The 55,249-nt window shown below is 72.2% G+C and carries 56 protein-coding genes and 1 tRNA gene (1 of these 57 running past the window's edge); 36 read left to right on the forward strand and 21 right to left on the reverse strand.

Annotated elements, in window-relative coordinates; all coding sequences use genetic code 11:
- Together BN6_RS03575 and BN6_RS03580 are read left to right on the forward strand one after the other, a co-directional pair.
- Window positions 1-798, forward strand: partial view of a SurA N-terminal domain-containing protein gene (locus BN6_RS03575; RefSeq protein WP_015098165.1) — the 3' portion only. 138 nt of this gene lie to the left of the window's left edge; only the last 798 of its 936 coding nucleotides appear in the window; its start codon lies off the left edge, out of view; it ends in the stop codon at window positions 796-798.
- A 2-nt stretch (window positions 799-800) separates the two neighbouring features.
- The gene (locus BN6_RS03580) at window positions 801-1,739 is read left to right on the forward strand and encodes a MazG family protein (RefSeq protein ID WP_148302722.1); all 939 of its coding nucleotides are present in this window, start codon (window positions 801-803) and stop codon (window positions 1,737-1,739) included.
- On the opposite strand, the gene BN6_RS03585 is transcribed toward BN6_RS03580, so the two are convergent.
- Window positions 1,724-1,933 (reverse strand): hypothetical protein, encoded by a 210-nt coding sequence (locus tag BN6_RS03585; protein ID WP_015098167.1) that lies wholly within the window; start codon window positions 1,931-1,933, stop codon window positions 1,724-1,726. The two genes, BN6_RS03580 and BN6_RS03585, sit on opposite strands and share 16 nt — an antisense overlap.
- Window positions 1,934-2,028: 95 nt before the next feature.
- Between BN6_RS03585 and BN6_RS03590 the strand changes: the two genes are divergently transcribed.
- The 4 genes from BN6_RS03590 to BN6_RS03600 all read left to right on the forward strand — a co-directional run bounded on the left by BN6_RS03590 (window position 2,029) and on the right by BN6_RS03600 (window position 6,952).
- On the forward strand, window positions 2,029-2,901 hold the full coding sequence (locus BN6_RS03590) for a helix-turn-helix domain-containing protein (RefSeq protein ID WP_015098168.1): 873 nt from the start codon (window positions 2,029-2,031) through the stop codon (window positions 2,899-2,901).
- 37 nt (window positions 2,902-2,938) lie between these two features.
- Window positions 2,939-3,043 (forward strand): DUF397 domain-containing protein, encoded by a 105-nt coding sequence (locus tag BN6_RS49930; RefSeq protein WP_331712626.1) that lies wholly within the window; start codon window positions 2,939-2,941, stop codon window positions 3,041-3,043.
- 36 nt (window positions 3,044-3,079) lie between these two features.
- The gene (locus BN6_RS03595; protein ID WP_015098170.1) at window positions 3,080-6,265 is read left to right on the forward strand and encodes a S41 family peptidase; all 3,186 of its coding nucleotides are present in this window, start codon (window positions 3,080-3,082) and stop codon (window positions 6,263-6,265) included.
- A gap of 141 nt (window positions 6,266-6,406) precedes the next feature.
- Window positions 6,407-6,952 carry a hypothetical protein gene (locus tag BN6_RS03600; protein ID WP_041311835.1) on the forward strand — a complete coding sequence of 182 codons (546 nt, stop codon included), beginning with the start codon at window positions 6,407-6,409 and terminating at the stop codon, window positions 6,950-6,952.
- Window positions 6,953-6,967: 15 nt separating this feature from the next.
- Here the strand turns inward: BN6_RS03600 and BN6_RS03605 are convergent, their stop codons facing one another.
- Window positions 6,968-7,576, reverse strand: coding sequence for a DJ-1/PfpI family protein (locus BN6_RS03605; RefSeq protein ID WP_015098172.1), 609 nt, complete (start codon window positions 7,574-7,576; stop codon window positions 6,968-6,970).
- Complete coding sequence (locus tag BN6_RS03610) at window positions 7,573-8,550, reverse strand: GlxA family transcriptional regulator (protein ID WP_015098173.1); 978 nt, start codon at window positions 8,548-8,550, stop codon at window positions 7,573-7,575. Before BN6_RS03610 ends, BN6_RS03605 begins: the two co-directional genes overlap by 4 nt.
- Window positions 8,551-8,866: 316 nt before the next feature.
- Here BN6_RS03610 and BN6_RS03615 point away from each other — a divergent pair, with 316 nt between their 5' ends.
- Complete coding sequence (locus BN6_RS03615; protein ID WP_041311838.1) at window positions 8,867-9,706, forward strand: lytic transglycosylase domain-containing protein; 840 nt, start codon at window positions 8,867-8,869, stop codon at window positions 9,704-9,706.
- Between the two features lie 31 nt (window positions 9,707-9,737).
- On the opposite strand, the gene BN6_RS03620 is transcribed toward BN6_RS03615, so the two are convergent.
- From BN6_RS03620 to BN6_RS50360, 3 genes are all read right to left on the reverse strand, one after another.
- Window positions 9,738-10,130 (reverse strand): tetratricopeptide repeat protein, encoded by a 393-nt coding sequence (locus BN6_RS03620; protein WP_015098175.1) that lies wholly within the window; start codon window positions 10,128-10,130, stop codon window positions 9,738-9,740.
- A gap of 64 nt (window positions 10,131-10,194) precedes the next feature.
- Window positions 10,195-10,902, reverse strand: a complete 708-nt coding sequence (locus tag BN6_RS03625) for an alpha/beta fold hydrolase (RefSeq protein ID WP_015098176.1) — start codon at window positions 10,900-10,902, stop codon at window positions 10,195-10,197.
- Between the two features lie 313 nt (window positions 10,903-11,215).
- On the reverse strand, window positions 11,216-11,416 hold the full coding sequence (locus BN6_RS50360; protein ID WP_456238780.1) for a hypothetical protein: 201 nt from the start codon (window positions 11,414-11,416) through the stop codon (window positions 11,216-11,218).
- Between the two features lie 470 nt (window positions 11,417-11,886).
- On the opposite strand from BN6_RS50360, the gene BN6_RS50365 reads away from it, so the two are divergent.
- The 12 genes from BN6_RS50365 to BN6_RS03685 all read left to right on the forward strand — a co-directional run bounded on the left by BN6_RS50365 (window position 11,887) and on the right by BN6_RS03685 (window position 23,636).
- Window positions 11,887-12,258, forward strand: coding sequence for a cytochrome P450 (locus BN6_RS50365; protein ID WP_456238782.1), 372 nt, complete (start codon window positions 11,887-11,889; stop codon window positions 12,256-12,258).
- A gap of 10 nt (window positions 12,259-12,268) precedes the next feature.
- On the forward strand, window positions 12,269-13,555 hold the full coding sequence (gene eno / locus BN6_RS03635; protein ID WP_015098179.1) for a phosphopyruvate hydratase: 1,287 nt from the start codon (window positions 12,269-12,271) through the stop codon (window positions 13,553-13,555).
- Window positions 13,555-14,232 (forward strand): FtsB family cell division protein, encoded by a 678-nt coding sequence (locus BN6_RS48370; RefSeq protein ID WP_015098180.1) that lies wholly within the window; start codon window positions 13,555-13,557, stop codon window positions 14,230-14,232. The genes eno and BN6_RS48370 overlap by 1 nt, the downstream gene beginning before the upstream one ends.
- On the forward strand, window positions 14,229-14,720 hold the full coding sequence (locus BN6_RS03645; RefSeq protein WP_015098181.1) for a DUF501 domain-containing protein: 492 nt from the start codon (window positions 14,229-14,231) through the stop codon (window positions 14,718-14,720). The genes BN6_RS48370 and BN6_RS03645 overlap by 4 nt, the downstream gene beginning before the upstream one ends.
- Before the next feature lie 211 nt (window positions 14,721-14,931).
- Complete coding sequence (locus tag BN6_RS03650) at window positions 14,932-16,164, forward strand: lytic transglycosylase domain-containing protein (protein WP_148302723.1); 1,233 nt, start codon at window positions 14,932-14,934, stop codon at window positions 16,162-16,164.
- 323 nt (window positions 16,165-16,487) lie between these two features.
- Complete coding sequence (locus tag BN6_RS03655) at window positions 16,488-17,438, forward strand: Ppx/GppA phosphatase family protein (RefSeq protein ID WP_015098183.1); 951 nt, start codon at window positions 16,488-16,490, stop codon at window positions 17,436-17,438.
- Window positions 17,439-17,605: 167 nt separating this feature from the next.
- Window positions 17,606-19,231: a peptide ABC transporter substrate-binding protein gene (locus tag BN6_RS03660; RefSeq protein ID WP_015098184.1), complete on the forward strand. Its 1,626-nt coding sequence runs from the start codon at window positions 17,606-17,608 to the stop codon at window positions 19,229-19,231.
- Window positions 19,232-19,297: 66 nt separating this feature from the next.
- Window positions 19,298-20,221 (forward strand): ABC transporter permease, encoded by a 924-nt coding sequence (locus BN6_RS03665; protein ID WP_015098185.1) that lies wholly within the window; start codon window positions 19,298-19,300, stop codon window positions 20,219-20,221.
- Window positions 20,214-21,116 (forward strand): ABC transporter permease, encoded by a 903-nt coding sequence (locus BN6_RS03670; protein ID WP_015098186.1) that lies wholly within the window; start codon window positions 20,214-20,216, stop codon window positions 21,114-21,116. The genes BN6_RS03665 and BN6_RS03670 overlap by 8 nt, the downstream gene beginning before the upstream one ends.
- 9 nt (window positions 21,117-21,125) lie before the next feature.
- On the forward strand, window positions 21,126-22,106 hold the full coding sequence (locus BN6_RS03675) for an ABC transporter ATP-binding protein (protein WP_015098187.1): 981 nt from the start codon (window positions 21,126-21,128) through the stop codon (window positions 22,104-22,106).
- Window positions 22,099-23,196 (forward strand): ABC transporter ATP-binding protein, encoded by a 1,098-nt coding sequence (locus tag BN6_RS03680; RefSeq protein ID WP_015098188.1) that lies wholly within the window; start codon window positions 22,099-22,101, stop codon window positions 23,194-23,196. The genes BN6_RS03675 and BN6_RS03680 overlap by 8 nt, the downstream gene beginning before the upstream one ends.
- Window positions 23,197-23,228: 32 nt before the next feature.
- On the forward strand, window positions 23,229-23,636 hold the full coding sequence (locus tag BN6_RS03685; RefSeq protein ID WP_015098189.1) for a tetratricopeptide repeat protein: 408 nt from the start codon (window positions 23,229-23,231) through the stop codon (window positions 23,634-23,636).
- Between the two features lie 178 nt (window positions 23,637-23,814).
- On the opposite strand, the gene BN6_RS03690 is transcribed toward BN6_RS03685, so the two are convergent.
- On the reverse strand, window positions 23,815-25,302 hold the full coding sequence (locus tag BN6_RS03690; protein ID WP_015098190.1) for a S10 family peptidase: 1,488 nt from the start codon (window positions 25,300-25,302) through the stop codon (window positions 23,815-23,817).
- A gap of 30 nt (window positions 25,303-25,332) precedes the next feature.
- Between BN6_RS03690 and BN6_RS03695 the strand changes: the two genes are divergently transcribed.
- From BN6_RS03695 to BN6_RS03745, 12 genes are all read left to right on the forward strand, one after another.
- Window positions 25,333-26,064 (forward strand): uracil-DNA glycosylase, encoded by a 732-nt coding sequence (locus BN6_RS03695; RefSeq protein WP_015098191.1) that lies wholly within the window; start codon window positions 25,333-25,335, stop codon window positions 26,062-26,064.
- A 68-nt stretch (window positions 26,065-26,132) separates the two neighbouring features.
- Window positions 26,133-26,462, forward strand: coding sequence for a hypothetical protein (locus tag BN6_RS03700; protein ID WP_015098192.1), 330 nt, complete (start codon window positions 26,133-26,135; stop codon window positions 26,460-26,462).
- Window positions 26,463-26,530: 68 nt separating this feature from the next.
- Window positions 26,531-27,190: a DUF4129 domain-containing protein gene (locus BN6_RS41550; RefSeq protein WP_051075430.1), complete on the forward strand. Its 660-nt coding sequence runs from the start codon at window positions 26,531-26,533 to the stop codon at window positions 27,188-27,190.
- The gene (locus BN6_RS03710; RefSeq protein ID WP_015098194.1) at window positions 27,187-27,672 is read left to right on the forward strand and encodes a hypothetical protein; all 486 of its coding nucleotides are present in this window, start codon (window positions 27,187-27,189) and stop codon (window positions 27,670-27,672) included. The genes BN6_RS41550 and BN6_RS03710 overlap by 4 nt, the downstream gene beginning before the upstream one ends.
- Window positions 27,669-28,628 (forward strand): AAA family ATPase, encoded by a 960-nt coding sequence (locus BN6_RS03715; protein ID WP_015098195.1) that lies wholly within the window; start codon window positions 27,669-27,671, stop codon window positions 28,626-28,628. Before BN6_RS03710 ends, BN6_RS03715 begins: the two co-directional genes overlap by 4 nt.
- Complete coding sequence (locus tag BN6_RS03720; RefSeq protein WP_015098196.1) at window positions 28,625-29,947, forward strand: DUF58 domain-containing protein; 1,323 nt, start codon at window positions 28,625-28,627, stop codon at window positions 29,945-29,947. The genes BN6_RS03715 and BN6_RS03720 overlap by 4 nt, the downstream gene beginning before the upstream one ends.
- Entirely contained in the window at window positions 29,944-30,486 is a 543-nt protein-coding gene (locus BN6_RS03725; protein WP_015098197.1) for a hypothetical protein, read from the forward strand. Before BN6_RS03720 ends, BN6_RS03725 begins: the two co-directional genes overlap by 4 nt.
- Window positions 30,487-30,668: 182 nt before the next feature.
- Window positions 30,669-31,994: an NAD(P)/FAD-dependent oxidoreductase gene (locus BN6_RS03730; RefSeq protein ID WP_015098198.1), complete on the forward strand. Its 1,326-nt coding sequence runs from the start codon at window positions 30,669-30,671 to the stop codon at window positions 31,992-31,994.
- A gap of 188 nt (window positions 31,995-32,182) precedes the next feature.
- On the forward strand, window positions 32,183-32,305 hold the full coding sequence (locus BN6_RS49460) for a hypothetical protein (protein WP_015098199.1): 123 nt from the start codon (window positions 32,183-32,185) through the stop codon (window positions 32,303-32,305).
- A 2-nt stretch (window positions 32,306-32,307) separates the two neighbouring features.
- Window positions 32,308-33,426, forward strand: coding sequence for an ATP-grasp domain-containing protein (locus BN6_RS03735; protein WP_015098200.1), 1,119 nt, complete (start codon window positions 32,308-32,310; stop codon window positions 33,424-33,426).
- Window positions 33,407-34,477, forward strand: coding sequence for a SagB family peptide dehydrogenase (locus BN6_RS03740; RefSeq protein ID WP_015098201.1), 1,071 nt, complete (start codon window positions 33,407-33,409; stop codon window positions 34,475-34,477). Before BN6_RS03735 ends, BN6_RS03740 begins: the two co-directional genes overlap by 20 nt.
- Window positions 34,478-34,564: 87 nt before the next feature.
- Window positions 34,565-34,638 (forward strand) — tRNA-Leu (locus tag BN6_RS03745).
- A 271-nt stretch (window positions 34,639-34,909) separates the two neighbouring features.
- On the opposite strand, the gene BN6_RS03750 is transcribed toward BN6_RS03745, so the two are convergent.
- The 8 genes from BN6_RS03750 to pqqA form a co-directional block, all read right to left on the reverse strand.
- The gene (locus BN6_RS03750; protein WP_015098202.1) at window positions 34,910-36,541 is read right to left on the reverse strand and encodes a DUF885 domain-containing protein; all 1,632 of its coding nucleotides are present in this window, start codon (window positions 36,539-36,541) and stop codon (window positions 34,910-34,912) included.
- 55 nt (window positions 36,542-36,596) lie between these two features.
- Window positions 36,597-37,244: a LuxR C-terminal-related transcriptional regulator gene (locus tag BN6_RS03755; protein WP_015098203.1), complete on the reverse strand. Its 648-nt coding sequence runs from the start codon at window positions 37,242-37,244 to the stop codon at window positions 36,597-36,599.
- Entirely contained in the window at window positions 37,196-38,476 is a 1,281-nt protein-coding gene (locus tag BN6_RS03760) for a sensor histidine kinase (protein WP_015098204.1), read from the reverse strand. The genes BN6_RS03755 and BN6_RS03760 overlap by 49 nt, the downstream gene beginning before the upstream one ends.
- A 187-nt stretch (window positions 38,477-38,663) precedes the next feature.
- Window positions 38,664-39,539 (reverse strand): pyrroloquinoline quinone biosynthesis protein PqqB, encoded by an 876-nt coding sequence (gene pqqB, locus BN6_RS03765; RefSeq protein WP_015098205.1) that lies wholly within the window; start codon window positions 39,537-39,539, stop codon window positions 38,664-38,666.
- Entirely contained in the window at window positions 39,536-40,606 is a 1,071-nt protein-coding gene (gene pqqE, locus BN6_RS03770) for a pyrroloquinoline quinone biosynthesis protein PqqE (protein ID WP_015098206.1), read from the reverse strand. The genes pqqB and pqqE overlap by 4 nt, the downstream gene beginning before the upstream one ends.
- Complete coding sequence (gene pqqD / locus BN6_RS03775) at window positions 40,599-40,868, reverse strand: pyrroloquinoline quinone biosynthesis peptide chaperone PqqD (RefSeq protein WP_015098207.1); 270 nt, start codon at window positions 40,866-40,868, stop codon at window positions 40,599-40,601. The genes pqqE and pqqD overlap by 8 nt, the downstream gene beginning before the upstream one ends.
- Window positions 40,865-41,581 carry a pyrroloquinoline-quinone synthase PqqC gene (pqqC, locus tag BN6_RS03780; protein WP_015098208.1) on the reverse strand — a complete coding sequence of 239 codons (717 nt, stop codon included), beginning with the start codon at window positions 41,579-41,581 and terminating at the stop codon, window positions 40,865-40,867. Before pqqC ends, pqqD begins: the two co-directional genes overlap by 4 nt.
- Before the next feature lie 418 nt (window positions 41,582-41,999).
- On the reverse strand, window positions 42,000-42,104 hold the full coding sequence (gene pqqA / locus BN6_RS42880; protein WP_015098209.1) for a pyrroloquinoline quinone precursor peptide PqqA: 105 nt from the start codon (window positions 42,102-42,104) through the stop codon (window positions 42,000-42,002).
- A 215-nt stretch (window positions 42,105-42,319) separates the two neighbouring features.
- On the opposite strand from pqqA, the gene BN6_RS03785 reads away from it, so the two are divergent.
- Window positions 42,320-43,339 (forward strand): PQQ-dependent sugar dehydrogenase, encoded by a 1,020-nt coding sequence (locus BN6_RS03785; protein WP_015098210.1) that lies wholly within the window; start codon window positions 42,320-42,322, stop codon window positions 43,337-43,339.
- Window positions 43,340-43,484: 145 nt separating this feature from the next.
- On the opposite strand, the gene BN6_RS03790 is transcribed toward BN6_RS03785, so the two are convergent.
- Genes BN6_RS03790 through BN6_RS03800 form a run of 3 tightly spaced genes read right to left on the reverse strand, consistent with a single transcriptional unit; the run spans window position 43,485 to window position 46,824 of the window.
- On the reverse strand, window positions 43,485-44,639 hold the full coding sequence (locus tag BN6_RS03790) for a polysaccharide deacetylase family protein (RefSeq protein ID WP_015098211.1): 1,155 nt from the start codon (window positions 44,637-44,639) through the stop codon (window positions 43,485-43,487).
- 37 nt (window positions 44,640-44,676) lie between these two features.
- Window positions 44,677-45,384: a class F sortase gene (locus BN6_RS03795; protein WP_015098212.1), complete on the reverse strand. Its 708-nt coding sequence runs from the start codon at window positions 45,382-45,384 to the stop codon at window positions 44,677-44,679.
- 36 nt (window positions 45,385-45,420) lie between these two features.
- Window positions 45,421-46,824 carry an MSCRAMM family protein gene (locus tag BN6_RS03800; protein WP_015098213.1) on the reverse strand — a complete coding sequence of 468 codons (1,404 nt, stop codon included), beginning with the start codon at window positions 46,822-46,824 and terminating at the stop codon, window positions 45,421-45,423.
- 461 nt (window positions 46,825-47,285) lie between these two features.
- Between BN6_RS03800 and BN6_RS03805 the strand changes: the two genes are divergently transcribed.
- Window positions 47,286-48,086 carry a Bax inhibitor-1/YccA family protein gene (locus tag BN6_RS03805; RefSeq protein WP_015098214.1) on the forward strand — a complete coding sequence of 267 codons (801 nt, stop codon included), beginning with the start codon at window positions 47,286-47,288 and terminating at the stop codon, window positions 48,084-48,086.
- A gap of 705 nt (window positions 48,087-48,791) precedes the next feature.
- Here BN6_RS03805 and BN6_RS03810 read toward each other — a convergent pair.
- Both BN6_RS03810 and BN6_RS03815 read right to left on the reverse strand, forming a co-directional pair.
- On the reverse strand, window positions 48,792-50,012 hold the full coding sequence (locus tag BN6_RS03810; RefSeq protein WP_015098216.1) for an acetyl-CoA C-acetyltransferase: 1,221 nt from the start codon (window positions 50,010-50,012) through the stop codon (window positions 48,792-48,794).
- Window positions 50,013-50,075: 63 nt separating this feature from the next.
- Window positions 50,076-50,867 carry an SGNH/GDSL hydrolase family protein gene (locus BN6_RS03815; RefSeq protein WP_015098217.1) on the reverse strand — a complete coding sequence of 264 codons (792 nt, stop codon included), beginning with the start codon at window positions 50,865-50,867 and terminating at the stop codon, window positions 50,076-50,078.
- Between the two features lie 126 nt (window positions 50,868-50,993).
- Here BN6_RS03815 and BN6_RS03820 point away from each other — a divergent pair, with 126 nt between their 5' ends.
- The 3 genes from BN6_RS03820 (at window position 50,994) to BN6_RS03830 (ending at window position 54,842) form a co-directional block, all read left to right on the forward strand.
- Window positions 50,994-52,364, forward strand: a complete 1,371-nt coding sequence (locus BN6_RS03820; RefSeq protein ID WP_041311843.1) for a cystathionine beta-synthase — start codon at window positions 50,994-50,996, stop codon at window positions 52,362-52,364.
- Window positions 52,365-52,469: 105 nt separating this feature from the next.
- Window positions 52,470-53,573, forward strand: a complete 1,104-nt coding sequence (locus BN6_RS03825; protein ID WP_015098219.1) for an RDD family protein — start codon at window positions 52,470-52,472, stop codon at window positions 53,571-53,573.
- Between the two features lie 111 nt (window positions 53,574-53,684).
- Window positions 53,685-54,842, forward strand: coding sequence for a cystathionine gamma-synthase (locus BN6_RS03830; RefSeq protein WP_015098220.1), 1,158 nt, complete (start codon window positions 53,685-53,687; stop codon window positions 54,840-54,842).
- Between the two features lie 135 nt (window positions 54,843-54,977).
- On the opposite strand, the gene BN6_RS03835 is transcribed toward BN6_RS03830, so the two are convergent.
- Window positions 54,978-55,247, reverse strand: a complete 270-nt coding sequence (locus tag BN6_RS03835; RefSeq protein WP_015098221.1) for a DUF2277 domain-containing protein — start codon at window positions 55,245-55,247, stop codon at window positions 54,978-54,980.
- Window positions 55,248-55,249 lie beyond the last annotated feature (2 nt).

The raw sequence follows: 55,249 nt of genomic DNA on the forward strand, positions 1-55,249 counted from the left end.
CAGCGCTTGGACACCGTGCTCAAGAAGGAGCCGGAGGCCCAGAAGCTGCACGAGCAGCACAAGCTCGACCAGGTGTCGCGCCAGTTGGTGACCCTGGGCGTGCAGCACGAGCTGATCGAGCGGGCGGCGCAGCGTGAGGGCGTCACCGTGTCCGAGGAGGCCGTGACGGAGTCGGTGGACAACGCGGGCGGCGCGGAAGCCGCCTCGCAGAACACCGTCTACGACGCCGCCACGTTCCGCGAGCGGGCCAAGGACCAGCTGCTGCTGGTCGAGCTGGCGCGCAAGTACGTGGACCGGATGGAAGTCACCTTCGACTACTTCTTCACCAAGGACGGCAAGGACGCCGTCGCCAAGGCCAAGCAGGTCGCGGCCGACCCGGGCCTGATGGCCGGGTTCGTCCAGTCCGGGCCGAAGGGCGCGGAGGGCCAGCAGCTGGCCAAGCGCGGGCAGAAGGTCAAGTCCGCCGAGTCGCCGCAGGCGGCGGGCTCGCCGCTGTTCGGCGTCCAGCCCGGCACGGTCGTGGCGTTCGCACCGGACCCCGGCAACGCGCAGTGGCTGGTCGCCCACGTGACCGCCCGCGACGACAACGCCAAGGGCGGCAGCGACTCGTCCACCGAGCAGCTCACGCCCCAGCTGCTGGAGCAGATCGGGCTGCGACTGGTGCAGCGGCTGGCCGGCGAGCCGGACATCAGGGTGAACCCGCGCTACGGCGTGTGGGACACGACGGCGATCTCGCTCGCGCCGCGCACGGAGGAGCTGACCGGGTTCCAGGCTGTCGTCCGGCAGCCCAAGCCGTGAGCGTGCGCGACACGGTTGTCCTGCTCGGCCCCGGCACTTCGGTGCTGCCCGCCGCCGCGCTGCCCGCTCTGCGGGGCGCGGCGGCGGTTTTCGTCGCGCCGGGGCTGGACGCGCAGTACTGGGGTGGGCTGGGCGCGGCCCCGGTCGGCGACGTCCCGGTGGGCGCGGTCGACGGGGCGGTGGTCTACCTGGCGGCAGGACTGGACGACTACGCCGCCGAGCTGGTCGCCGCCGGCGCGGAGGTGCTGCGCAACCCGGTCGGGACGGCGCTGGTCGACGCCGTCGCGGTGATGGACCGGCTGCGGTCGCCGGGCGGGTGCCCGTGGGACGCGGAGCAGGACCACAAGTCGTTGCGGCAGTACCTCGTGGAGGAGACCTACGAGCTGCTGGAGGCCATCGAGGACGGCGACCGCGGCGCGTTGCGCGAGGAGCTCGGCGACGTGCTGCTCCAGGTGCTGTTCCACGCGCGGATCGCGGCGGAGGACGTCGAGCCGTTCGGGGTGGACGAGGTGGCCGGGGACCTGGTGCGCAAGCTGGTCGGTCGGCACCCGCACGTGTTCGAGGGCGACGACCCGGCGGTGCGCGACGCGGCGTCCCAGCAGCACCGGTGGGAAGAGCTGAAGCAGGTGGAGAAGCAGCGCGAGTCCAGCCTCGACGGGGTCGCCCTGGGGCAGCCCGCGGTGGCGTTGGCCGGGAAGCTCGCCCAGCGCACGGCGCGGGCCGGGCTGCCGGTGGAACTGCTGCCCGACGGCGACAGCGCGGGCGTCACGCTGTTCCTGGTGGCCGCGCTGGCCAAGCTCGCGGGCGAGGACCCGGAGACCGAGCTGCGCGCGGTGGCGCGCGAGTTCGAGCGCCGGGTTCGGGAGGCCGAACGCGCCGCGCGCGCGGCCGGCGTCGAGAAGCTGGGCGCGGACGAGTGGCGCGCCTACTGGCCGGCCTGAACGGCGTCGAGCTCGCGCAGGGCCGCCGCGCCGCGGTCGAGGAAGCGGCGCAGCGCGGCGGGCGTCGCGACGATCTCGAACTCGGGCAGGTTCCCGATGGCGAGCAGGATCTCGGCCGGGTCGGCCCGGTACTCGATCTTGGTCTCCTCCTCGATCCGCACCCAGGACTGCATCTCCGCACGGGGCTTCGCCATGATCTCTCCTCTGCGTCGGAATTCTCTTAGTAGAGGCTCCACTATCTAGAGAATTCTCTCCAGTCCACGTTTGGGTGAAGCTTTAGGCTGGCCGCATGGAGAGCAACGCACGGGCTCGGACGCTGGGCGCGGAGCTGAGGGACCTGCGCAAGGCGAAGCGGTTGAGCATGGTCCGGCTCGGCGACCAGGTGGGTATCGACAAGAGCACTCTCAGCCGGGTGGAGCGCGGGGAGCGCCCGGCCACCGAGACCGAGACGGCCTCGATCCTCGGCGCACTGGGTGTCGTCGGGGCGAAGCGTCGTGAACTGCTCACCCTGGCGCGCGAAGCGGCGAAGTCGAACTGGCTGGCCACGGGCCCCGGCGTGCCGCCGCAGCAGTTGAAGGCGCTGATGGAGTACGAGCGGGTCGCCACCTTCATGATGGAGGTCAACCCGCTGCTGGTGCCCGGCCTGCTCCAGACCCCCGACTACGCGCTGACGATCATGACCGAGGGCGGGCTGTCCAACGCCGAGGCGCACGAGCGGGTCGGGTTGCGGCTCGATCGCCAGCGGGTGATCACGCGCGATGCCGACCCGGTGCCCTACCTGTCGATCATGGACGAGTTCGTGCTGCGCCGACCGGTCGGTGGGCGGGCGGTCATGGCGGGTCAGCTGCGCCACTTGGCCGCCATGGCCCGACGGGACAACGTGACCGTGCGCGTGGTGCCGAAGGAGCGCGGCTACCACCCCGGGCTCTACGGGTCCTTCGTCCTGCTGGAGTCGGCGAGGACCGCGCCGGTGGTCCATCTGGAACACCTGAGATCCAACCTCTTCCTCTACAAGTGGGAGGACGTCCGGGGTTACATTGACCTCAAGTCGACCTTGCTCGCGGCCACCGCCGGCGTCGAGGAGTCGATGGATCTCATCGAGCAGTGCGCCGAGGACATGGAAGGCCGTCGAAGTGGGCACCTGGCGGAAGTCGAGCCGTAGCAACACCGAGACCGCCTGCGTCGAGGTGGCGAGGCTCGTGGGCGTGATGGCGGTGCGGGACTCCAAGAACCCCGGGGGGCCGGTGCTTCGGTTCCCGATGGTTTCCGGCGGGAGTTTCCTCGACCGGCTCAAGAAAGCTTGAGGCCGGCTGTCGGGGTGTCGCGCTAACGTCGATCACGTGACCGACGCCTACCTCCGCTACCCCCACCTGCACGGCGACCTGGTGACCTTCGTGGCCGAGGACGACGTGTGGCTGGCTCCGCTCGCCGGCGGCCGGGCCTGGCGGGTGTCCGCCGACCGCGCTCCCGCGTCCACGCCGCGCTTCGACCGGTCCGGCACGCTGCTGGCCTGGGCCAGCCGGCGTGACGGCGCGCCCGAAGTGCACGTCGCCCCCGTCGCCGGCGGCGAGGCGACCCGCTTGACCCACTGGGGCAACGCGACCACCGGCGTCCGGGACTGGACGCCCGACGGCGAGGTCGTGGCCGTCACCGCCGCGGGGGAGGCGACCCGCGTCCGGCGCTGGGCGCACGCCGTCCCCACCGACGGCGGTCCGCCGCGCCGGCTGCCCTACGGCTGGGTCGGCGACGTCGCGCACGGCCCGGCGCACGAGGTCGTCGTCACCTCGATGTACGGCAAGGACCCCGCCTACTGGAAGCACTACCGGGGCGGCTCGGCCGGGCGGCTCTGGGTCGACGCGACCGGTGACCGCGAGTTCACCCGGATCCTGCCCGAGCTGACCTCCTCGCTGCACTCGCCGATGTGGATCGGCGCCGCCGCCGACGGGGGTCGGATCGCGTTCCTGTCCGACCACGACGGCGTGGGGAGCGTCTACTCCTGCCTGCCCGACGGCTCCGACCTGCGCCGGCACACCGAGCAGGAGTTCTTCGCCCGCGCCGCCACCACCGACGGCTCGCGGATCGTCTACCAGCACGCCGGCGACCTCTGGGTGCTCGACTCGCTGGAGGCCGAGCCGCGCAGGCTCGACGTCGTGCTGGGCGGCCCGCGCACGGCGACCCGGCCCCGGCCGGTCTCCTCCCGCCCGGACGACTTCCACCCCGACCGGACCGGGCGGGCCAGCGTGGTCGAGGTGCGCGGCACCGTGCACTGGGTGACCCACCGGGACGGGCCCGCCCGGTCCCTCGCCGAGACGCCCGGCGTGCGGGCCCGGCTGCCGCGCGTGGTGGGCGACGGCGTGGTCTGGGTGACCGACGCCGAGGGCGAGGAGGGCCTGGAGTTCGCGCCCGCCGGCGGGGTGGAGGCGGGCAACGCGCCGCGCCGGGTCGCGGTCGGCAAGCTCGGCCGGGTGCTCGAACTGGCCGTCGCGCCGGACGGCCGGCGGCTGGCCGCGGCCACCCACGACGGCCGGCTGCTGCTGGTCGAGGTGGAGTCCGGCGAGGTGCGCGAGGTGCTCCGGGAGGCCAACCCGCACGTCTCGGACCTGGCGTTCTCGCCCGACTCGAACTGGCTCGCGTGGTCGCACCCGGGTCCGGGTCCGCTGCGGCACATCAGGATGACCAACACCACCGACCTGTCGCTGGTGGACGTGACGCCGCTGCGCTTCGCCGACTACTCGCCGACGTTCAGCGAGGACGGCCGCTACCTGGCGTTCCTGTCGCTGCGCACGTTCGACCCGGTGTACGACGCGCACGTGTTCGACCTGTCGTTCCCGACCGGCTGCCGGCCGTTCCTGCTGCCGCTCGCGGCGACCACGCCGTCCCCGTTCGACCCGCTGCGGCTGGGCCGCTCGGTGGGCGACGACGACAAGGACAAGGAGAAGGACAAGGACGACGAGAACCCGATCACCGTCGTCGACCTCGACGGCCTGGCCGACCGGGTGGTGCCGGTTCCGGTGGCGGCCGCGGGCTACTCGGGGCTGACCGCCGCGAAGGGCGGGCTGCTGTGGCTGCGCAGCCCGTTGCGCGGGGTGCTCGGCGACAACCTGGCGACCCCGTCGGCACGGCCGCCGCGCGCGGTGCTGGAGCGCTTCGACCTCGCCAAGGTCCGGGTGGAGGTGCTGGTCGACGGGGTCGACGCCTACGAGGTGACCGGCGACGGCCAGCGGATCGTCCTGCAGGACGGCGGTGACCTGCGGGTCGTGCCCGCCGATCGGAAGGTCGACGCCGAGGACTCGGACTCGGTCGACGTGGACCTCTCGCGGATCCGGGTCGTGGTGGACCGGGCCGCCGAGTGGCGGCAGGCCTACGGCGAGGCGGGCCGGCTGATGCGGGACCTGTTCTGGCGCGCGGACATGGGCGGCGTGGACTGGCCGGGCGTGCTGGACCGCTACCGGCCGCTGGTCGACCGGCTGGGCGCGTACTCCGACCTGGTCGACCTGCTGTGGGAGGTGCAGGGCGAACTCGGCACGTCGCACGCCTACGTCGTGCCCGCCGGCGGCCACTCCGGCCACTCGGTGGGTCTGCTCGGCGCCGACCTGGCCCGTGACGAGTCGGGCGCGTGGCGGGTGGAGCGGGTGATCCCGGGCGAGACCTCCGACCCGGACGCGCGTTCGCCGCTGGCCGCGCCCGGTGTGGCGGTCCGCGCGGGCGACGCGATCGTGGCCGTGGACGGCCGCCCGGTCGACCCGGTGCGGGGCCCCGGGCCGCTGCTGGTGGGCACGGCGGGCAAGCCGGTGGAGCTGACCGTGCGCCCCGGTGGCGGCGGCGAGCCCCGCCGGGTCGTGGTGGTCCCGCTGGAGGACGACGAGCCGTTGCGCTACCACGCGTGGGTCGCCGACCGCCGGGCCCGGACGCACGAGCTGTCCGACGGGCGGGTGGGCTACCTGCACGTGCCGGACATGATGGGCAACGGGTGGGCGCAGCTGCACCGCGACCTGCGGGTGGAGCTGGCGCGCGAGGCCGTGGTGCTCGACGTCCGGGAGAACGGCGGCGGGCACACCTCGCAGCTCGTGGTCGAGAAGCTGGCCCGCAAGATCATCGGCTGGCAGGTGGCGCGCGGGTTCTCGACCTACGAGAGCTACCCGCAGGACGCGCCGCGCGGTCCGGTGGTGGCGATCGCCGACGAGTTCGCCGGGTCCGACGGCGACATCGTGAACGTGGCGATCAAGGAGATGGGCATCGGGCCGGTGGTCGGCACCCGCACGTGGGGTGGCGTGATCGGCATCGACTTCCAGTTCGACCTGGTCGACGGGACGGTGGTCACCCAGCCCCGGTACGCGCTGTGGTTCGCCCAGCACGGCTGGGGCGTGGAGAACCACGGCGTGGACCCGGACGTCGAGGTGGTGATGACGCCGCAGGACCGCGTGGCGGGCCGTGACCCGCAGTTGGAGACCGCCGTGCGGATGGCGTTGGAGTCCCTGGCGGAGCGCACGGCGTTCACCCCGCCGCTGATTCCGCCGCTGCGCTGAGCGATTTCACCTGACCGTGTAGTGCGGCGGTGGTTGCGGCCGACGCCCCCGAACCGACCAATGAGTACCACGCAAGATCGGTTCGGGGGTTCGGTGAGTCATCGCGAGGTGCCAAGCAGTGGGCGCGGGTGTTTCTCCGCTGTGCTCGTGCTGCCCGTCGTGGCGCTGGGTGGCGCGCTGGCCCTGGTGCTGACCTTCGGCCGGCCGCCGGACGGGGCCGCGCCGCCGCCGCAGCACCAGGGGCGCGTGGAGGTGACCGCCCGCCCGACCCTGGTCAGCGTCCGGACCAGCCCCGCCGCGCCGGTGCCGCCGGTGAGCCCGCCGAGCACGCCCCGGGAAGTCCACAAAGGACAGACTGCCGAGTTCTGGCCGGTGCGGGACCGGCCTTGGCCGGGCGAGGTGCCGCCGGCACCCCCGGAACCGGTGCCGACCCGGCCCCGACCGGTCGACCAGCCCACCTCGGAGCCGTCGCGGCCGTCGTCCGCGTCGAGTGCGCGGCCGACCACCACGACGCCTCCGCCGGCGACGACGGAGCCCCTCAACCCGTCGTTGCCCACGGCGACCAACTCGACTCCGCCGGCCACCGCCTCCATGACCTGGTCGACCTCGGCGGCCCCCGCGCCGACGACCACGCCTTCGACGGGCGGCGGTCCGCCGGTGGCCGGGCCGGCCGCACGGGTGCGGTGACCCGTCCGGCGGTGGTTACGCCGGCAGGGGCTCGTCGGCGAGGTAGGGCGGGGCCGGGTCGTACTGGATCGCCCGGCGCACGGCGCGGGCGTGGTCGCGGCCGTGCAGCCGGCCGACCAGCCACAGCGCGCTGTCGATCCCGGCGGACACGCCCTGACTGGTGACCAGGTCGCCGTCCACCACGTACCGGGCGTCGGGGACGACGGTCGTCCCGCCGAGCGCCGCCAGCTCGTCCACGAAGCTCCGGTGCGTGGTCACCCGCCGGCCGCGGGCCGGGCCGGCGGCGTGCAGCAGGAACGTCCCGGTGCACACGGCGACGGTCCACGCGGCGCGGGCCGAGGTCTTCGCGATCCACTCGGTGACGACCGGGTTGTGCGGCTCGGTCTGCCGGGCGCCGATCCCGCCGGGGACCAGCAGGACGTCCAGCGGCGGGTGGTCGTCCAGCGGGTGGTCCGGCAGCACCCGCATGCCCTTGGCGCAGCGGACCGGGCCGGCGTTCTCGGCCAGCAGGACCGCCGTGTCGGCGTTGTCGCGCAACGAGGACGAGGCGGTGAACACCTCCCACGGTCCGACGAAGTCGAGTTCTTCGGCGTTGTCGAAGATCAGCAGGCCGTAGGTGGTCATGAGTCCTCCTCGATGACGGACGAGCGGAACCGCTCGCGGTAGTCCGAGGGCGCGATGCCCAGGTTGCGGTGGAACGCCCGGCGCATGGTCTCGGCGGTGCCGAAACCGCAGCGGTGAGCGACCGCGTCGAGCGGGTCGCCGCTCTCCGCGAGCGCGCGCTGCGCGGCCTCCAGGTGCACCCGCTCCACGTAGGTCGCGGGCGGGGTGCCGAGTTCGGCGGTGAACCGGCGTTGCAGGTGGCGGGGGCTCAGCCGGGCGTGCCGGGCCAGGTCGTCCAGCGCGTGCCGGGCACCTGGGTTCGCGTGGATCGCGGCCACCGCCGCGCGCACCGGGTCGGTGGCGGGCGGCTTCGCGCTCAGGGCGACGCTGAACTGGGCCTGGTTGCCCGGCCGGCGCAGGAACAGCACCAGTTGGCGGGCCACCTCGTGCGCGACGTCGCGACCGTGGTCGTCCTCGACCAGCGCCAGCGCGAGGTCCATGCCGGCGGTGACGCCCGCCGACGTCCACACCCGGCCGTCCCGGATGAAGATCGGGTCCGCGTCGACCCGCACCGCCGGGTACCGCTGGGCCAGCTCCCGCGCGCGGCCCCAGTGCGTGGTGGCGCGGCGGCCGTCCAGCAGACCGATCTCGGCCAGCAGGAACGCGCCGCTGCACACCGACGCGACGCGCCGGGCGTGCGCCGCGGCGGCGGTGAGCCACCCGGTCAGCGCGGTGTCGCCGATCGCCTGGTCGACGCCCCGCCCGCCGGCCACGACGATCGTGTCGACCTCGTGCGGCGGCACGTCGGCGACGCCGTGCGAGGCGTGCACCGACAAGCCGCTGCGCGACTGGACGGGACCGGCCCGGGTGGCGAGCACGACCACGTCGTAGCCGTGGGCCTGCCGGTCCGCCTGCTGGAAGACCTCGTACGGGCCGACCAGGTCGAGCGACTGGAAGCCCTCGAAGATCACGAACCCGACGCGTCGTCGTTGCACACCTCAAGGGTTGGACGGGCGCGGGGGCGGCGTCAACGACGTGCACCCCACCGATCGCGCCATCGCAGGTGAGCACGGTGTCGCCGCAGTGCACGCCCTCGCGCAACCCGATGAGCCCGCTGCCCACCATCACGGCTTGTCCACCATCACGAGGGATTTCGTCACGCGGAGTCAACTCGGGTTCGGCGAACCCAGGCAAGCCCGGCTGGGCGCCCAGCCGCGGATACGTCACGTGACCTGCGGATCAGGGCTCAACGGTCGTTCACCGCGGATTGTTCCGGTCGGAAACGCGCGGCGAGCACGTAGCCTGGGTGCCGTGGTCGTCCCGCCGCCAGAGAAAACGACACCGCCCCCGCCACACCGGGGGCGCGTCGGCAACCTCGTCGGTCGCCTCGCCCTGGTCGCGCTCCTGCTCGCCGTCGTGGCCGGCGGGGCGTGGGGGCTCAGCGTCTTCAACCGCCGCGAGGTGCAGGCGACGGACCCGCCGTTCCCGGTCCCGTTCCAGGAGGTCGAGCCCGGCTCCGCGGCGCCCGACTCGGCCGGCCAGGTGCCGCCGCAGGCGTCCGTGACCGGGGAGACCGCCGCCGCCGAGCCGCTCACCGCGTGGGCGGTGGGGCTGTCGGCCAAGATCGACGTGCCGGCGCGGGCGTTGCGCGCCTACGCCATCGCGGACCTGATCATGCGCTCCGACCAGCCCTCGTGCCGCATCTCGTGGGCGACGCTGGCGGGCATCGGCCGCATCGAGTCGCACCACGGCACGATCGGCGGGCTCAAGCTCGGCGAGGACGGCCGACCGTCCAAGCCGATCATCGGCATCCCGCTGGACGGCAGTCCGGGCGTGAAGGCGATCCAGGACAGCGACGGCGGCGTGCTCGACCAGGACACGACCTGGGACCGCGCGGTCGGCCCGATGCAGTTCATCCCGACGACCTGGGCCCGGTACGCGGTCCGCGCAAACGGCGACGGCAACCCGCCCGACCCGCAGAACATCGACGACGCGGCGCTCGCGGCGGCCCGCTACCTCTGCTCGGACGGCCGCGACCTGGCCACCGGCGACGGCTGGTGGACGGCGGTCATGGCGTACAACAACTCGGTGGAGTACGGCCAGAACGTCTACAGCGGCGCGGACGCCTACGCCCGCGCCAGCCAGGGCTGACCGCCGGCCGGGGTCGGCCGCCGGGCCACGGCTAGCCCTCGCGGCCCGGTCGGTCGCGCTCGACGGCCAGCCGGGCGCTCACCTCGCCCAGCGCCTCCTGGTACTCCGGCGTCGGGTTCATCGCCGCCGCCATCCGCAACTGGGCCAGCGCCTCGGGCAGCCGGCTCTGCCGCTGGAGCGTGCGGCCCAGCGCGAAGCGGGCGTAGTAGTCGCTCGGGTCCATCTCCACGACCTTGCGGAACGCCTCCTCGGCGCGGTTGAGCTGCGCCGAACCCAGGTAGGCGCGGCCCGCCAGCAGGTGGACGTTCGGCTGGTCCGGCTCGGCTTCGAGCACGACTCGGAGCTCGCGCAGCGCCTCCAGCGGACGGCGTTCCGCGAGCAGCGCCTCGGCTCGGCGGAACGCCTCGAAGGTGCTGTCGGTCATGGTCCGATCAACGCTACCTGCGCACCCGGCCGTTGTTCAGCAGCCGACCGGATGACGGGACCGCTCACCACCCGGAGATCAACCGGTCCAGCACCGGCTTGATCGACTCGGGTTGCTCCACATGGGCGTTGTGCCCGACCCCGGCCAGCACCATTCCACCCGGCTGCGCGTCGAGCAGGTCCGCCGGCGGGCACAGCGGGTCGTCCGCACCGGCGGCCAGCAGCACGGGGGCCTTCGCGGTGGCCAGCAGCCCGGCGACGTCCGGCGCGCCCACCCCGAACGCGGCCGGGTCGAGCGCCGCCCGCCAGCCCGCCTGGGTCTGCACCACGCCGTGCGCCAACGGCACGCCGGCCAGCTTCGCGGCCCACGCCGCGGCCTCCTCCGACGACGGGTAGAGCCGCGCGGGCTTGCCGGCGAGCGCGGCGGCGCGCGCCAGGTCGTCCTCCGACCAGCGCAGCTTCACCCCCACGCCCGCGACCGCCCGGACATCCACCCCGAACCAGCCGCTGGCCAGCGTCAACGCGACCACGCCGCCCAGCGAGTGGCCGAGCACCGCGACCGGGCCCGCCGGGACGACGTTCGCCACGGCCGCCGCGAACGAGCCGAAGGAGTACCGGTCCAGCGCGGCCGACCGACCGTGCCCCGGCAGGTCGACCGCCAGCCACGACCCGGGCCACAGGTCCGCCACGCCCCGCCACACCTCGCCGGTCGCGCCCAGGCCGTGCAGCAGGACCAGGAGCGGCCCGTCGCCGCCGCGCTCCACGTGAACCACGCCAGAATCCTCCTATGCCCGGTGACGCCCGAGTCGGTGATGCCCAGTCCGGTGATGCCCAGTCCGGTGATGCCCAAGTCGGTGCAACCCGGTCCGGTGATCTCCGGGTCATCGTCGACCCGGACACGTATACCCGCGGCGTGCCACACCACGCACTCACCCGGTTGCGGGACGTCGGGGTGGTGCGGGACGGCGGCACGGTGTCGGTGTTCCGGCACGCCGACGTGCGGACCGTGCTGCGCACTCCCAAGGTCTTCTCGTCCTGGCTCGGCGGCACCCAGCTCCGCGACCCGGCGACACCGCGCGACCTCGACTACGTGCGGCGGATGATGCTCAACACCGACCCGCCCGACCACACCCGGCTGCGCGGCCTGCTCACCAGGGCGTTCACCCCGCGCGCGGTGGCCGACCTGGAGACGAAGATCGGGCAGTGGGCGAACGACCTGGTGGCCCCGCTCGCCGGCGGTGAGCCCGTCGACTTCGCCGAGGTCGTCGCCGACCTGCCGCTGCTCACCCTGGCCGAGGTGTTCGGCGTGCCGCACCGCGACCGGGCGCTGATGTTCGACTGGAGCAACCGGGTGATCGGCTACCAGGACCCGGACTACGCGCACAGCACGAGCGACACCACCGGGATGAGCGACATGGCCCTGCGCGCGCTGGAACTGCGCCCGGACCCGCAGCCCGACCCGCGCGCCCGGGGCGGGATGCCCGACCTCTACGCCTACGCGCACGCCCTCGGCGAGCACAAGCGCCGTGAGCCGGGGGACGACGTGATGAGCAACCTGATGCGCCACGACGTGGCCGTGGAGGAGTTCGAAACACTGTTCTGGCTGTTCTCGGTGGCCGGCAACGAGACCCTGCGCAACGGCATCCCGGGCGGCTTGATCGCCCTCATGCACCACCCCGACCAGTACGAACACCTCAAGCGCGACCGCTCGGCGCTGCCCCGCGGTGGAGGAGATGCTGCGCTGGTGGACGCCGGTCATGCACTTCCGGCGCACCGCCACCACCGACACCGAACTCGCCGGCGTCCCGATCACCCGAGGCGACAAGGTCGTCGTCTGGTTCACCGCCGCCAACCGCGACCCCCACGTCTTCCCCGACCCGGACCGCTTCGACGTCACCCGCGACCAGGTCGAGCACCTCTCGTTCGGCCACGGCCCGCACTTCTGCCTGGGCGCCCACCTGGCCCGCGTCCAACTGCGCGCCCTGTTCACCGCCGTCCTCGACCTCCCCGGCCGGCTCACCCCGACCGGCCCCCCGACCCGCCTTCGCTCGAACTTCCAGAACGGGGTCAAGAGCCTCCCGGTCCGGCACCAACTAGGCTCGTCACCGATACAGAGATGGTCTGACTAGGGAGCGTCACGTGGCGGTCATCGAGCAGGTCGGCGCCCGCGAGATCCTGGACTCGCGAGGCAACCCCACCGTCGAGGTAGAGGTGGCGTTGGACGACGGCACGCTGGAGCGCGCCGCCGTGCCGTCGGGCGCGTCCACGGGTGAGCACGAGGCGGTCGAGCTCCGCGACGGCGACGCCAAGCGCTACCTGGGCAAGGGTGTCGAGCGGGCGGTCACCGCCGTGCTCGACGAGATCGGTCCCGAGCTGGTCGGCATCGAGGCCGTCGAGCAGCGGGTGGTGGACCAGAAGCTGGTCGACCTGGACGGCACGCCGGACAAGTCCCGCCTGGGCGCGAACGCCATCCTCGGCGTGTCGCTGGCCGTGGCGAAGGCGGCGGCGGCGTCCTCCGGGCTGGAGCTGTTCCGGTACGTCGGCGGGCCGAACGCGCACGTGCTGCCGGTGCCGATGCTCAACATCCTCAACGGCGGCGCGCACGCCGACACCGAGGTGGACATCCAGGAGTTCATGATCGCGCCGATCGGCGCGGAGACCTTCCGCGAGGCCCTGCGCTGGGGCGCGGAGGTCTACCACTCGCTCAAGTCGGTGCTCAAGTCCAAGGGGCTGAGCACCGGGCTGGGCGACGAGGGCGGGTTCGCGCCCGCGCTGTCCAGCAACCGCGACGCGCTGGACCTGATCCTGGAGGCGATCGAGAAGGCCGGCTACCAGCCGGGCCGGCAGATCGCGCTGGCGCTGGACGTGGCCGCCACCGAGTTCCACAGCGACGGCGCGTACACGTTCGAGAAGCAGAAGCGCAGCGCCGAGCAGATGACCGGCTACTACGCCGAGCTGGTCCGGGACTACCCGCTGGTGTCCATCGAGGACCCGCTGTCCGAGGACGACTGGGACGGCTGGGTGCGGCTCACCGCCGAGCTGGGCGAGAAGGTCCAGATCGTCGGCGACGACCTGTTCGTCACCAACCCGGAGCGGCTGGAGGAGGGCATCTCCCGCCGGGCGGCCAACGCGCTGCTGGTGAAGGTCAACCAGATCGGCACGCTGTCCGAGACGCTCGACGCGGTCGCGCTCGCCACCTCGTACGGCTACAAGTCGATGATGTCGCACCGGTCCGGCGAGACCGAGGACACCACCATCGCCGACCTGGCGGTGGCGACCGGCGCGGGCCAGATCAAGACCGGTGCGCCCGCGCGCGGCGAGCGCACCGCGAAGTACAACCAGCTCCTGCGGATCGAGGAGGCGCTGGGCGACGCGGCGCGCTACGCGGGCGACCTGGCCTTCCCGCGGTACACGCCGGAAAGCTGATGGCGGATCGGGAACGGGGCTCCCGGCGCGGCGCGAAGGCCGCGTCGGGAGCCCGCCCTGACCGCTCGCGGTCGACCAGGTCCACCCGGTCCGAGTCGGACCGGGCGACCGGGTCGGGCGCGCGCGCGGCGAGCACGAGCGGCGGCGGCAAGGTCCGGTTCGGCCTGGGCGAGTCGCGGCGCGGCGCGCGGTCGGCCCGGTCGGCGCGGCTGGCCGAGCAGGCGCGGGCCACCCAGGCGGCACGGGCGGCGCGGGCCGCGCGGCCCCAGTCGCGGGCGCGGTCCCGGGAGGGCACCGGCGGCGCGTTCGGCATGACCGGCACCCGGCGGGCCGCCCTGCTGGCGATGGTGGTGTGCGCGCTGGCGCTGAGCATCGCCGTGCCGCTGCGGACCTACCTGGCCCAGCGCGAGGAGCTGCGCGGCGTCACCGCCTCGCAGGAGACGCTGCGCGCCGAGGTCGGCCAGTTGGAGCAGCGCAAGAAGGAGCTCGCGGACCCCGCGCACCTGGAGGCGGAGGCGCGCCGGCGGCTGCACTACGTGCGGCCCGGCGAGACGCCTTACGTGGTGCAGCTCCCGGGTGACGCGCAGCGCAAACCCGAAGACGAGCGACCGGCCGCCGCGCCGGCCGCGGACAAGGCCTGGTACGAGCAGTTGTGGGATTCGGTGGCGGCGCGATGACGGTCAGCGACGAGGATCTGGCGATCGTCGCCGAGCAGCTCGGACGCGCCCCGCGCGGCGTGCGGGCGGTGGCGGCACGCTGCCCGAGCGGGCACCCGGCGGTCGTGCGGACCAGCCCTCGGCTGGAGGACGGCACGCCGTTCCCGACCCTGTACTACCTGACCTGTTCGCGCCTGAACTCGTACGTCAGCCGGCTGGAAGGTGCCGGTCTGATGAAGGAGATGACCGATCGACTGGCGACGGATGAACAGTTGGCGGAACGCTACCGCTTCGCCCACGAGTCGTACTTGGCTGAGCGGGACGCGATCGAACCGCTGGGCACGACCGTCACCGCGGGCGGCATGCCGGACCGGGTGAAGTGCCTGCACGTCCACGTCGCCCACTCGCTGGCCGCCGGGCCGGGGGTGAACCCGTTCGGGGACGAGGCCCTGGAGCAGTTGGCGCAGTGGTGGCCCAGCGGCGAATGCGCGTCAAAGGTGAAAAACTGACCGTACGGGCAGTTCTTGGGGCAGAGAAGCGACGCGCGGCCGTGACACGGCTGATCGGATCAGGCAGGCTGGATCCGGGGGCCGGAGCGGTGTTCGCCGAGGAGTGGAGTTCGAGGCTGTGCCGAAGCGACGGGGACGCAAGCGGAAGGCAACACGACGGCCCACCCTGACACCGCGCCAATGGGGGCTGGCGGCCACGGCCACCTGCGCGATGCTCGCGCCCACCCTCCTGCACTCGGCGGCGGGCCTCGACTGGGTGAACGTCGCCGGCCACACCGGCATCGAGGCGATGCCGCCCGGCGCGGGTGACGTGCTCGGCACGATGCGGTTGCAGGACTCCGGCGCGCTGGGCGTGAACGGCAAGCTGCCCGAGGCGGACGAGCTCAGCGCCGCGCTGCTCGCCGACGCCGACGACCCGTCCTCGTTCGGTGACGACCTCCCGTTCGACGGCGCGGACCCCGACCTGGTCGCGGGCCAGCTCGGCATCCCCGGCGTGATGCTGGACGCGTACATGAAGGCCGCCGACCGGCTGGCCACCACCAAGCCCGGCTGCAACCTGCACTGGTCGCTGCTCGCGGGCATCGGGCGGATCGAGTCCGGCCACGCGCGCGGCGGCCGGGTGGACGGCCGGGGCACCACGGTCAACCCGATCCTCGGCCCGGTGCTCAACGGCGGTCCGGGCATGGCCGCGATCCGGGACACCGACGGCGGCCGGTTCGACTTCGACAAGACGTGGGACCGCGCGGTCGGCCCGATGCAGTTCATCCCCTCCACGTGGGCCGGGCACGCCGCGGACGGCAACGACGACGGCGAGGCCAACCCGAACAACGTCTACGACGCGACCGCGGGCGCGGGCAACTACCTGTGCTCGGACGGCGGCGACCTGGCCACCTCGGCAGACCGGGCCAAGGCGGTGTTCCGCTACAACCACTCCGAGGAGTACGTGCGGACGGTCCTGTTCTGGGCCGACGCCTACGCCGACGGCGTGAGCCCGCTGCCCAGCCTGCCCGGCTCGGACGACGACTTCCTGCCGCCGGAGGAGGACGAGCCGTCGCCCGGCACGACCCCGCCGGACCACGGCACCGGCCCCACGCCGCCGGTCCAGACGACGAACCCGACGACGAACCCCGCGACGAACCCCACGACCACGACCACCACCACGTCGTCCGAGACGACGGTGACGGTGCCGTTGACCCCGTCGTCCAGCACGTCGCCCACGACCACCACCACGACGACGTCCACCACGAGCACGACCACGACGACGACCTGCGCGGCGCCGACGACCACGCCGACCACGACGCCGGTTCCGACCTCGGCCCCGTCGACGTGCACGACGACCACGACCACCACGTCGGTGGCCGCCCCGCCGGCGCAGACCGGCGGCACGTCGGACTCGGCGGCCGGTTCCGTCCCGCACCCCACGTCGTCGATGAAGCCCGCGTAGTCCTCAAGTTCCGGAAGAACGGCCCCGCCACCACCCGGTGCGCGGGGCCGTCGTCCGTTCTCCCTTCCCGCGTCCGGCCGCCGGGTCGTGCTCGGAGTCGCCGGGCCGCGTCCGGCCGCCGGGTCGCGCTCGGCGACGCCGGGTCGCGCTCGGGTTGCCGGACAGGCCGGGGCCGGCGGGCGTTGTCCGGTGCGGTGTCGGGGTTGTCCGGCATCGGTGACCTGGCCGGACAGCGCGGGCGGACCTCCGGGCGCGGGCGCGGTGGTGGCCGCGTAACTTCTCCTCGCGACGGCGTCGGACCGTCCGTGATGCGAGGGGGCGACATGGGCCGGGTGGCCGCTATCGACTGCGGGACGAACTCGATCCGCCTGCTGGTGGCCGACGTGACGGTGTCCGACGACGGGTCGCGGTGGCTGCGGGACGTGCACCGGGAGATGCGGGTGGTCCGGCTCGGCGCGGGGGTCGACGCGACCGGCGTGCTCGACGCCGGGGCGCTGGAGCGGACCCGGGCGGCCCTCGCCGACTACACGAACATCCTGCGCCGCAAGGGAACCGAGCGGGTCCGGATGGTGGCCACCTCCGCCACCCGCGACGCCCGCAACCGGGACGAGTTCTTCGAGATGACCCGTGCCGTGCTGGGCGTCGAGGCCGAGGTGATCAGCGGGGACGAGGAGGCGCGGCTGTCCTTCGCCGGGGCCGTCGCGGACCTGGACGCCGCCGAGGGCCCCTTCCTGGTGTCCGACGTGGGCGGCGGGTCCACGGAGCTCGTGCTGGGCTCCTGGGACGGCGTGCGGGCCGACGTGGAGGCCGCGCGGTCGGTCGACATCGGCTGCGTGCGGCTGACCGAGCGCTGCCTGCACGACGACCCGCCGACCGCCGCGCAGGTGGAGGAGGCCGTCGCGGTGGCGACCGGGGTGCTGGGCGAGGCGTTCGCCGCGGTGCCCACGGCCAGGACCGGCACGTGGATCGGCGTCGCCGGCACGGTCACCACGCTGGTGGCGCTGGCCAAGGAGCTGCCGGCCTACGACTCCGCCGAGATCCACCTGGCCCGGCTCCCGATCGACCGGATCCGGGAGATCACCGACCGGCTGCTCACCATGGGTCACGACGAGCGGGCCGCGCTCGGGCCGATGCACCCGGGCCGGGTGGACGTGATCGCCGGCGGGGCGCTCGTGGTGCGGACGCTGGCCGAGCACCTGGCCACCCACGGGGTGACCGAGCTGGTGGCCAGTGAGCACGACATCCTCGACGGGATCGCGTTCTCGCTAGCCTGAACGCGAGTCGATCTTCCTACCCCACCCGAATGTCAACTGGCATTGTTCGTGACTCTGTTGTAACCGCATCACCCATGTGGCGTGCACCACTGTCCGATTAGCGTCCTCTGACACGCTGCGAGAGCGGTCGACTCTGCTCGGTTACCCCCGAACAGGTGGGAGGACGCATGTCACAAGCACGTTTGGTTCCGGTGGCTGTCGCGGTGGCTCTGATCGCGACCGGTTGCGGGACCCCGGAGGCCCCGGCAGGCGGGTCCAACACCGACGCCGGGATCACCATCTTCAACACCGAGCCCGAGAACCCGCTGGTGCCCGGCAACACCACCGAGGTCGGTGGCAGCCGCGTGCTCGACGCGCTGTTCACCGGCCTGGTGGAGTACCGCAACGAGGACGCCGGGCCGGTGAACGCGATGGCCGAGTCGATCGACACCCAGGACTCCAAGCTGTTCACCGTGAAGATCAAGCCGGGCTGGAAGTTCCACGACGGCACCGCGGTGACCTCGAAGAGCTTCGTGGACGCGTGGAACTGGACCGCCTACGGCCCCAACGCCACGCAGGGCGCGAGCTTCTTCTCCCAGATCGAGGGCTACAAGGACGTCAACCCGGCGGACCCCGACGGCGCCGACGGCCCGGAGAAGCCGCCCGCACCCAAGGCGGAGAAGCTGTCCGGCCTGAAGGTCGTGGACGACACGACGTTCACCATCACGCTGTCCGAGCCGTTCGCGGTGTTCCCGGTGACCATCGGCTACGAGGTGTTCGCGCCGCTGCCGGAGGCGTTCTTCAAGGACCAGGCGGCGTTCGAGGCCAAGCCGATCGGCAACGGCCCGTTCAAGTTCGTCGAGCGCACGGTCGGCACCGACATCAAGCTGACCCGCAACGACGACTACCCGGGCGACGACAAGCCGAAGTTCAAGGACCTCACGCTGAAGGTCTACCAGAGCCGTGAGTCGGCCTACGCCGACCTGGTGGCCAACAACCTCGACTTCATGGAGGAGCTGCCGCCCAACGCGCTCGCGGGCCAGAAGTACGAGACGGACCTGGGCGACCGGGTCGTCACGCGGGAGACGCTGAACAACCAGACGATCGCGCTCCCGTTCTACACCAAGCCTTACGACAACGCGTCGCTGCGCCGCGCGCTCTCCATGGCGATCAACCGCGAGGAGATCACCCAGCGGATCTTCGAGGGGACCCGCAAGCCCGCCGACGGCTGGGTGCACCCGTTGATGAAGGGCTATCAGCCCGGCCAGTGCGGCGAGTACTGCAAGTTCAACCCGGACAAGGCCAAGGAGGAGTTCGCGAAGTCCGGCTACACCGGGGAGATCGTGCTGCTGTCCAACACCGACGGTGGCCACCAGGAGTGGGCCGAGGCGGTCGCGAACAGCATCAAGAACACCTTGGGCGTCAACGCGCGGTTCGTGCCGACGACCAGCTTCGGCGAGTTCCGGCAGAAGGTGAACGCGCACGAGATGACCGGCATGTACCGGTCGGGCTGGATCGCGGACTACCCGTCGATCGAGAACTGGCTGACGCCGCTGTTCCGCACCGGTGCGTCGTCCAACGACGGGCTCTACACGAACCCGAAGTTCGACGCGAAGCTCGCCGAGGCGGACAAGGCGGCCAGCGAGGACGAGGCCATCCGGCTGTACCTGGAGGCGGAGAAGATGCTCGCCGAGGACATGCCGTCGATCCCGCTGTGGACGCAGAAGACCATCGCCGGCAAGTCGAACCGGCTCAAGGTCGCGAACCTGCACCCGTTCCGCAAGCTGGACCTCGACTCGGTGGAAGTCGCCTAGCACCCCGGTTCCCAGGGCCGGCCCGCCCGACCGCGGGCCGGCCCTCCGCCGCTGAAAGAGCGTGACATGGGTTTCTATGTGCTGCGCCGACTCCTGCAGATGATCCCGGTGTTCCTCGGGACCACCTTCCTGATCTACGCGATGGTGTGGGCGGTCCCGGGCGACCCGTTCGCCGGCAAGTGCGGCGAGCGGGACTGCCCGCCCGCCTACATCGAGCGCATGCGGGACAAGTTCAACCTCGACGACCCGCTGTGGCTCCAGTACGTGAAGTACCTCGGCAACGTCCTGCGGGGCGACTTCGGCGAGACCTCGTCGGGCATCCAGGTGATCCAGCAGGTCGGGGCGACGTTCCCGGTGACGCTGCGGCTCGCCCTGGTGGCGTTGCTGATCGAGGCGGTCATCGGCATCACCGCGGGCGTGGTCAGCGGGCTGCGCAACCGGGGTTTCCTGGACAGCCTGGTGCTGGTCTCCACGCTGTTCCTGATCTCCATCCCGGTGTTCGTCACCGGGTACGTGGTGCAGCTGGTGTTCGGCCTCCAGCTCGGCTGGATCTCGCCGACCGTGTCGACACCGACCTGGGGCAACCTGTTCGTGCCCGGCTTCGTCCTGGCGTCGCTGTCGATGGCCTACGTGGCACGGCTCTCCCGGGCCAGCATCGCGGAGAACCGGCGCGCGGACTACGTGCGCACCGCGCTGGCCAAGGGGTTGCCGCAGAGCCGGGTGGTGGGCGTGCACCTGCTGCGCAACTCGCTGATCCCGGTGATCACCTTCCTGGGCACCGACCTGGGTGCGTTCCTGGGCGGCGCGATCGTCACCGAGGGCATCTTCAACGTGCCCGGCGTGGGCGGGCTGGTGTACCGCTCGGTCCTGACCAAGGACGGCGCGATGGTGACCGGCGTGGTCACCGTCCTGGTGCTGGTCTACCTGGTGATGACGTTGCTGGTGGACCTGCTCTACGCCGTGCTCGACCCGAGGATCCGCTATGACTGAGCAAATCACCGTGCTGGCGCTGGACAAGCCGCGCGGGCTTTTCGGGGACGCGTGGCACGCGCTGCGCTTCCGACCGGTGTTCTGGGTGTCGGTGTCGGTCATCCTGCTCGTCGTGCTGATGGCGCTGTTCCCGAGGCTGTTCGCCCCCGGCGAGCCGTACGCGGCGGTGCTCTCCCGCAGCCGGCAGGGGCCGTCGGCGGACGCGTGGTTCGGCTTCGACCAGCAGGGCTACGACATCTACACCCGGGTCGTGCACGGCACGCGGGCGTCCATCGTGGTCGGTCTGCTGGCGACGATCGGCGTGGTGGTGCTCGGGTCCGCGATCGGCATCCTGGCCGGGTTCTACGGCAAGTGGGTCGACGCGGTCGTGTCGCGGATCGCCGACATCTTCGTCGGGGTGCCGTTCGTGCTGGGCGCCATCGTGATCCTGACGACGGTGAACGCGGAGGACCTCGACGTCGGGCCGGTGCGGATCGTGGCGCAGGTGGTGCTGTCGATCGCGGTGCTGTCGTGGCCGGTGTCGATGCGGATCATGCGGTCCACCGCGATCGCGGCCAAGCAGCAGGACTACGTGAAGGCCGCGCGGGCGCTGGGCGCCTCGCCGCGCCGGATCATCACCAAGCACATGCTGCCCAACTGCGTCGCGCCCGTGCTGGTGTACTCGACGATCGCGCTCGGCGCGTTCATCGGGGCCGAGGCGACGTTGACCTACCTCGGCATCGGCCTGCGCAACCCGGTGGTGTCCTGGGGCGTGCTGATCAACGACGCCACCAAGTACGTGCGCGTCGCGCCGCACGCCCTGCTGTTCCCGGCGGGTTTCCTGACCGCGACCGTGCTCGCGTTCGTCATGCTGGGCGACGCGGTGCGCGAGGCCCTCGATCCGAAACTGCGGTAGGAGGACTTGGTGACGGCCTTGTTGGAGGTCGAGGACCTGCACGTGGAGTTCCGCACGCGGGACGGGGTCGTGCGGGTGCTCAACGGCGTGAGCTACCACGTGGACGTGGGCGAGACCGTCGCGGTGCTCGGGGAGTCCGGGTCCGGCAAGAGCGTGACGGCGCAGGCGGTCATGGGCATCCTGGACACGCCGCCCGCGTTCGTCACGCGCGGTTCGGTGCGGTTCCACGGCGAGGAGCTGCTGACGGCGTCGGCGGAACGGCGCCGCCGGCTGCGCGGCGACGGTGTCGCGATGATCTTCCAGGATGCGCTGTCCGCGCTGAACCCGGTGTTCACCGTCGGGTTCCAGATCGAGGAGCAGCTGCGCACCCGGCGCGGGATGAGCCGGTCCGACGCGCGGGCGCGGGCCGTCGAGCTGCTCGACCTGGTGCGGATACCCCATGCGCGGCAACGGGTCCGGGACTACCCGCACCAGTTCTCCGGCGGGATGCGGCAGCGCGCGATGATCGCCATGTCGCTCGCGCTGGACCCCGAGGTGCTGATCGCGGACGAGCCGACCACCGCGCTGGACGTCACGGTGCAGGCCCAGATCATGGACCTGCTCGCCGAGATCCAGCGCGAGCGGCACATGGGCCTGGTGCTGATCACGCACGACCTGGGCGTGGTCGCGGAGGTGGCCGACCGGATCGTGGTGATGTACGCGGGCCGGATCGTGGAGCAGGCCGACGCGCTGTCGCTGTTCCGCTCGCCCGGCCACCCCTACACCGAGGCGTTGATGAAGTCGTTGCCGCGCCTGGACTCCAAGGGCACGGTGCTGGACACGATCAAGGGGCTGCCGCCGAACCTGCTGCGGATCCCGCCGGGGTGCCCGTTCCACCCGCGCTGCCCGCGCGCGCAGGACGTGTGCTCGGTGCAGGTCCCGGCGCAGGAACGGCTCGGCTTCGGCCGGACCAGCGCGTGCCACTTCGCGTCGGAGGTGCTCGATGGTTAGGCGGGCAGGGGCTGAACGGCCAGGGGTGAAGCGGGCCGGGCCCGACCTGGGCGGCGGCCCGGACCGGGTGACCGGGCCCGACCCGACACCGCCGGACCCCTCGGCGCTGCTGGAGGTGCGCGACCTGGTCAAGCACTTCCCGGTGACCAGGGGCGTGCTGTTCAAGCGGACCGTCGGCCAGGTGCGGGCGGTGGACGGGGTGTCGTTCACGCTGTCCGCCGGCGAGACGCTCGGCGTGGTGGGCGAGTCCGGGTGCGGCAAGTCCACCCTGGCCCAGGTGCTGATGCTGCTCGAACCGCCGACGGCGGGCACCGCGCACTTCGAGGGCAGGCCGATGTTCGGCATGCGCGGCAGCGCGTTGCGGGCGTTGCGGCGGGACATGCAGATCGTGCTGCAGGACCCGTACACCTCGCTCAACCCGCGGATGACGGTCGGCGACATCATCGGCGAGCCGTTCGAGATCCACCCGGAGGTCGCGCCGAAGGGCTCCCGGGCGGCGAAGGTGCGCGACCTGCTCGACGTGGTCGGCCTGAACCCGGAGCACATCAACCGCTACCCGCACCAGTTCTCCGGCGGGCAGCGGCAGCGGGTCGGGATCGCGCGGGCGCTGGCGCTGCGGCCCAAGGTGATCGTCTGCGACGAGCCGGTGTCCGCGCTGGACGTGTCGATCCAGGCGCAGGTGATGAACCTGCTGCGGGAGCTCCAGTCCGAGTTCGGGCTGGCGTACGTGTTCATCGCGCACGACCTGTCGGTGGTGCGGCACCTGTCCGACCGGGTCGCGGTGATGTACCTGGGCAAGATCGTCGAGATCGGCACCGAGGAGGAGATCTACCAGCGCCCCACCCACCCCTACACCCAGGCGCTGCTGTCCGCCGTGCCGGTCGCCGACCCGGCGCTGCGCGGCCGGCGGGACGTGATCCGGCTCACCGGCGACGTGCCGTCGCCGATCGACCCGCCCTCGGGCTGCCGGTTCCGGACGCGGTGCTGGAAGGCTCGGGACCTGTGCGCGCAGCAGGAGCCCGAGCTGGTCGAGCGGGACGGCCACCTCAGCGCCTGCCACTTCGCCGAGCAACGATCCGTCGTGCCCTGACCCGCGGCGGACTTCAGGAGAGGACAACCCCGATGACCGACCCCACCGCGCTCCGCGCCGCCGCCGAGGGCGGGGACGTCGAAGCGATGGTCGAGTTGGCCCTGCTGCTGGAGGAGGACCTGACCGGGGAGGACGACCAGGACGAGCTCCAGGACGAGGTCGGCGGCTGGCTCAGCCGCGCGGCGGCGGCCGGCCACGTCCGGGGCGTCGCCGAGTTCGGCTCGTTCCTCTGGCACGTCTGGAAGGACGAGGACGCCGCCCTGCCGTGGCTGCAACGGGCCGCCGACGCGGGCCAGGCGGACGCGATGGCGGTGCTGGGCGACGTCTACGACTTCCTCGGCGACATCGCCCTGGCCAAGCGCTGGTACCAGGCGGCGGCCGACCTCGGCGACCCGCACGCGCAGGACAACCTCGCCGCGCTCGACCGCCTGACCAGCTGACCGGTCCACCACCCGGCCGGCACCACGGACGCCGGGGCGGCTCGCTCCACGCGAACCGCCCCGGCGTCCGGATCTCCCGGACCCAGGTCGTGCCTCATATGTGCCTCACAGGGCCCTGCGGACGCCGGAGCGGCTCGCGGCTCGTGAACCGCACCCGGCGCTCGGAGTCTGTTGCGCCCTAACGGTTCGAGGCCGACTGGACGAAGTCCGCGAGGTCCTTCGACTGCTGCACCCGCGAGGGCTCATGTACGTACATCATGTGGCCGGCGGGGTAGTACGCCGACTCGATGTTGTCGTGCAGCTCGGCCGGGATGTTCAGGTGCGCCAACACGTGCTCGGCCGCGTAGTACGGCGTCGCGCCGTCGTAGTGGCCGTACGCGACGTGCACCTTGAGGTCGGGGTTGGCCCGCATCGCCGACGACAGCTTGTTCGCCACCGTCACGTGCGTGCCCTCGAACTCCTTGTACGACCACGGGTGCACGGACCGCGACAGGATCTCGTACGGCAGGTCGTTCTCGTACCCCAGGTCCGACCGCAGGTAGTGGTTCAGCGCGGCCGTGTACGGGCCCATGATCGCCGAGTACGACGGGTCTTCGCTGAACATCTCGCGCCCGTAGTCGACGTCCGCCCCGGTGAACCGGGAGTCCAGCCGGCCCACCACCCTGCGCCGCGAGCGCAGCAGCTCGGTGAAGAACCGGACGTGCTCCACCCGCAGGTTCACCCGGTCCACGTAGTCCTCGGACAGCCCGGTCAGCTCCGCGTACCGGGCCACCGCCGACGCGCGCTCCTCCTCGGACAGCCGGTGCCCGCGGGCCAGCGCCCACGGGTAGTCGCGGGACGCGAAGTCCTCCGCCTCGGCCAGCACGTCCTCCAGCGACCGGTCGCCGTGCAGGCCGTGGTAGTGCGCGATGGCGGCGTAGGTGGGCAGGAACAGCGAGTACGGCAGGTCGTTGCCCTCGCTGAAGTCGAGCGTGGCGAAGTCCAGCACGGACGAGATCAGCATCAGCCCGTTGAGGTACATGCCGTAGCGCACCTGCAGGTGCTCGGCCAGCGCCGCCGCGCGGGTGGTGCCGTAGGACTCGCCGGCCAGGAACTTCGGCGACATCCACCGGCCGTTGCGCGAGGTCCACAGCCGGATCACCTCGCCGACCGACTCGACGTCGCCCTGGAAGCCGTGGAACTCGCCGGGCTTCTCGCCCTTCACCGCGCGGGAGAACCCGGTGGAGACCGGGTCGATGAACACCAGGTCGCTGTGCGCCAGCAGGGTCTCCGGGTTGTCCACCAGGTCGTACGGCGGCGGCACGAGCTCGCCGACGTCGCCGGAGACCACCCGGCGCGGGCCGAGCAGCCCCAGGTGCAGCCACACGCTCGACGAGCCCGGCCCGCCGTTGAACGCGAAGGTGACCGGGCGCTTGCCGGCGTCCGCGCCGTCGAGGGTGTAGGAGGTGAGGAAGACCTCCGCCTTGGCCAGGTGCCCGTCGAACTTGCCGTCGGTGAGCACCTCCCTGCGCAGCACCACCCGACCGGTGGTCGTGGTGTAGTTCAGCTTGCGCCGCTTGACGGTGATGCTGTGCTGGGTGGTGACCAGGTCGTCGGCAGGGGTGTCCTTGCCTTCGGCGGCCTTGTCCGCTGGGGTCAGCTCGTCCCCGGTGTCCTTGTCGGTCATGGTCGAACTCTACGTTTGGGGCAGGGCTGCGTGCTTTCTCTTTCCGACCTGGACCGGCGCGTCACCACGTGCCGGGCGTGCCCCCGGCTGGTCGCCTGGCGGGAGGAGACGGCCCGGGTCAAGAGGGCCGCGTACGCCGGGCAGGCGTACTGGGGCCGCCCGGTGCCGGGCTTCGGCCCGCCGGACGCCCGGCTCGCGCTGGTCGGCCTGGCCCCGGCCGCGCACGGCGGGAACCGCACCGGCCGGATGTTCACCGGCGACCCGTCGGGTGATTTCCTGTACGCCGCGCTGCACGCCGTCGGCCTGGCCTCCCAGCCCACGTCGGTGCGCGCCGGCGACGGCCTGGAGCTGTACGGCACCCGCATCACCGCCCCGGTGAAGTGCGCGCCGCCCGCGAACAAGCCGACCGCGCAGGAGCGCGACAACTGCCGGCCGTGGCTGGTGGCGGAGCTGGAACTGCTGCGGCCCACGCTGCGGGCCGTGGTCGTGCTGGGCGGTTTCGGCTGGCAGGCGCTGCTGCCGGTGCTGTCGGCGGGGTGGCAGGTGCCCCGGCCGGCGCCGAAGTTCGGCCACGGCGCGTCGGTCGTGCTCGACGCCCTGGACGACGGCCCGGCGCTGACGGTCTACGGCAGCTACCACGTGTCGCCGCACAACACCTACACCCGCCGGCTGACCCCCGGGATGCTCCAGGACGTGCTGCGCACCGCCGCCGGGACGGCCGGGCTCACCTGTACCGGTGGTGGTGACCCCACGACGGGGTGACCGGACCTGCGCCGGGCGGCCGGGCCCACCAAGGTGGGCGCACAGATCCCGACCACTGGAGCAGAACCATGCGTTTGCGCGTCGCCGCCCTCACCGCCGCCCTCGTGCTGGCCGCGCCCGCCTCGGCGCTCGCCGCCGACGGCAAGTTCGAGTACCGGTACAACGACTCGACCGGCGACATCGAGTCGGGGCAGCTGGTCGACCCGGAAAGCCGCGAGTGCATCGGGATCCCGGAGGTCGAGAACGAGCACGGCACGTTCGCGTTCCGGCCCCGCAACGCCACCACGTCCACGGTGACGCTGTTCAAGGGCAGCGACTGCGAGGGCGACCACTACACCCTTCGGCCGGGTGGCAAGGCGTCCGACCGGCTGCTGTTCCGCTCGGTCGCGTTCTCCTGAGCCCCTGGTGACTCAAGCTTTGGTCAAATAGCGGGCCCGCGAGCCGGTGCGGCGTGCATCATGCCGTCATGAATCCCCGGCTCGCACTCGCGCTGCTGGTGGGTGCCGCCCTCGTCGTGGTCGCGATCGCGGCCAACGGGACCTCGCCGGTGCCCTACGCGGACACCCGCCCGGCCGACGCGGAAGCGACGACGCTCGCCCCCGCGCGCCCGCAGTCCGACCTGAACGACGTCGCCGCGTCCGAGGCGGGCGGATCACTGATCGCGGTGTTCCTGGTGCTGACGGTGGCCGCGCTGATCGTCGTGGTCGGCCTGCTGGCCTCGGTGCGGCTGTCCCTGCGCCGCCGGCGGGGCGTGGGCCAGGCCGTCGAGACCGCCGACGCCGGGGCCGAGTCGGCTCCCGACATCCTGGTGCGCGGCGCGCGGGAAGCGCTGCGCGAACTGCGGACCCGCACGGGCGGACCGCCGCGCGACGCGGTGGTGCTGTCCTGGATGCGCCTGGAGCAGGCCGCCGCGGACAGCGGCGTGGCCCGCGCACCGCACGAGACGCCCACCGAGTTCACCGGGGCACTGCTGACCCGGCACCGGGTCGACGAGGCCGCCGCCGGCCGGCTGCGCACGGTCTACCAGCGGGCCCGGTTCGGCACCGCCGAGGTCACCGACGCCGACGCCCGCGCCGCCGAGGACGCCCTCGAACGGATCGTGCACGACCTGGGCGACCCGCGATGAGCGAGGAGAAGCGGGAGATCACCCCGCTGCTGGGGATGAGCGGCGCGATCACGGTCGGCGTGGTCGTCGGCGCGACCACCGCGTTCCTGCTGACCCGGGCCGGCGCGCCGGTGCCCTGGGCCGTGCTGATCGCCGTGCCCGCCCTGGCGCTGGCCGTGCTGGTGGCCCGGCTGCCGAGGGCCACCGACGTGCTGTGGGCCCCGTCGCCCGCGCACTTCTCCACCGCCGGGTCGGTGCAGGCGAGCACCCTGGCCGGCCGGTTGGCGGAGGCCGCCGTCGACCAGGACCGGTTCGCCGTGCGGATCCAGCCCCGGCTGCGCCGGCTGGTGGAGGCCCGGCTGCGGCAGCGGCACGGCGTGCCCGACCTGGCCGACCCGCGGGCCGCCGCCCTGCTCGACCCCGACCTGCACCGCCTGGTCACCGATCCGGGCGCCACCCTGCCCGACCACCGCACGCTCACCCGGCTGTTGGAGAACCTGTGACGACTGCATCTGACATCGGCACCGAGGGCAAGGCCGTCCTGGACGCGGTCGGTGCCGTCGTCGTCGGCCGGCACCGCTCGGTGCGGCTGGCCCTGGCCGCGGTGCTGGCCGGTGGGCACGTGCTGCTGGAGGACGTGCCGGGCCTGGGCAAGACGCTCATGGCGCGCTCGCTCGCGCAGGCGCTGCGGCTGGACTTCAAGCGCCTCCAGTGCACCCCCGACCTGCTGCCCGCGGACGTGACCGGGTCGTTCATCTACAACCCGGGCGACCGCGAGTTCACCTTCCGGGCGGGCCCGGTGTTCACCGGCCTGCTGCTGGCCGACGAGATCAACCGGACCCCGCCCAAGACCCAGTCCGCGCTGCTGGAGGCCATGCAGGAGCGGCAGGTCACGGTCGAGGGCCGCACGTTCCCGCTACCCCGGCCGTTCCACGTGCTGGCCACCGCCAACCCGGTCGAGTACGAGGGCACCTACCCGCTGCCGGAGGCCCAGCTCGACCGGTTCCTGCTGCGGCTGGACGTCGGCTACCCGCCCGCCGACGAGGAGGTCGAGGTGCTGCGCCGGCGGCTGGCCCGCAGGCAGGAGGAGGCGACCGTCGAACCGGTGCTCGACACCGAGCGGCTGCTCGCGCTCCAGGACGGCGTCGAGCAGGTCTCGGTGGACGAGGACATCCTGCGCTACTGCGTGGACCTGGCCGCCGCGACCCGCGCCCACCAGGCCGTGGAGGTCGGCGCGTCGCCGCGCGGGGCGCAGGCGCTGGTGCTGGTCGGCCGCGCGCTGGCGGTGCTCGACGGGCGTGACTTCGTGCTGCCCGAGGACGTCAAGGAGTGCGCGGTCCCGGCGCTGGCGCACCGGTTGACGCTGCGCCCGGAGACGTGGACGTCGGGCATCACCGGGGTGGAGGTCGTCACCGAGCTGCTGGGCCGCGTGCCCGGCCCGGCCGTCACCCGGTCATGAGCCGGGCGGGGCGCATCCGGGAGGCGTTGACCAGCGGTCGGGGCGCGCACTGGCACCCGACCGACGCCCTGGTGCGCGGGGCGGCGGTGGGCGTGGGCCTGGTCGTGCTCGGCGGGCTGATCCACCGGGTCGAGCTGGTCCTGTTCGGCGCGCCGCTGCTGCTGTCGACGCTGGTCGCGCTGGTCACCACGATCGGCGGCAAGCCCGACGTGCGGGTCCGCGGCCTGCCCCGGACCGGCGAGGTGGGCGCGGCGAAGTCCGTGGTGGACGTCGACCCGGGCCTCGGCGCGGAGGTGCTGGCGATCCGGCTGCCCGCCGGCGGGCCGGGCTTGGGCCCGGTGCACCTGCTGCCCGCGTCGGCCGCGTCGATCGAGGTGGTGCTGCGCCGCAACGCCTGGGGCGAGGGCGTCGACCTGCGGCCGGACCACCTGGTGGCCGGGCCGGACGGGCTGTTCGCGCACGGGCCGGTCACCGCGCCCGAACGCGGGCGGGTGCTGCTGCCGCTGGTGCACCAGCTCCCGGCGGGCCTGCTGCCCGCGCGGGCCCGGGGCCTGGTCGGCGCGCACCGGACGTGGCGGCCGGGCGACTCGGTGGAGCTGCGCGACATCCGGGCGTTCCAGCCGGGGGACCGGCTGCGCCGGATCGACTGGCGGGTGTCGTTGCGGGCGGGCACCCTGCACGTCCGCGAGCACCACGCGGAGGCCGACGCGGACGTGGTGCTGGCGCTGGACACCCGGTTGGACGTCGAGCAGGACCTGGGCGAGTGGTCGGTGGGCGCGAAGGGCGCGACCACCCGGTCTGGCGGCAGCCTCGACCTGGCGGTGCGCGCGGCGGCGTCGCTGGCCGCCGGGTACCTGCGGCAGGGCGACCGGGTCGGGCTGGTGGACCTGGGGCGGCCGCAGCTGGGCGTGCGGGCCGGTGCCGGGCGGCGGCAGCTGCTGCGGCTGCGCAACCAGCTCGTGGTGTGCGCGCGGTCGGCGGGCTGGGCGCAGAAGCCCGTGCTGCGGGCCGAGCAGGTGCCGCACGGGGCGTTGGTGGTGGTGCTCTCGCCGTTCCTGGACGCGGAGGTGGTCGAGCTGACGGTGCACGCCGCGCGGCGCGGCAACGTGGTGCTGGCGGTGGACGTGCTGCCGGAGGGCCTGCGGCCGGACCGGTCGACCGAGTGGGGTGCGGCGACGTTGAAGGTGCTGGAGCTGGAGCACGAGGTGCGGCTGGAGGCGATGCGCCGGCACGGCGTCCCGGTGGTGACCTGGGACGCGCGGGCCGCCGCCATCTCCGGTGCGCTGCGCGAGGCGGCCCGGCCGGGGAGGCGGCGATGACCGCGCCGTCGCCGGCCGGGTTCGAGGAGCCCGAGGTCGTCCGGTTGGCCGGCGGGCTGCCCGGCTGGGTGTTGCGGGCCGCGATCGGGGTGGTGGCCCTGGCGGTCGCCGGCGTTCTTTACGCCGAAGGAGTGATGATTGCTCCATTGGTGTTGTACGTCGGATTGGCCGCAGTGACCGTCGCGATTCCCGCGTCAGCCGCCGTCATCCTTCTCGTCGTCTATCCGGCGGTGGCGATCGTGGTGGTCGGGGGCCCGCCGGTGCGTCCGGGGGTGCTCGCGCTCGTTGCTCTGACGCACTTGTTGCATGTGTTGAGCGCTTACGCGGCGCTCATCCCCACCCGCTCGCGCATTCACCTGAAAGCGCTACGCCCGGCGGCGCTGCGATACGTGCTGGTGCAAGCCGGTGTGCTCGTCCTGGCGGCGCTGGTGGTCCTGTTGTCGGGCGGCCGGACGGACGAGGTCGTCGAGGTGGTGGCGGTCGTCTGCGCGGTCGGGCTGGTGGCCGGGGCGGTAGCGCTGCTGCGCCGGCGGAGCTGAGGAACGGGGTCGGAAAGCTCAGCGGGAGCTGAGCGTCTGGATCGTTCCTCTCAGCACCTTCACCCGCCGGGGCGGCGCTGTCGCTGGTCAGCGCGCTGCGTGTTCCGCATCACCCGGCGACTGTGGTCACAACGGGGCTCACCGACGCGTCGGAAATCGCCCTCCGGTGCGACCATGGACGTATGGCTGCTGTGAAGTCGCACCCCACACGGATCGTGATCGTCGGCGGTGGGTACGTCGGCATGTACACCGCGCTGGGTCTGCAGAAGAAGCTGCGTTCCGGTGAGGCGTCGGTCACGGTCATCGACCCACAGCCCCACATGACCTACCAGCCGTTCCTCCCCGAGGCGGCGGCCGGGTCGATCGAGCCGCGCCACGTGGTGGTGCCGCTGCGCAAGGTCCTCAAGCGCTGCCACATCGTCACCGGGCGCGCCACGAAGGTCGAGCACGCGCGCAAGGCGGTCACCGTCGAGCTGGCCGACGGCCACGTCGAGGAGGTCGAGTACGACGTGCTCGTCTCGGCCCTGGGCGCGATCTCGCGGACCCTGCCGATCCCCGGCCTGCCCGAGGTCGGCATCGGCATGAAGACCATCGGCGAGGCCATCTACCTGCGCAACCACGTGCTGTCGCGGCTCGACCAGGCGGCCAGCACGAACGACCCGGAGACCCGCAAGCGGCTGCTGAGCTTCGTGGTCATCGGCGGCGGCTTCGCGGGCATCGAGACGCTGGCGGAGCTGGAGGACATGGCCCGCTACGCGCTGCGCTACTACGAGGGCCTCAAGCCCGACGACATGCACTGGGTGCTGGTCGAGGCGGCCGGGCGGATCATGCCCGAGGTGAGCGCGAAGCTCGGCGTCTACACCGTGGAGCAGCTGGAGAAGCGCGGCATCACCTGCTACCTCGACACCCGGGTCAAGTCGCTGGAGGGCGGCCACGTCGTCCTCGACGACGGCACCGAGTTCGACTCGGAGACCATCATCTGGACGGCCGGCATGAAGGCCAACCCGGTGCTGCGCAACACCGACCTGCCGCTCGACGAGCGCGGCCGGGTCCGCTGCACGGCCGCGATGCAGGTCCAGGGCCTGCCCGGGGTGTGGGCGGCGGGCGACTGCTCGGCCGTGCCGGACCTCTCGCGCACCGAGGAGGACCCGACGGCGACCTGCGTGCCCAACGCGCAGCACGCCATCCGCCAGTCGAAGCTGCTGGCCAAGAACATCGTGGCCACCCTGCGCGGCAAGCCGACCAAGGACTACTTCCACAAGTACGTCGGATCGGTCGCGGGCCTGGGCCTGTACAAGGGCGTCGGCGACGTGTTCGGCCTGCGTTTCAAGGGTGTCGTCGCCTGGTTCATGCACCGCAGCTACCACGTGATGTTCATGCCCACCGTGAACCGCAAGTTCCGGGTGTTCGTGGACTGGACGCAGGCCCTGTTCTCGGGCCGCGAGGTGGTCGCGCTCGGTCAGATCCACGAGCCGAAGGCGGAGTTCGACCGGGCCACCAAGAGCTGACCGGCGGCGGGCCCGCTGCGCTGTTCGGTCGCGGTGGGCAAGCACCCGTCTGGCTTAGGGCCGTAACTTGAGCCCCCAAATAGCGTAATGGGCAGCGCGTGACCTTGACATTGCGTAACGTGAACCCGAGACTACGACTGGCGCGCCACCAAAAGTGTGATGCGCCAGTGGGGAGAGAGGTGACCGCGATGTCGCTTGAGGAGCTGGCCGCACAGCTTCGCCGCGGTGAGATCGAGGACCGTGCCCTGGCGGAGTACGCCGCCGAGTACGCCACCGCCGGAAAGGTTTTTCGCAGCAAGAAAGACGACTGAGCATGCCCGCTTCCGGGTGGGGGGACGATCCGGTTCCCCCATCCGAGGCCGTCAAGCCCGTCAAGCCCACCCCACTGCTGCTGCAAGGTCAGGACTACACCTTCCGGTCCCCGGCCAAGAACCTGGACTTCCAGGAGCAGGTGCACCGCCTCGGGATGGTCGAGGAGGGTGACGGCGGCCCGGTGCCGTGCGTGCTGGTCCTCGCCCGCGCCACCGACATGGAGATGAACGCGCTCTCCATCGCGCTGGCCGAGCGCGGCATCCGGATGGCCCGCATCGACGCCGACCGCTGCGTCGACCTGCCGCTCACCGTCTACACCGACTCGCCCCTGCTCGAACTCGACCGCTGGCTGCTGCGCCCGCTGCTGGTGTGGCGCCGGCACTTCGAGCTCTCCGCGCTCCAGGTCGAACCCGGCACGCTGGCCGGCGCGTACGCCGTGGACCAGTGGGGTTCGGTGGCCAACTGGCTGACCACCCGCCGCGACTGGGCGCACGTCAACCCGGCCCGCAGCACGACCCACCTCGACCGGCTCACCCAGCTCTCGGACGCGGCCGCGTTCGGGCTGGAGGTCCCGCGCACCATGGTCACCACCCGTCCCGGCCGGACCCGGCCCGGCGGCGCGCGGTGCATCGTCAAGACCACCGGCCGGCACCTGCTGGAGCCGCGCCCCGGTGTGCAGCACGGCCTGTTCCCCCGTCCCCTGGAGACCAGTCGCTACGGCGACGTGCCGGAGTCCGCACCGGTGATCGTCCAGGAGTACGTACCCGCCGACACCGAGCTCCGGGTGTTCGTGGTGGGGGAGCGCACCCTCTCGTTCCAGGTCGACAAGCTGGATCCGGCCCAGTTGTGGGTCGATCCCGAGGCCGTCCGGGTGACCCCGGTGGACACGCCGCCGCGGCTCGCGGACCGGCTGCTCGCCTTAGCCCGGCACTGGCGGTTGCAGGTCGCTGCGTTCGACCTGCTCGTAGCGGGCGGCGACCACGTGTTCCTGGAGGTCAACGTCAATTGCGACTGGCGTTGGTTCGAACACCGCGCCGAGGACGAACGGGTGTCCGACGCCGTGCACGAGTGGGTCGCGGCGCGTTTCAAGGAGCTGCTGAGTGCGGGTAAAGGTCGCTGAGCACGCGGCGTTGTTCTACCAGGACGGCGCTGTGGTGTGGGACGACTACCTGCACCACCGCCAGTTCGCGATCAGCGAGACGGCCGAGCTGCTGTGCCGCAAGTTCACCGAGTTCACCGACGTCGACGTGCTGCTCGGACCGCTGGGCGAGGCCGACCAGGCCGCGCTGCGCAAGGTCCTCGACGAGCTGGTCGACGCGGGCGTGCTGCTGGTGGAGGGCTCGCCGCAGCACGACGCGGAGCGCCGGATGCTGGCCGGCTGGGGGCCGTGGGGCGCGTCCGCCCGGCACTTCCACTTCGCCAGCCGCACCCTGGCCGACGCGCCCTACCAGGGCTCGGACGAGCACGACGCGATCCTGGACGTGAAGCTGACCCGGGAACCGCCGCCCGCGCCGTTCCGCACGTTCGGCGGGTCCGCCGTGCCGCTGCCGCCGCTGCCCGCCGACCCGGACTGGGCCGCCAGCGGGCTGCTGGACGTGCTGCTGACCCGGCGCACCACCCGGGAGTTCGGCACCGCTCGGGTCGCGTTGGGCCGAGTGGGTGAACTACTGGGCGTGCTGGCCGCGCCGTCGCCCGCCCGTCCCCGGATCGGGCGCACCGGCACGGTGTTCAAGACCAGCCCGTCGGGCGGCGGCCGGCACCCGGTGGAGATCTACGCGCACACCCGCGGGGTCGAGGGCGTGGTCGACGGGTGGCACCACTACGAGGGGTTCGCGCACGCGCTGGAGCCGCTGGGGGTGGCGTGGTCGCCCGCCGAGATGGCGGAGGCGGCCGGTGACCAGGAGTGGGTCGGGCAGGCGCCGTTGGTCCTCGCGTACACGGCGGTACTCGAACGGACCAGGTGGCGTTACGACACGTCACGGGCTTATCGGGTTGTGCAAATGGACGTGGGCCATCTGTCGCAAACCGCTTATCTGGTTGCTACCGCAATGGGTTTTGGTATCGGCTTCACCGCAGCATTGCGGGATGAACTCCTCGAACAGGCACTCCACTGTGACGCTTATCACGAAGTCGTACTTGGCATGAGCGCGCTGGGTCCATTACCTGAATGAGCGCAATAGCGGATGGCATTGAGCCGTGCGGGGGACTTGTGCCGAACCGGCCCCACGAACGCTCGGTAACGGCTTAGGCTCCTCGCTGCCCCCGTAGCCCAATCGGTAGAGGCAGGCTCCTTAAAAGAGTCACAGTACGGGTTCGAATCCCGTCGGGGGCACGTGTACCGCAACCTTCGTAGTCACTCGACTGCCGAGTGATCGCGAACGAGCGGCCGAGTCGGTCGAGAGCGGCCGACTCGGGTGTGCCGGTCGGATATCGGGGTATGCGCTTGTCAATGCCCCGAAAGGGCAGTGTCGCGCCCCGGCGGTGGTGTGATGCCGGGGCCTGGCCCAGACCAAGCCCGGACGACGCGCAGACGACGCGGCGGGCGGCTCAGAGGTGCCGAGCCGCCCGCCGCGCGTCATGCCCAGGTCGTCATGTCGGGGTCGTTACGCCTGCGCGGCCACCCAGGTCCGCACGACCTCGTCCAGCACGGCCAGCGGCAGCGGCCCGCCGCCCAGCACCACGTCGTGGAACGCCCGGATGTCGAACCGGTCGCCCAGCGCCCGCTCGGCCTCCGCCCGCACCCGCTGGATCTCCAACCGCCCCACCATGTAGGCCAGCGCCTGGCCCGGCGCGGCGATGTAGCGGTCCACCTCGGACTCGATCTCCACCTGCGCCAGCGGCGTGTTCTCCCGCAGGTACGCGATGGCCCGCTCGCGGCTCCAGCCGTGCGCGTGCAGCCCGGTGTCCACGACCAGCCGGCCCGCCCGCATCGAGTCCATGGCCAGCATCCCCAGCCGCGCCACGTCGTCGGAGTACAGCCCCATCTCGTCGGCCAGCCGCTCGCAGTACAGGCCCCAGCCCTCCAGGTACCCGGTGACCGTCGCGACCCGGCGCAGCATCGGCAGGTCGGCCAGCTCCTGCGCCAGCACGATCTGGAAGTGGTGCCCCGGCACCGCCTCGTGGAACGCGATCGCCTCGGCCTGGTACCGGAAGCGCTCCTCCACGCGGTGCGTGTTGGCGTAGTAGGTGCCCAGCCGCGTCCCGTCCATCGACGGCGGCGCGTAGAACGCCGTCGGCGCGCCCGGCGCGTCCACGGCCGGCACCGGCTCGACCTCGCAGCGCCGCTCCGGCACCCGGCCGAACCAGCGCGGCGCGGCCTCCTCGGCCCGGGTCACCGCCTCGCGCGCGGCGGAGATCAGCTCGTCCTCCGACCGCCAGCGCAGCGCCGGGTCCTCGCGCATCCGCTCGAAGACCGCCGCGGTGTCGCGGGTGCCGAACACCCGCTCGCCGAGTTCGGCGTACTCCTCGGCCAGCTCCGCCATGATGGCGAGCCCGGTCTCGTGCAGCTCCTTGGGAGACCGCGTTGTGGTGGTCTGAGCGCGCGCCAGAGCCGCGTAGACGGCTTCGCCCTCCGGGAGCCAGCACAGGCCCACCTGATCCGTGGGACGGCCGCTGAGCCCCGCTACGACGTCCCGGTAGGCGGCGAACGCCGGCCGCACCTGTCCGGCGATGAGCCGGTCCCGCTCGGCGGTGAACCCCGCGCCGCCCTGCGGCCGGGCGAACGGGTCCTCCTCGGCGGCCAGGTAGCGGTCCAGGTGGGCGAGCGCCGCGGCCACGAGGTGCTGGACCGGCGTGCGGCCGGCGGCGGAACCGGCGACCTGGCGCTCGGCGACCGTGCGCAGGAACGCCGGGACCGTCGCGAGCCGGGACAGGTAGGCCCGCTCCTGCTCCTCGTCCGCGGGCGCGACGATCGGCAGCACCGACAGCAGCTCGCCCGCCGGGGCGAAGAACGAATCGGTGATCGTGTACTCGACGGAACGCGCGTCGATCAGGTCCACGGTGGATTCGGCCTGCTGGACGACGACCGCGCGGGTGACCGGGTCGTCGTCGTCGGGCAGCGCCCGCGCGCGTTCCGCGATCCGCACGGCGGCGGCCCGGGTCGTTTCCTCGGTCTCCGGCCGGTGGTCGGCGAGCAGGTGGTCGTATCCGGGCAGCCCGTAGATCGTCGCGCCCAGCGGGGACAGCCGGGACATCAGGTCGAGCAGTTCATCGGCGAGCGCGGCCGTCGTATCCATCGGTACCCCTGGCGTCGGCGGGAAAGTCGGAACGGTGCTTAGCCTAAATAACGATTTACAGCCGGTCCAAATAGGCCAGCACCGCGAGCACCCGGCGGTTGTCGTCCTCGGACAGCGGCAGGTCGAGCTTGCCGAAGATGTTGGCGGTGTGTTTGCCCACCGCTTTCTCGGTCACGAACAGCCGCGCCGCGATCGCGCCGTTCGACCGGCCCTCCGCCATCAGCGAGAGCACCTCCCGCTCGCGCGGGGTCAACGTGGCCAGCGGCCGGTCCCGCCCGCTGCGCGCCAACAGCTGGGTGATGACCTCGGGGTCCATCGCGGTGCCGCCCGCCGCGACCCGCTTGATGGCGTCCACGAACTGCGTGACGTCGGACACCCGGTCCTTGAGCAGGTAGCCGACACCGCCGCCGCGGTCGGACAGCAGCTCGCGGGCGTAGAGCTGCTCGACGTACTGGGAGAGCACCAGCACGGGCAGCCCCGGCACCCGCTTGCGCGCCTCGATCGCCGCCCGCAGGCCCTCGTCGGTGAACGTCGGCGGCAGGCGCACGTCGACCACCGCCACGTCCGGGCGGTGGTCGACCATGGCCTTGAGCAGGGCGGGACCGGAGTCGACCGCCTCCACCACGTCGAAGTCGTAGGCCTGGAGCAGCCGGATCAGGCCGTCCCGGAGGAGGACGAGGTCTTCACCGAGGACAACTCGCACGGCAGCTCCATGGTCACGATCGTCGGCCCGCCCACCGGGCTCGCGATCCCGAGGGTGCCATCGAAGGCGGCCAGCCTGCGCTCGATTCCCCGCAATCCCCCGTTCTCGGTCGCCTCCGCGCCGCCCCGGCCGTTGTCGCCGATCATCAGCGCGAGCCGGCCGTCGTCGTGCCGCACCCGGACCCACGCGCTGGTCGCCCCGCTGTGCTTGGCCACGTTCGTCAGCGTCTCGGCGACCGCGAAGTACGCCGCCGACTCCACCGGCGCCTCCGGCCGCCCGGCCAGCACCAGGTCCACCTCGACCGGCAGCGGGTGCGCCAGCGCCAGCGCCCGCAGCGCGCCGTCCAGCCCGCGGTCGGCCAGCACCGGCGGGTGGATCCCGCGCACCAGGTCACGCAGCTCGGACAGCGCCTGCGACGACGACTGGCGCGCCTCGACCAGCAGACCCCGGGCCGCGTCCGGGTCGCGCACGAGCAGTTCCTCGGCCATGCCCAGGCTCATCCCCAGCGCCACCAGCCGGGCCTGCGCGCCGTCGTGCAGGTCGCGCTCGATCCGGCGCAGCTCGGCGGCCTGCGCGTCGACCGTGTCGGCCCGCGAGTCGGCGAGCTCGCGCACCCGGTGGGTGAGCGCCTCGGTCTGGCTCGGCGCGAGGAAGAAGCGCACGAACCGGGCGTGCAGCCGGACCACGCGCGGCGTGGCCCACCAGGCGATCACCAGGTAGAGCGAGCCCATCAGCGGGGCGATCAGGAAGCTGCCCGGCACGTCCGGGGTGATCCCGCTGTAGTCGACGTCGTCCGCGCCGAACATCCACAGCAGCGGGGTGACGAAGCCGAACAGCCCGCCCAGCCAGAGCGCCGTGGGCAGCACGCCGCAGAGCACGCCGACGATCGCGTTGAGCGGCAGGAACCCCAGTTCCTTCCACGTCTGCGGGTCGGTGGCGATGGCCCGCACCCTGGTCATCGGGCCCCGGTTGGCGGGCACCCGGTAGGGCAGCGCGATCTCCGCGCCCAGCACGTTGCCCGCCCACCGGCGGTGGACCAGCAGGTAGCGCCGGGTGATCGCGGTGAACAGCAGCAGCATCGGCACGCCGACCGTGACCAGGACCAGCGGGTAGGCGTAGAGCTGCAGGGGGATCAGGGGCAGGCCGATCACGCACAGCGGCACCCGGGCCAGGCCGAACGCCGCGGCCTTGATCCGGGTCCCCGCACCGCGCACGAGGTCGTGGTCCGTCATGCGGGTGATTCTTCCGGGTGGCAGGGGTGAAAGCGGTGGGCTTAACCCCCCGATCGGCCGGGCACGTGCGCCCGCTCCCGCCGACCGGGGCTTCGGCGGGGCGGGCTTCGGTGGTGCGGGGCCGGCGATGGTGGTGGGGCCGGCGGTGGTGGGTAAGGCCGGCGGCGGTGGGTGGGATCGAGGTGGGTCACACGTCGAGGACCGCGCCGTCGGGGAGCACCTCGACGCCGGCCTCGCGCAGCTTGGCGTGCTCGTCGGAGTCCGGGTCGAGCACCGGGTTGGTGTTGTTGAGGTGCGTGTAGATCCGCCGCACGCCGGGGTGGCGGCGCAGCTCGGGCAGGGTGTGCGTGATCGGCAGGTGCCCCATCGCGGACTGGCCGCCCGTCCGGCCGGTCGCCGAGCCCATCTCCGAGGGCGCGTAGAACGTGCCGTCCAGCAGCACCACGTCCGCCTCCGCGACCAGGTCGTCGAACCCCAGCGGCCACCCGGCCAGGCACGGCGCGTACAGCACGATCCCGCCGGTCGCCGGGTCGAACACCCGGTAGGCCATCACCCAGTGCCCGGCCACCGGCGACTCGCCGGCGTACCTCGGGCGCTTGCCGCTGACCGGGAACGCGGTCACCTCCAGCCCGCCCGCCAGCGCGAACGTCTGCTCCGGCTCGACCTGCCGCCACGTCCACTCGGCGTACTTGTCCAGCACCGCCCGCGCGTCGCCCAGCGCGTGCAGCACGGTCGCGGGCGCGTGCACCCGCAGCCCCACCGCGCCCCGCAACGTCAGCAGGCCCAGCGTGTGGTCCACCTCGGCGTCGGTGAACAGCACGCCGCGCACCGGGGTGTCGCGCGGTCCGGGGCCGGGGTCGAGCAGCGGCGTCGCGGTGATCTGGGCCCGGATGTCGGGGGAGGCGTTGAGCAGCCACCAGTCCTCGCCGTTCCCGCTCACCGCCAGGCAGTCCTGGGTCCGCGCGGGCAGCGCGCCCGCCCGCACCTTCGCGCACGGCCCGCACGCGCAGTTCCACTGCGGCACACCGCCACCGGCGGCCGTTCCGAGCAGCACGACCTTCACCGCGCCACCTTCCGCATCGTCAGCGCCGCCGGAGCCGTGGTCTCCGCGGCGAGGATCAGGTCCACCTCGGTGCGCCGAGGGGACAGCGAGCACACCGGGTCGGTGTTCGCCGCGTCGCCGGTGAGCTGGAACGCCTGGCACCGGCACCCGCCGAAGTCGATCTCCTTGCGAACGCACGACCGGCACGGCTCGCGCATCCAGTCGAACCCGCGGAAGGCGTTGAACGACCCCGACTCGTGCCAGATCGCGGCCAGCGGCCGGTCCCGGACGTTCTCCACCCCCAGGCCGTCGATCACGCCCGCCGCCGGGCACGGCAGGACGTCCCCGTTCGGCGCGACGGTGAGCTGTTGCGCGCCCCACCCGTACATGCACGGCTTGGGGTGCGCCTCGTGGTAGTCCGCGATCACGTAGACGATCTCCATCCGCGACCGCTCGCGGGCCGCTGCCACCACCGCGCCCGCCCGGTCGAGCTGGTCCCGGGTGGGCAGCAGGGCGGCCCGGTTGCGCAGCGCCCAGCCGTAGTACTGGGTGTTGGCCAGCTCCAGCCGGTCCGCGCCCATCTGCTCGGCCAGCTCGATGATCCCGGCCACGTGGTCGAGGTTGCGGCGGTGAAGGACGACGTTGACCGTCAGCGGCAGCCCCGCCTCGCCGATCAGCCGCGCGGCGGCGAGCTTGTGGTCGAACGCCCGGACACCGGCGATCAGGTCGGCGTTGGCGCGCACCGCGTCCTGAACGGACAGTTGCACGTGGTCGACGCCCCGGGAATGCAGGTCGGCCAACCGCGCGGCGGTCAGGCCCAGCCCGCTGGTCACCAGGTTCAGGTACCCGCCGAGCCCGGCGGCGTGGCTCACCAGCTCCGGGAGGTCCTTGCGCGCCAACGGTTCCCCGCCGGACAGGTGGAACTGGAGCACGCCCATGGCCCGCGCCTGGTCGAACACCGAGCACCATTCGGCGGTGTCGAGCTCGGCGTCCCGGCGCACCAGCTCCACCGGGTTCGAGCAGTAGCCGCACTGCAGCGGGCAGCGGTGGGTGAGTTCGGCGAGCAGCCCGAACGGTGCCTCAGCCATCGGTCACCACCACCTTGCGCGCGGTCAGCCGGGCGACGAGGTCGGCGACGTCCTCGGGCCGCACCCCGTCGAAGTCCTCGGCCAGCTTCGCCGCGATACCGGTGATCGTGGTGTGCCCGTCGCACAGCCCGACCACCGCCGCGGCGGTCTCGTTGAGCACCAGAACACCTTCGGGGAACAGCACTACGTGGCTCTCCCGGGTCTGGTCGTAAGAGGTCTTCACGCCCTTGCCGAGCCGTGGTGTCGCATCGAGATCGGTCATGATCGTCCTGTTGTCCGGTCGGCGCCGCCGACCGCGTAGTAGTCGACTGCGTCGAGGATCGCCCGCAGCACGTCGCACTTGAACGCCAACGCGGCCACCGCCGCGTCCTGGTGCTCCCTGGTCCGGCAGTTGCGCACCACCAGGTCCAAAGTGGACTTCCCCTCGCCCTCGATCACCTTCAGGCGCGTGGTGAAGTAGGTGAAGCCCTCCTCGGCGATCCAGGGGTACCGCTCCCGCATGTCGGCCAACCGGCGGGTCATCAGGCCGCGCGAGAACATCTCGGTGAGCCCGGACGCCACCGCCTCTACCCACGGTCTGGTGCGCGCGAAGGTCACGTAGGCGTCGACGGCGAACCTCGTGCCGGGCAGCACGTGCCGCTCGTCGAGCACCTCCTCGCGGGTCAGGCCCAGCGCTTCGGCCATCCGCAGCCAGTTCTCCGCACCGCCCTCGCCCGCGCGCTCGCCGTCGTGCCAGACGATCCGCTCCCGCCACTGCCGGCGGACGTCCTGGTCCGGGCAGTTGGCCAGGATCGCGGCGTCCTTGCGCGGGATGCAGCGCTGGTAGTACCACCGGTTCGCGGCCCACAGCCGGAGTTCGTCCTTGGACAGCTCGCCCGCGTGCAGCCGGAGGTGGAACGGGTGGCTGTCCCAGTAGCGGGAGGAGAGCGCCCGCAGCCGGGCGGTGAACTCCTCCTCGGTCGACGGCTCGGACATGCGCGCGCCTCCAGGGTCTCCGGTCTGCTTCGCGTCCGGCGAGTGCTGCCCCCACGCGGTTCCGCATCGGCTCGACGCGCCCACGTCTCGAATGGCGTGAGTGCGTCGGGTCGTGACTGCGTTGTTGCGAGTGCGTTGCGAGTGCGTTGGCGTGGGTGTGGTGGGCCGGTGTGGTGCGTGTGCATCCGTGTGAGCGTGGGCTTTTTGCACGGGCGTGGTGTGTGGGCAGGGTTCGTGGGACGTTGAGCTTCGGCCGCTGCTTGGGACGTGCTTTTGGCGTGGCGCTTGGGTGTGGTGCGTGGGGTCGTGCGTGGGGTGACGCTTGTGGGTGGTGCATGGGGTGGCGCGGTGTGATCGCACCACGTCGTGGCTCCGCCCGCGAGATCGCGCCCGGAGCCACGACGGAGGGCGTGCCGGCTCAGCCGCGCGCGGCGTACGCGGTGACTTCCATCGGCGTGTCGACGTCCCGGAAGTCCGGCTTGACCCAGGTGCGCTTCGGCTTCGGCGTCTTCTCGGCTGACATTGCGCGACTCCTCGGATTCGGTGTGTCTCTCCGTGGGTCGGCGGCGGAGTCCCCACGGTAGAGCGTTCGGGGGTGGATCCGCTAGAACGTAAGGAGGGTTGCCTAATCGAGTAGTGGTCTGTCCTCCGATGAATGTTGCCCGATTTGTGCGGGCGTGGTTGAGTCGTGGGGACCGCCGTTCCGCCGCCGTGACAGTGCGGACATGGAGGCAGCACATGCGCGCTCGTCTAGGCGTGGTCCTGGCCCTGGCGACACTGGGCGCGACCGTCGTCGCGCCCGCCCAGGCCGGCCCGGCGCAACTCGCGGTGCGAACGCTCGCCACCGGTCAGGCAGTCCCGTGGGACATCGGTTTCCTGCCCGACGGCAGCGGCATCTACACCGAACGCGACACGAAGAAGATCAAGAAGATCACCGGAACCACGGTGACGACCCTGCACACCGTGAACGAAGCAGTGCCCGGAGGCGAAGGCGGCCTGATGGGCATCGCGGTGTCGCCGACCTTCGCCAACGACAACACCGTCTACATCTACTACACGGCCGCCAGTGACAACCGGGTCTCCCGCCTCAAGATCGGCGGCGGGGCGCCGGAGCCGATCGTGACCGGCATCCCGAAGAACCGGTTCCACAACGGCGGTGGCCTGGAGTTCGGCCCGGACGGCCACCTGTGGGCGACCACGGGCGACGCGGGCAACACCGCCAACGCGCAGAACACGGCCTCGCTCGCGGGCAAGGTCCTGCGCTTCACCACGACCGGCGCGCCCGCGCCGGGCAACCCGTTCAACAACCGGGTGTACTCCTACGGCCACCGCAACCCGCAGGGCATCACGTGGGCCGGCGACCGGGCGTACGCGACGGAGTTCGGCAACAACCGGACCGACGAGCTGAACTGGATCCAGCTGGGCAAGAACTACGGCTGGCCGACGTGCGAAGGGCCGTGCAACGACACCAGGTTCGTGAACCCGGTGAAGTCGTGGCCGACCAGTTCCGCCGGACCTTCCGGCATCGCGCTGTACAAGAACGCCCTGTACGTCGCGAGCGTGACCGGTCGGCGGGTCTGGAAGATCCCGGTCAACGGGACCGAACTGGGCACGCCGGAAGCGGTGTTCACCGGCTACGGCCGGGTCCGGTCGGCGGCGGCGGCCCCGGACGGGACGCTGTGGCTGGGCACCTCGAACAGGGACGGTCGGGGCACCCCGGCCACCACCGACGACCGGCTGCTGAGCACCGACGGCTGAGTGCCGACGGCTGAGTGCCGACGGCTGAGTGCCGACGGCTGGGCAACGGCTGTCGGTGTGGAAGTCGAGTCTGGCCGGGTGTCCGCGGCGGCGGTCGCGGGCACCCGGCCCGTTCGGGGCCGTGCGTAGTGCGAGGGACGAACAGTCAGTTGAGTGCGGCGGGCATTCGGCGGAACTGTTCGAGGACGACGGGGTCCTGTAGTTGCATCCACTGGATGACCTCGGTGTAGGTGGCGCACACGGTCTCCTCGCGCACGCACACCTCCTCCATGAACTTCTCCACCGCCTCGCTGAAGGCGCCCCCGGCCCACTCGTTGAAGTGGTTGCCCACCACCAGCGGGGCGCGGTTGCCGTTGAGGGCGGCCTGGTAGACCGAGCGGTAGGTGTCCAGCACGATCCGGGCGTACTCGCCGGGCGGTCCGGGCTCGTCCTTCGCGCCGTTCAAGGCGTACCAGAGGTTGTAGTCCATCATCACGACCTGCCGCCCCAGCGCGGGCACCCGCACCTCGGGCAGCGGGAACTCCCACATGCCGCCCTGCACCGTCGGCCAGGTCACGCCCAGGCTCACGTGACTGGTGTCGTAGGCCAGGCCGTGCCCCCGCATGGACGGGAACGCCTGCCCCCAGTCGCCTTCCAGGCACGGCGTCCGGCCGCCGCGCACGGCCGCCGGGTCGAGGGTGAACCCCTGCGCGCGGGCCTTGTCCAGGATCGCGAAGAACTGGTCCAGCTCGCGGTCCCAGTCGGCGGTGGTCCAGCGGCCCACGCCCGGGTCGTCGCCCTGGCAGAAGTGGCCGTTGTAGTGGGTGCCGATCTCGTGCCCGGCGGCCAGCGCCTCGTTCAGGTAGGCGATCCGGTTCGCGACGTCCTGGCGGGTGCCGCCGAACTGGATCGCCGAGTACCCGGCGCGGTGCCCGGGACCGGCGTAGGTCGCCTTGTCGGCGTCCGGGACCAGGTAGACGCCGGAGAGCAGGCCGGTCACGTGCGCGCCGGTCCGCCGCGAGATCGGCAGCACCCGGTCCCAGTGCTCCTTGGACGCCGCCCCGTCGAACGAGAACAGCACGAACTGCGGCGGCTTCTCACCGGGCTGCATCCGCTTCATCCACTTCGGCGCGGTCGCCGGCGGTGGCAACGTGGGCGTGGGGGCGTTCGCGCTGGACGGCACGCGCGGCGCTATCGGCAGCGGCGCGGCCAGTTCGCCGACCTCCTCGGTGGGGCGGGGCTCCTGGGCGCCCTGGACGGCCAACACCGCCAGGACGAGGGCCAGCGCGATACCGGTGGTGATCAGACGCCTGCGCTTCACACAGGGGAAGACGACCCAGCGTGTCCGCCGGTTGCCTCTACGCGACGGGCGTGGCCACGACGACCTGGTTCTCCTCGTACCCGGTGTCGCCGCCGACCCACCGGCCACCGCAGGTGACCAGCGTCAGCCGGTGCTCGCCGCGCGGACCGAACAGCTCGACGGCCCGCTGGGGCAGTTCGTCCTTCCGCACCGTGACGACCTGGCTGATCTTGAAGCGGAAGGTCTTGCCCGCGGTGTCGACCACGGTCACCTCCTGACCGGCGGCGGAGCGCCACAGCTCGTCGAACGGGCCGGTCATGCCCTTCCAGTTGACGTGCCCGGCGAGCACCGTCGCGCCCTCGGCCGCGCCGAGGTCCACGCCCCACCAGGTCGCCTCGCCGACGCCCTCCGGGACGGGCAGCACGCCGTCCGCGGTGACCTCCTTGCGGACCAGGGTGGCGATGCCGCCCTGGGGCAGCTTCACCGTGCCGGGGGCCTGCACGGCCGGCGGCGGCGGCGGTGGGGGCTGCTCCGTCGTGGGCGCTGTCGGGCTGGAGGGCGGGTTGCCGCCCGCCGGCATCCCGGCCAGGTCGGTGCCGCGCCCGGACCTCATGCTGTCGCCGAGCGGGAACGGCACCACCGCGTCACCGGGCCGGGGCGCACCCCGGACGACCTCGGTGCCCGGGGAGAACACCAGCGCGGCGGCGACGAGGAGTCCCGCCACCACCGCGCCGGTCGTGATCGATCTGATGTCCGCTCGGATCACGGACGCACTGCCTCGGTCATGGGTGCACAGCCTCGGTCATGGGCGGGCGGCCGCCCTGCGGCGGACGAAGAAGCCGATGAAGGCCGCGCTGAGCAGCGTCAGGCCGCCGAACCCGACCAGCGCGCCGGTGTCGAACTCGGTGGTGAACGACGCGGTGGCCACCACGCCCGAGCCGTCGGAACCGGCCGGGATGGTGATCGGGACGATGGGTTTGTTGGGTTTGTTGGCGATCGCCAGCGCAAGCGTTTGCGCAGGCTCGACCTTGCCGCACGCCTTGGGCGGCGCGTTCGGGTCGAAGTTCTCCTCGTAGCCCTTCGGCGCGGCGACCTCGACGACGCAGATCTCCTGCGGTGTCCGCAGGTCCGGCACGGCGACCGTGCCGTCCTCGCCGGTCTGGAGCACGATCGGCTTGCCGTCCGGGCCGGTCAGCGGCGAGTCGTCCTGCTTGAGGGCGGGCTTGACGCCGTCCGGGCCGGTGACCCGCAGCGCCACGCCGGAGATCGCCTTGCCGGTCTCCGCGTCGGTCTTGCCGACCTTCACGATGCCCGGCTGGGTGCGGGCGGTGCCCGACGCCTCGGCCGCCAGCTTCTTCTCGCCGCCGGTCGTGACGATCCGCTGCGTGTCGGTGCTGCTGGGGACGTGCACGACGGGCTTGTCCGCCGGGCTGTCCAGCTTGACCTTGAACGTCGGCTTCACCCCGGTCGGGATGACCTTGACGTTGAGCGCCTTGCCGTCGGCCGGCGTCCGCAGCTCGACGGTCGTCTTGCCGTCTTCGAGGGTGGCCTGGTCGAGCTCGACGGTCACCGGCACGTCGGCGACGAACTTGCCGTCGGCCTTGGCGATGTTCACCGCCCAGTCGCCCGGGGAGCCGATCAGCTGCTCCTTCTCGGGCGCGATCACCTTCGCCGTCCACGGGCCGCGGTTCGCCTCGGCGTCGGCGCGGAGCCTGGTCACCGAGTCTCTGGCGGGCGCGGGCAGCGCGTCGAAGTGGAACTGCTCGTTGTAGGCGATGTGGCGGAAGTCGTTGTTCGGGTCGAGCGAGATCTTGCCGTGCGGGTACGCCGTCCACGAGTGCAGGAGGTGCGCCAGGGCGGCGGCCTCGTCCACGGACGGGTTGGTCGTGTAGCGGAGCAGGAGGTAGGAGATGTTCGCGGCGACGTCCGGGGCGAGTGCCTCGCCCGCCTTCGTGCGGAGTTCGTCGCCGGGCTTGTACTCCTCCGTGCTGTCGGGCGCGAGCAGCGAGTACTCGACGCACCAGACGTGCTTGCCCTGCCAGATGTAGGACCCGAGCCAGTCGGTGGTGCCGGGTTTGCCCCGGTACCCCTGGGCGGGTGTGGTGTAGCCGATGCCCTCCTGGACCTGGGCGTCGGATGTAGCGGGAACGGCGAGCAGGGCCACACCGGCGGCGAGCACCGCGCCGGCGAGTCGTCTCCACCCCATAGTTATGAACCTGACCCCTCGGGCATGTCCGGGAAGAGCGGCGGAAGAGCTTGCGGAAGAGCTGTCGCGAGCTTGCGGAAGAGCTGTCGCGAGCTTGCGGTGGAGCTGTGGTCGAGCTTTGCGGTGGAGCTGTGGGCGAGCTTGCGGTGGAGCTGTGGTGAGTGTCTCGGTAGAGCTGTGGCGAGTGTCTCGGGGGTGCGGTGTCGAGTGTCTCGGGAGTGCGTGGGCGAGCGGTGGGGAGTGTTGCGGGTCCCCGGGAAGAGTTGCCTGGGGCAGCCTTACGGGTGGGCTCCGCTGTGGACAAGCCTCCAGCGGGGTGGGCTTTCCGACTACGCTCCGCAGCGTGGGGTGTGGATTCGAGATCGACAGCCCGAGTAAAGTCAGTTTTACCCGACGGGAACCGATCGACTCGTGTGGTCGTTGAACCCCGTGACGGCGTCAAAACGCCACAGGAGGACGAGGTGCGTACCACCAGCAACCCCGCGTTCCGCAACCTGCCGACCAGCGGCGGTTCCGGGAGCTACGCGGGCTTCGGCCAGCCGTACGAGGCGCAGCAGTACGGCGGCTACCAGAGTGCGCCGCCGACCACCGGCGAGCGCCCCATCACCATCGACGACGTGGTCACCAAGACCGCGATCACCCTGGCCACGACCCTGGCCACCGGTTTCATCTCGGCGTGGCTGGTGCTCTCCGGCCAGGCCAAGCCGCTGACGTTGATGCTGCCGGGTCTGATCATCGGCCTGGTCGTGTCGCTGATCATCATCTTCAAGCGCACCCCGAGCGCGCCGCTGGTGCTGATCTACGCGGCGGCCGAGGGCGTGTTCCTCGGTGCGATCACCGGTGTGTTCGAGGGCATGTTCAAGGGCATCGCCTGGCAGGCCATCCTCGGCACGTTCGGCGTGTTCATCGCCATGCTGATCGTCTACAAGACGGGTGCGATCCGCGTCACGCCGCGCCTGACGAAGTGGATCATCGGCGCGACCGTCGGTGCCGCCGTGCTGATGCTCGGCAACCTGGTGCTCGGCCTGTTCGGCGTGAACGTGGGCCTGCGCGACGGCGGGACGCTCGCCATCGTGTTCAGCCTCGTGGTGATCGGTATCGCGGCGTTCAACTTCCTGCTGGACTTCGAGGCCGCCAACGAGATGATCCGCTCGGGCGTGCCGGCCAAGTGGGCCTGGTGGGCCGCGTTCGGCCTGATGACCACGCTGGTGTGGCTGTACCTGGAGATCCTGCGCCTGCTGTCCTACCTGCAGCGCGACTGACCTGCGGGGTCTGGTTGCACGGAGGGCGTCCGGCTTGTGCCGGGCGCCCTCTTTCGTGTGTCGTGGCGCGCCGGTTGTGGCGGGTGGCGCGCCGGGCCGTGTAGGTGACGCGCGGATCTGTGGATCGGTTGAGTGCCGGCCGTGCCGAGCCGCGCCGCGCCGGGTGTCGAGCCGAGCCGCGTCAGGGGGGAAGCGCTGAAGGAAGCAAAGCGAAAAGAGTCCTCGCCGGACGGGCGAGCCGCCAAGGATGACGGGCAGTGCGGTGGGCGTCGTGTCATCCCCGTATGGCCCGGTCGGAGACAACCACCCTTGAGCAGGTAGTGCAAGCGAAGGGCGTGCTTGCACTACCTGCTCAAGCGCGGTTCGCTGGCGCGCGGGCCACACGGGGATGACACGACGCGGTGGGGCGGTTGTTCGCTTCAGTCCCGCCATGTGTTTCCCGCTGTTGTCGGGTCTTCCTTCGGCAGTTCCGAGCCGACCTTGATCAGGCAGGGCACGCACAACGGGCCGTTGGGTTCTCGCAACAGGTGTTCCGGGGGGACCGAGTGCGTGCACGCGGCCTCGAAGTACGCCTCTGACGGCTGGGTTGACGGGAATGCGTGGCACAGCGAGTCGTACCCGCTGTGCCACCACACGTACGGCATCTGGTGTCGACCTCCACTACTCATAGGTAGGGACGTCGGCTCGGGCTCGTTGTGACGCGTGTCAGCTCAACCGCTCGATCACCATCGCCATGCCCTGGCCGCCGCCGACGCACATGGTCTCCAGGCCGAACTGCTTGTCGTGGAACTGCAGCGAGTTGATCAGGGTCGTGGTGATCCGCGCACCGGTCATGCCGAACGGGTGGCCGACGGCGATCGCGCCGCCGTTCACGTTCAGCCGGTCCAGGTCGATGCCCAGGTCGCGGTACGACGGGATGACCTGCGCGGCGAACGCCTCGTTGATCTCGACCAGGTCGATGTCGCCGATCGACAGGCCGGCGAGGGCCAGGGCGCGCTTCGACGCCTCGACCGGGCCCAGGCCCATGATCTCCGGCGACAGCGCGGACACGCCGGTCGACACGACGCGGGCCAGCGGGGTGATGCCGAGTTCCTTCGCCTTGGTGTCGCTCATGACCACCAGGGCCGCCGCGCCGTCGTTCAATGGGCAGCAGTTACCGGCGGTGATCCTGCCGTCGGGGCGGAACACGGGCTTGAGGCCGGACACGCCCTCGTAGGTCACGCCGGGGCGGGGGCCGTCGTCGGTCGACACGACGGTGCCGTCCGGGAGGGTCACCGGGGTGATCTCGCGGGCCCAGAAGCCGTTCGCGATGGCCTTCTCCGCCAGGTTCTGCGACCGGACGCCGAAGTGGTCCATGTCCTCGCGGGTCACGCCCTTCGCGAGGGCCAGGTTCTCCGCCGTCTGGCCCATGGCGATGTAGACGTCCGGGACGTCGCCGGTCGTGCGGGGGTCGGTCCAGCCGGTCGCGCCCTGCTCGGCGGTGGCCTTCGTGCGGGCCTCGGCGTCGGCGAAGACCGGGTTGTGGGTGTTGGGCCAGCTGTCGGAGCTGCCGCGCGCGAAGCTGGACACGGTCTCGACGCCGGCGCTGATGAAGACGTCGCCCTCGCCCGCCTTGATCGCGTGCAGCGCCATCCGGGTGGTCTGCACGCTGGACGCGCAGTACCTGGTCACGGTGGTGCCGGGCAGGGTGTCGTGGCCCGCCAGCACGGACACCACGCGGCCCAGGTTGAAGCCCTGTTCGCCGCCCGGCAGGCCGCAGCCGAGCATCAGGTCGTCGATGTCGTGCGGGTCGAGCTGCGGCACCTTCGCCAGCGCCGCCTTGAGCACCTGCACGGTCAGGTCGTCGGCCCGGACGTCCTTGAGCGAGCCCTTGCCCGCGCGTCCGATGGGCGACCTTGCTGCGGAGACGATGACGGCCTCAGGCATTACGGAACTCCTTTGTTTCGCCGCAACGTTGCCTTGAGCCTAGTTAACGCCTGTTCAGCCCGGCTACCACTCGTGACGCAGGTCGTCGTGGTGGGTGAGCACCGCTTCGTACAGCGGGGCCAGCAGGATCGACGTCGCGGCCTCGTAGCCGGCGGCGCTGGGGTGGAACTGGTCGCGGCTGAAGTAGTCCCGGCTCCGGGTGGTGAACTCGGCGGCCAGGAGGTCGCCGAGCGCGACCGGGACGCCGCCGGCGTCGAGGACCGCTTGGCGCTGGGCCCTGGCGAGCCGGTGGCTGTACTCACTGGCGACCGCGCGCAGCGGCTGCCCGATGGGGCGGATGGCTCCCAGGTCGGGGCACGTCCCGACGACCACGCCGATGCCCGCGTCGCGCAGCCTGGCCGTCTGGGTGCCCAGGGTGGCCGCCGACCTCGGGATCGGGGTGCGGGTGGTCACGTCGTTCGCGCCGATGATCACCAGCGCCACGTCCGGCGGGTCGGTGACCACGCGGTCGACCTGAGAAGGCAGGTCGTCGGTCGTCGATCCGCTGATGGCGTAGGTCTCCAGGCGGATCGGGGTCGCGGTCTCCTCGGCGAGTGCCCGCGCCAGCAGGACGCCGGGCAGTTCCTCGGGGGTGTCCACGCCCAGCCCGGCGGCCATCGAGTCGCCCAGCACGGCGAACCTGATGGGCCGGCCCGGGTGGTCGCCGTAGACGCCGTCGGCGCGCAACGGGGGCGCGTCGGGCACGCCGATGATCACCCGCGCCCGCCTGGACTGCGTCGTGAACAGGGCGTACGCCACGCCGGTCAGTCCGCCCGCCGCGAGGCCCGCCGCCGCGATGAGCCGCCACCACTTCACCCCGGTCACCCTAGGGCGGATCGGCCACCAGGACGCGCGGGCCGCGCCCGTCCGCGAGTCGCGCGGGCCGGGCGCCGCAGCAAGTACGCTCGGTCCGTCATCTCGCACGGTGGGAAGGGACCTTCGGTGGAGTACGTCGAGAGCGTCGTCGACCTGGTCGGCAACACGCCGCTGGTCAAGCTGAACGCGGTTGCCGAGGGGCTCCGGCCGCTCGTCCTGGCCAAGGTCGAGTACCTCAACCCGGGTGGCAGCGTGAAGGACCGGATCGCGCTGCGGATGGTCGAGGCCGCCGAGCGCTCCGGCGAGCTCAAGCCGGGCGGGACGATCGTGGAGCCCACCTCGGGCAACACCGGCGTCGGCTTGGCGCTGGTGGCCCAGCGCAAGGGCTACAAGTGCGTGTTCGTCTGCCCGGACAAGGTCAGCGTGGACAAGCGCAACGTGCTCAAGGCCTACGGCGCCGAGGTGGTGGTGTGCCCGACGGCCGTCGCGCCCGAGCACCCCGACTCCTACTACAACGTCTCCGACCGGCTGGTCGCCGAGATCCCCGGCGCGTGGAAGCCCAACCAGTACTCGAACCCGGAGAACCCGGCCAGCCACTACCACGGCACGGGCCCGGAGCTGTGGCGGCAGACCGAGGGCCGGATCACCCACTTCGTGGCGGGCGTCGGCACCGGGGGCACGATCTCCGGCACCGGGCGCTACCTCAAGGAGGTGTCCTCGGGCGCGGTGCGGGTGATCGGCGCGGACCCGGAGGGCTCGGTGTACTCCGGCGGCTCGGGTCGGCCCTACCTGGTCGAGGGCGTCGGCGAGGACTTCTGGCCGGCGGCCTACGACCGGACCGTCTGCGACGAGATCGTGCCGGTGTCGGACAAGGACTCGTTCGACCTCACCCGCCGGCTGGCCCGCGAGGAGGGCCTGCTGGTCGGCGGCTCGTGCGGGATGGCGGTCGCGGCGGCGCTGCGGGTCGCGGAGAAGTGCGGGCCCGACGACGTGGTCGTGGTCCTGCTGCCCGACGGCGGGCGCGGCTACCTGTCGAGCGTGTTCAACGACAAGTGGATGGCCCAGTACGGCTTCCTGTCGCCCGACACCTCCGGCGCGACGGTCGGCGACGTGCTGCGGCGCAAGGACGGCACCATGCCGGACCTGGTGCACGGGCACCCGAACGAGACGGTGGCCGAGGCGGTGGCGATCATGCGCGAGTACGCCGTGTCGCAGATGCCGGTGGTCAACGCCGAGCCGCCGGTGATGGCGGCCGAGGTGGCCGGCGCGGTCAACGAGCGGGACCTGCTCGACGCCCTGTTCACCGGCAAGGCGCAGCTCACCGACCGGCTCGAGGCGCACATGTCGTTCAAGCTCCCGACCATCGGTTCCGGCGAGTCGATCAGCGCCGCGATGCAGGCGCTGTCGGCCGCGGACGGGGCCCTCGTGCTCGACGACGGCAAGCCGGCGGGCGTGGTTACCCGGCAGGACATCCTGGGTTTCCTCGCCGGACGCTGATCACGACGCATTGGCCGGTTGCCCGTGGCGGACGTGGTCTTATCCGCTAGCGTTGGCCCCCGACTCATACGCCTACGGCCCACGCCAAGGGGGTTGGACACTCCGATGAACGCTCCGCAGCCGCCCGAGAACCAGCAATTCGGCGGCCAATACCAGCAGGAGCAGGGGCAGGGCGCCCAGCCCCCGAACGCCGACGCGACCCAGGTCGTGCCGAGCGGTGGCTCCAGCCCCGCGTTCCCGCCCCCGGAGGCGACCCAGGTCGTGCCCTCCGCAGGTCAGCAGCAGGGCGGCAACCCGGACGCGACGCAGGTCGTGCCGCCGGGTGCGACCCAGCAGCCCTACGGCCAGCAGCAGCCGCCGTCGGCGTCGGGCGGGTTCCCGGCCCAGCCGGCCTCCGGTGGGTTCCCGGCCCAGCAGCCGCCCGCGTACGGGCAGCAGCAGGCGTACGGCCAGCCGCAGCAGTACGGGCAGCCCCAGCAGCCGCCGGCCTACGGCGCGCCGCAGGCCAACCCGTACGCCCAGCAGCAGAACCCGTACGGCCAGCCGCAGGCCAACCCGTACGCGCAGCAGCAGCCCCAGCAGCAGGCGTGGGGCGGGCAGCCGGCCTACGGCCAGCCCGCGTTCGCCGCGCCCGCCGGCGGGTACGCCGAGTGGGGCACGCGGGCGATGGGCGCCCTGGTCGACTACGTGGCGCCTGGTGTCGTGGTCGGCCTCCTGGTCGGCGTCGGCGCGATCGTCGGCGAGCCGACGATCGCGCTGCTGCTCAGCGGCGTGGGCTACCTGGCGCTGCTCGGCTGGCTCATCTACAACTCGTGGTACCTGGCGGGCACGACGGGCCAGTCCTACGGCAAGAAGATCGCGAAGATCAAGCTGATCAAGGAGGAGACCGGGCAGCCGATCGGCTTCGGCAACGCGTTCGTCCGGCACCTCTGCCACTTCGTCGACTCGCTGCCCTGCTACGCGGGCTGGTTCGCGCCGCTGTGGGAGGTCAAGAAGCAGACCTGGGCGGACAAGATCCTCGGCACGATCGTGGTCAACGCGCCGGACACCGGGATGCCCGGCGGCGGCGGGATGCCCGGCGGCTACCCCGGTCAGCAGCCCAACCCGTACGGCCAGCCGCAGCAGGGCTACGGCGCGCCGCAGGCCAACCCGTACGGTCAGCCCCAGCAGCAGAACCCGTACGGCCAGCAGCAGCCGCCCCAGTGGTGACGAGCGGGTGGAGTTCGTGGTGAGCCGGCCGGTCGAGACCCCTCGACCGGCCGTTCTCGTCCGGGCCGACACCGCGGGCGGCGGCCGGCACTGCTCCCTTAGGCTGAGTCCATGACGGACACCGGCCACTACGGTTTCGCGACCAGGGCCATCCACGCCGGACAGGACCCGGACCCCACGACGGGCTCGGTCATCGTGCCCATCCACGCCACCTCGACCTACGCCCAGGACGGCGTCGGCGGGCTGCGCGGCGGCTTCGAGTACTCGCGCACCGGCAACCCCACCCGGACCGCGCTGGAGGAGTGCCTGGCGGCCCTCGAAGGCGGCCGGCACGCCCGCGCGTTCGCCTCGGGCATGGGCGCGACCGACGCCGCCCTGCGCGCCCTGTGCCGTCCCGGCGACCACGTGGTGATCCCGAACGACGCGTACGGCGGCACGTTCCGCCTGATCGACAAGGTGTTCGGCCTCTGGGGCGTGGAGCACACGCCGGTCGCGCTGTCCGACGTGGACGCGGTGCGCGCGGCGATCCGCCCGAACACCAAGGTCGTCTGGATCGAGACCCCGACCAACCCGCTGTTGAACATCGCCGACATCGCCCTGCTCGCCCAGGTCGCGCACTCCGCCGGCGCGCGGCTCGTGGTGGACAACACCTTCGCCTCGCCGTACCTGCAGAGCCCGCTCGCGCTCGGCGCGGACGTGGTGCTGCACTCGACCACCAAGTACGTGGGCGGCCACTCCGACGTCATCGGCGGCGCGCTGGTCACCTCGGACGACGAGCTGGACGCGGCGTTCGGCTTCCTGCAGAACGGCGCGGGCGCGGTGCCCGGCCCGTTCGACGCGTGGCTGACCCTGCGCGGCATCAAGACCCTCGAACTGCGCATGGAGAAGCACTCGGACAACGCCGAGCTGGTCGCCGAGGCGCTCCAGCGGCACCCGCGGGTGCAGTCGGTGATCTACCCCGGCCTGCCCGAGCACCCCGGCCACGAGGTCGCGGCCAAGCAGATGCGCCGGTTCGGCGGGATGGTCTCGTTCACCGTGGCGGGCGGCGAGGAAGCGGCCCTGCGGGTCTGCTCGCGCACCCGGCTGTTCACGCTGGCCGAGTCGTTGGGCGGCGTCGAGTCGCTGATCGAGCACCCCGGGAAGATGACCCACGCCAGCACGGCCGGTTCGCTGCTGGAGGTGCCGGCCGACCTGATCCGGATCTCGGTCGGGATCGAGTCCGGGGACGACCTGGTGGCGGATCTGGTGCAGGCCCTCGACTCGGTCTGACGGCGGAGGCTGCGGCTGCGGCTGTTCGGTCGCTCGCTCTGCCGGGCTGTGGGGTCCGGCAGGGCGAGCGGGCCCTGGGCCCTGGCGGGTGTGCGGGGGCCGGGCGGGTCAGCGGGTGTGCGGGGGCCGGGTGGGTCAGCGGCCGAAGCGGGCGGCGGAGCGTTCCTTGGCCTTGGCGGCCTCCACCTCGCGGTCGCGCGGCGGGGCCTTGGTGACCAGGGCTTCCAGCAGGGTTCGGGTGGCCTCGGCGACCGCTTCCACGGCGGCGTCGAACGCCTCCTGGTTGGCCGCGGACGGGTTGGTCGACCCGCTCACCTTGCGCACGTACTGGACCGCCGCCGCGTGGACCTCGTCCTCGGTGGCGGGCGGTTCGAAGTTGTGGAGCACCCGGATGTTTCGGCACATGG

The organism is Saccharothrix espanaensis DSM 44229, assembly GCF_000328705.1.
GTDB classification, from domain to species: domain Bacteria; phylum Actinomycetota; class Actinomycetes; order Mycobacteriales; family Pseudonocardiaceae; genus Actinosynnema; species Actinosynnema espanaense.

Excerpts from the sequence above, each read along its gene's own strand:
- BN6_RS03585 (WP_015098167.1), bottom strand. The coding sequence starts at position 1,933 with ATGGCGAAGCCCCGTGCGGAGATGCAGTCCTGGGTGCGGATCGAGGAG.
- BN6_RS03590 (WP_015098168.1), top strand. The coding sequence starts at position 2,029 with ATGGAGAGCAACGCACGGGCTCGGACGCTGGGCGCGGAGCTGAGGGAC.
- BN6_RS03605 (WP_015098172.1), bottom strand. The coding sequence starts at position 7,576 with ATGACCACCTACGGCCTGCTGATCTTCGACAACGCCGAAGAACTCGAC.
- BN6_RS03620 (WP_015098175.1), bottom strand. The coding sequence starts at position 10,130 with ATGACCGACAGCACCTTCGAGGCGTTCCGCCGAGCCGAGGCGCTGCTC.
- BN6_RS50365 (WP_456238782.1), top strand. The coding sequence starts at position 11,887 with ATGCACTTCCGGCGCACCGCCACCACCGACACCGAACTCGCCGGCGTC.
- BN6_RS48370 (WP_015098180.1), top strand. The coding sequence starts at position 13,555 with ATGGCGGATCGGGAACGGGGCTCCCGGCGCGGCGCGAAGGCCGCGTCG.
- BN6_RS03645 (WP_015098181.1), top strand. The coding sequence starts at position 14,229 with ATGACGGTCAGCGACGAGGATCTGGCGATCGTCGCCGAGCAGCTCGGA.
- BN6_RS03650 (WP_148302723.1), top strand. The coding sequence starts at position 14,932 with ATGCTCGCGCCCACCCTCCTGCACTCGGCGGCGGGCCTCGACTGGGTG.
- BN6_RS03655 (WP_015098183.1), top strand. The coding sequence starts at position 16,488 with ATGGGCCGGGTGGCCGCTATCGACTGCGGGACGAACTCGATCCGCCTG.
- BN6_RS03660 (WP_015098184.1), top strand. The coding sequence starts at position 17,606 with ATGTCACAAGCACGTTTGGTTCCGGTGGCTGTCGCGGTGGCTCTGATC.
- BN6_RS03665 (WP_015098185.1), top strand. The coding sequence starts at position 19,298 with ATGGGTTTCTATGTGCTGCGCCGACTCCTGCAGATGATCCCGGTGTTC.
- BN6_RS03670 (WP_015098186.1), top strand. The coding sequence starts at position 20,214 with ATGACTGAGCAAATCACCGTGCTGGCGCTGGACAAGCCGCGCGGGCTT.
- BN6_RS03680 (WP_015098188.1), top strand. The coding sequence starts at position 22,099 with ATGGTTAGGCGGGCAGGGGCTGAACGGCCAGGGGTGAAGCGGGCCGGG.
- BN6_RS03685 (WP_015098189.1), top strand. The coding sequence starts at position 23,229 with ATGACCGACCCCACCGCGCTCCGCGCCGCCGCCGAGGGCGGGGACGTC.
- BN6_RS03690 (WP_015098190.1), bottom strand. The coding sequence starts at position 25,302 with ATGACCGACAAGGACACCGGGGACGAGCTGACCCCAGCGGACAAGGCC.
- BN6_RS03700 (WP_015098192.1), top strand. The coding sequence starts at position 26,133 with ATGCGTTTGCGCGTCGCCGCCCTCACCGCCGCCCTCGTGCTGGCCGCG.
- BN6_RS41550 (WP_051075430.1), top strand. The coding sequence starts at position 26,531 with ATGAATCCCCGGCTCGCACTCGCGCTGCTGGTGGGTGCCGCCCTCGTC.
- BN6_RS03710 (WP_015098194.1), top strand. The coding sequence starts at position 27,187 with ATGAGCGAGGAGAAGCGGGAGATCACCCCGCTGCTGGGGATGAGCGGC.
- BN6_RS03720 (WP_015098196.1), top strand. The coding sequence starts at position 28,625 with ATGAGCCGGGCGGGGCGCATCCGGGAGGCGTTGACCAGCGGTCGGGGC.
- BN6_RS03725 (WP_015098197.1), top strand. The coding sequence starts at position 29,944 with ATGACCGCGCCGTCGCCGGCCGGGTTCGAGGAGCCCGAGGTCGTCCGG.
- BN6_RS03730 (WP_015098198.1), top strand. The coding sequence starts at position 30,669 with ATGGCTGCTGTGAAGTCGCACCCCACACGGATCGTGATCGTCGGCGGT.
- BN6_RS49460 (WP_015098199.1), top strand. The coding sequence starts at position 32,183 with ATGTCGCTTGAGGAGCTGGCCGCACAGCTTCGCCGCGGTGAGATCGAG.
- BN6_RS03735 (WP_015098200.1), top strand. The coding sequence starts at position 32,308 with ATGCCCGCTTCCGGGTGGGGGGACGATCCGGTTCCCCCATCCGAGGCC.
- BN6_RS03750 (WP_015098202.1), bottom strand. The coding sequence starts at position 36,541 with ATGGATACGACGGCCGCGCTCGCCGATGAACTGCTCGACCTGATGTCC.
- BN6_RS03760 (WP_015098204.1), bottom strand. The coding sequence starts at position 38,476 with ATGACGGACCACGACCTCGTGCGCGGTGCGGGGACCCGGATCAAGGCC.
- pqqE (WP_015098206.1), bottom strand. The coding sequence starts at position 40,606 with ATGGCTGAGGCACCGTTCGGGCTGCTCGCCGAACTCACCCACCGCTGC.
- pqqD (WP_015098207.1), bottom strand. The coding sequence starts at position 40,868 with ATGACCGATCTCGATGCGACACCACGGCTCGGCAAGGGCGTGAAGACC.
- pqqC (WP_015098208.1), bottom strand. The coding sequence starts at position 41,581 with ATGTCCGAGCCGTCGACCGAGGAGGAGTTCACCGCCCGGCTGCGGGCG.
- pqqA (WP_015098209.1), bottom strand. The coding sequence starts at position 42,104 with ATGTCAGCCGAGAAGACGCCGAAGCCGAAGCGCACCTGGGTCAAGCCG.
- BN6_RS03785 (WP_015098210.1), top strand. The coding sequence starts at position 42,320 with ATGCGCGCTCGTCTAGGCGTGGTCCTGGCCCTGGCGACACTGGGCGCG.
- BN6_RS03800 (WP_015098213.1), bottom strand. The coding sequence starts at position 46,824 with ATGGGGTGGAGACGACTCGCCGGCGCGGTGCTCGCCGCCGGTGTGGCC.
- BN6_RS03810 (WP_015098216.1), bottom strand. The coding sequence starts at position 50,012 with ATGCCTGAGGCCGTCATCGTCTCCGCAGCAAGGTCGCCCATCGGACGC.
- BN6_RS03825 (WP_015098219.1), top strand. The coding sequence starts at position 52,470 with ATGAACGCTCCGCAGCCGCCCGAGAACCAGCAATTCGGCGGCCAATAC.
- BN6_RS03830 (WP_015098220.1), top strand. The coding sequence starts at position 53,685 with ATGACGGACACCGGCCACTACGGTTTCGCGACCAGGGCCATCCACGCC.
- BN6_RS03835 (WP_015098221.1), bottom strand. The coding sequence starts at position 55,247 with ATGTGCCGAAACATCCGGGTGCTCCACAACTTCGAACCGCCCGCCACC.